This is a genomic window from Pseudomonas sp. SIMBA_067 (assembly GCF_046534675.1).
In the GTDB taxonomy this organism is placed as follows: domain Bacteria; phylum Pseudomonadota; class Gammaproteobacteria; order Pseudomonadales; family Pseudomonadaceae; genus Aquipseudomonas; species Aquipseudomonas putida.
The window spans coordinates 1-56,971 of the sequence record NZ_JAWRYH010000001.1; the positions used below are offsets into that span (position 1 = coordinate 1).

The following is a 56,971-nucleotide window of genomic DNA, read 5'->3' on the forward strand; positions in this document are numbered from 1 at the left end:
TGAAGGTGACCCAGGCGAGCAGCTTGGCGCAGCGGGCGTTGGTGGATATCTCGGTGGCGGCGGGGACGCTAGAGCCGAATGCGCGAAAGGTGTTCCAGAGGATGAAGATCACTTCGCAGCAGGCGGCGGAGTTGGTGCGAACTGGGTTTCGCGGCTTGCGGGGTGTGGCGGGAAGCTGGGAAGTACTGCTGGCGATTGGCGGGCTGTACTTGCAATACGACAGCCTGAGCAGAAACCAAGAGAAGACGGAAGCGGAGATTGGGTCCAAGGCGCATGAGGCCAAGTTGGCGTTGCAGGGTTCGCAATTGGGGTTGCTGGGCGGGCAAATTGAGCTGATTGGGCTCGTGCTGAGGTCAATACCCGGGGCTAAGGGCGCGGCGGGAACTGGCGTTTCGCTAATCAAGTTTGGTGCAATTATTAGTGCAATAGCCGGGATATTTGATACGGCGCAAGCATTTGCTGCAGCAAAACGCGTGCTAGCAGCAGGAGACAACAGAGCCGGAGCTATATATATCGGGGCGGGATTTGGGTACACCGTTTCAACTGGCGTATTTGTGTATGCAGTATTTAAACCGCTTATATTAGGGCCTTTAGGGTTGGCAGTGATGCTGGCGCTCACGGCGTACGCAATCAGCAAGTGGGCTGAAGGAAACGAATCTGTAGCCTTGGAGCGATGGGCGCGACGCTGCTGCTTTGGCAAAGCTGATGAGAAGCCAGCCGTATTCTGGGGCAGCCCGGAATATGCGGATATTGCGTTTGCAGAGCTTAATGCGGCGACCCTGGGTGTTTGCGCGGCGATTAACTTCGAGTCCAATCGGTCAAACAATTCGGCTGCGCCCAGGATAGGAGGGTTGGTCAGTTTGGAGTTAGAGCATAAACTTAAATTTCAAGTCGTGTTACCTAGTTACAGTGATGAATGCTCAGCTTTTCGCTTGGTCCTTGTAGTGCATCGGCATGGTGATGGCACTTTTCCCGACTTCTTTGGTGGAGAAACTGTGCTTGTGGATGAATATCAGGCTCTCCCGATTGAGGCTCTCACTAAAGCGGCAAGATTTTCTGGTTTTTCTCAGTCAAGACTACCAGACTATAGAAAAAATATTTCAGTGAATAGAAAGCGTAAATCCGAGAGGTCAGAGGATTTGGCAATGTCTTGGCTGGAAATCACTGGGGTTGCAGAACTGATGCCGACTATCGGGTCGCACACCATAGGTGCTGCGACGCTGCTAGTAATGTACTGGCCAGATACAGCGCTGCCGGATGCTTATATTGAGATTTGCGTCAAGGAGCTTAACGAGTGAAAGCCAAGCCTAGAGCTCTTTGGGATAGGGCTTTGTTTTGGAGCTATGATCTTCCTGATGTGAGTTCGCAGTCAGCTCCGCGTTTTGGTGTTGAGGATGTTAAGCCAGCGCCGAATTATCTTGATGATGTGTGCCTAGAGCTTCCGAGGTCGAGTGTCAGTTTGCGCGGTGTTGCTGCTCTGGTAGGAGGGGCAACTTTAGTCATATCATTTGGAATGACCATATATCTATATTCGCTAATGTTGAATGTTAATTGGTCGCGTGACTGGTTTGTTTGCCTCGTCATGGTTTTATTGCCGCCGATCGCCATGTGGGCAATTGCATCCCATGTAAAGATGGACCTGATGCTCCCAAGGGACGAACCCATTCGTTTCAATCGCCTGCGTCGGAAAATCTATCTCTACCAATTTAGATTCAACTACATCTATCTTTTCAGCCGCAAACACTGGGGCGTCAAACCTGTCGCCTACAACTGGGACGACGTAACCGCCGAGGTTTATCGCGTCTATGCCCCCGGCCACGGCGGCCTGATAGAAAACGTCATGCTGTCGGTGCGCAATCCTGAAAGCAACGAAGTCATCGATCGCGTCTTCTTCACCCACGACCTCTACCACGGCGAGGCCTACTGGGCCATCGCCCGGCTGTTCATGCAGCAAGGCCCCGAAGCCCTGCCAAATTTCGTGCACCCACCCCGCGACTGGAACGATGACGATGGCTTGAGCCACATGCATTGCCTGGCGCCGAAGGTTCATTGGCCGGAGGCCATAGATCGCGAATCCCGTACTGCACCCTCCGAGGGAGAATTCCAATGAACCCGGTTGTACTTGTAGGCCACCAACACAACTGCCCGCTGCATGGGGTTAACCAGGTAGAAAGCGGCAGCGCTACGTATACGTTTAACGGCAGGCCGGTCGCCAGGGTAGGTGACCGGACCACCTGTGGCGCGGTGATAGAGAGTGGGGCAGGGCATTTCCTGATCGAAGGTGGGGCGGTGGCCCGCAAAGGCGACCGGACGGATCACGGTGGTGTGCTTGAGGAAGGGGATGCTGGGTGGCTGCTATAACTTTAATCAAACATTGAAGTGGATGGCACCGGCTACGCCGGTGTTCGCGGCTAAAGCCGCTCCCACAGAAAGCGGGTCTGATCAGGACTCACGCTCTATCTGTGGGAGCGGGCATGCGCGCGAAGCAGACAACGCGGTGGATGGCACGGGCTTCGCCCGTGTTCGCGGGAGCGCCCGCTCCCACAGTGATCGTGCAAGCTTTAAGCGCCATGTAAGACAGCGTGAGAGAGTTATTTTTCAGCTATCTGCTGGCGCGTTGATCTTTTTGCCGGGTTTCGCGGCAACTTCAAGTGCTTGGCCGTCCCGCTGTTTGCCTTGGCGGGCCAGGCCTTCGAGTTGCGGTATCAGCATGCCTTCCGGCAAATGCCGCCAGAACCGCCCGGGCATGTGCAGGCGCAGGGCATCGGGGTTGAGGCGGGCGGGGTTGAAGGTGTGGCGGTAGTAGGTGCGCCATAGTTCGGCGCCTGGGTCTTCAGCGTTGCGCGCCCATTGTTGCCAGCGCTCGGGGCATCGGCGTTGGTAATCGAACACCTGGCCGTCGAACCGAATGCCATCCTGTGGTGTGGCGATTAACCAGCGCAAACGCCCCAGGCGGTCAGCAAAATGTGGGCTGGCACTTTCCAGAATGTCATGTGCCGGTTCGTGGTACGCGACCAGATCAAGTTGCAGGCGTTCTGCCAACGCCTCTGGCAACGGTACGAAGCGCACAAACGCATGCAGGTGATGCGCCTCTCGGCTGACTTGCTTGATGCGCCGTTGCAGTTCACTGCCCAATCGGTCGCCCGCCAGCATGGCCGTGCGGTCACCATGGGCCACCCGCCAGAGCACTTCGTACAGCAGGTTCCAGCGTTGCTCGCCGCAGTAACGGGCAGCCTGTTCCAACTGGTTCAGCAGCGCGGCAGGCACCTTGGCGCGAAAAGGGCCAGGGCCTTCGGGGGGCGACGCAGGCACCGCCAGCAGATCTGCCATCGGGCCTTGTGACCAGGTGACTTGCGACGGGTCGATGCCATGCCCCAGCAACACGCGGGCCTGATCCCGCCAAGTGGCGAACCGGTCATCGCAGTCGAGCGCAATCATCCCCACAGCCCCATCTGCACCGGCGCTTGCGGCTCACGCAAACGCGCCCGCAGCAAGCCGCTGCGCAGCTCGGACTGAGCGGGGCGGTAATCGCTGGTGACGATGAACGGCCGTGCCTTGTCCAACACGCAGCGCAACTGGATCAGGTCGTCATAGCGGACGCGCCGTTCCCGGCGCAGCGCGACCAGGCGCTGTACGCTGCGCAGGCCGATACCGGGAATACGCGCGAGCAGCGCAGGCTCGGCGCGGTTTACATCCAGCGGAAAAATGTCGCGGTTGGCCAGCGCCCAGGCCAGTTTGGGGTCGATGTCCAGCGCCAGGTTGCCGCTCTGGCCCAGTAGTTCACCTGCCTTGTAGCCGTAGCCACGCAGCAGGAAGTCGGCCTGATACAGGCGGTGCTCGCGCAGCAGCGGCGGTGCAGCCAGGGGCACGCTGCCCGGGCTGTCGGGGATCGGGCTGAAGGCGGAATAGTACACGCGCTTGAGGCCGTAACCCTGGTACAGCGACTCGGCATTGCGCAGCAGGGTGCTGTCGTCGGTGCTGTCGGCGCCGACGATGACCTGGGTGCTTTGCCCGGCAGGGGTGAAGCGCGGGGCCTTGGGTTCGTTGGCCACGGCTTGCTGGCCCTGGTAAATGACCCCCATGGCCTGGCGGATGGTGTGCGCCTGTTTTTCCGGCGCCAGGCGCTTGAGGCTGGCGTCGGTGGGCAGTTCGATATTGACGCTGAGGCGGTCGGCCAGGCGGCCGGCCTCTTCGATCAGTAGCGGGTCGGCATCGGGGATGGTCTTGAGGTGAATGTAGCCACGGAAGTTATGCTCTTCGCGCAACAGCCGGGCAACCCGGATCAGTTGCTCCATGGTGTAGTCCGCCGAACGGATGATGCCGGAGCTGAGGAACAGGCCACTGATGCAATTGCGTCGATAGAAATCCAGGGTCAGGCGCACCACTTCCTCAGGGCTGAAGCGCGCGCGGGGGACGTTGCTGGAACGGCGGTTCACGCAGTACTGGCAGTCATACAGGCAGAAGTTGGTCAACAGTACCTTGAGCAGCGACACGCAACGGCCGTCGGGGGTGTAGCTGTGACAAATGCCCATGCCATTGGTGGCGCCCAGGCCGTCGCCGCCGCGCGAATTGCGCTTGGGTGCACCGCTGCTGGCGCAAGATGCATCGTACTTGGCGGCGTCGGCAAGGATGCCGAGTTTGGCGATGAGTTGCATGGGGCTGTCTCACTGTACTGAATATTCATACAGTATTTTGAGATGTGTCTGATTGCAAGTGGTTGTGCGCCAGCCATGCCCGACTAAATCCGTCAGCTAAGCTTGTGGCTGGACTTACGGATAGCAACGAGGCGCGGAAAAGGTTATGAAAATTACCCTGAAGCCGGAGCTGGCGCTGGCCGGGCTGGCCTTGGCCTTTGGCATGCTCAATGCCCAGGCCGCAGAAACCAGGAAGGTCGATGTGATGCTGGTAGGCGGCGGCATCATGAGTTCTACGCTGGCGGTCTGGCTCAACGAACTGGAGCCGGGCTGGTCGATGGAAATGGTCGAGCGCCTGGACAAGGTCGCCGAAGAAAGCTCCAACGGCTGGAACAACGCCGGCACCGGCCACTCGGCCCTCGCCGAACTCAACTACACCCCGGAAAAAGATGGCAAGATCGACATCAGCAAGGCGGTGGAGATCAACGAGTCGTTCCAGGTCACCCGCCAGTTCCTGGCCTGGCAGGTGAAGCAGGGGGTGTTGAAGAACCCGCATTCGTTTATCAACACCACCCCTCACATGAGCTTCGTCTGGGGGGACGACAACATCCGCTTCCTGAAAAAGCGCTACGAGGCGCTGCAGGCCAGCCCGTTGTTCAAGCCCATGCAGTACTCCGAGGACCATGAGCAGATCCGCAAGTGGGTACCGTTGATGATGGAGGGGCGCGACCCCAACCAGAAACTGGCGGTAACCTGGACGCCGATTGGCACCGACGTCAACTTTGGCGAAATTACCCGGCAGTACGTGGGCTATCTGCAGACCCGGCCGAACTTCGACCTCAAACTGTCCACCGAAGTACAAGACATCACCCGTAACGACGACGGCTCGTGGCATGTCGAGTACAAGAACCTCAAAGATGGCAGCAAGGCGGCCACCGACGCCAAGTTCCTGTTCATTGGTGCCGGCGGCGCGGCGTTACCCCTGCTGCAGAAGTCGGGCATCGACGAAGCCAAGGACTATGCCGGTTTCCCGGTCGGCGGTTCGTTCCTGGTCACCGACAACCCGGCTATCGCGCAGCGTCACATGGCCAAGGCCTATGGCATTGCCGCCACCGGTGCGCCGCCCATGTCGGTGCCGCACCTGGACACCCGGGTACTCGATGGCAAGCGCATGATCCTCTTCGGGCCGTTCGCCACCTTCTCGACCAAGTTCCTCAAGCAAGGCTCGCTGCTCGACCTGCTTGCCAGTACCAGCGTGCACAACGCCTGGCCGATGGTGCGGGTCGGGGTACGCGAGTTTGACCTGGTCCAGTACCTGATCGGCCAGGTGCTGCAATCCGACAATGACCGCTTCGAAGCGCTGCGCACCTACTTCCCCGAGGCGAAGAAGGAAGACTGGCGGCTGTGGCAGGCGGGCCAGCGGGTACAGATCATCAAGAAGGACGAGGCATTGGGTGGCGTGCTCAAGCTCGGTACTGAGGTGGTGATGTCCAGGGACGGTAGCATCGCCGGGTTGCTGGGTGCCTCGCCGGGTGCCTCTACCGCGCCACCGATCATGCTTGATGTGCTCAACAAGGTGTTCAAGGACAAGGTAGCAACGCCGGAATGGCAGGGTAAGATCAAACAGATCATCCCGTCCTACGGAACGCGCCTCAACGACCACCCCGACCAGGTATTGAAGGAGTGGGCGTACACCAACGAGGTGCTGCAACTCGATCCGCCAGCCGGCACCGCTACGCCGTAGCACGACGGGGGCGCAGGTTTTAACGAGCGACGGGCGCGTCTGCCCAGGCAAAGCGGTAGACGTGACCCGGGGCAGCGGTTTGGCAATGGCCGTTGTCGGCATCGGCACCCACCACATACCACTCGGCCCGCGAAATTTCGTTGAGGTAGGCCAGCTCCGCTGCGCCACCGCCCTGGGCGATCGACACCAGCAGGGGCACAAGCCACACCGCGCATCAGAAACCCAGCGCCACCCATAGGCACAGGAAGCTGTCGATCTGCCCGGTGCGCAGGATGCTGTAGCTCTGGTAGGTGGCCAGGAACAGCAAGGCGGCGATCACGCCGATGCGCCGGTTCCACAGGCGCCGCCCCAGGTCGTGCAGCACCCAGGTGATGGTTGCCGCCGACATCAACCCGGGCAGGTAGAGGGCAACCTTGGGCGAGCCGGTCAGTTGGCTGAACAGGGCCCCGGTTGACATGAACAGCGGCGGCTTGTCGCCGTAGATTTCCGCTGCCCGGTGGGGGATGAACCAGTTGCCGCTTTGCAGCATTTCCAGGGCTGGTCGTTCTGGCCGTCTGGCCAGCCACTGCCGCAGGCCGCCTGCGCGGCATGCCACAGTGAGGTGCTCTGGCTCTTCGGCGGCCAGTGCGGCGCGTATTTCCATCAACAGTGATGGCAGGTTTTCGACCTCGTTCCTGGCGGGGATCAGTACCGAGAGGTCAAGTGGATCTGTCATGAGGCTACCTGTGGTCTATTGTGAGTGCGCGGCTCAAACCCGGTAAAAATCCCGGTACCAGCCAACGAAAGCGTTAACGCCGTGTTCCAGCGATGTGTCCGGGGTGAAGTCGATCCAGCGCGCCAGCGAGCCCACATCGGCCCAGGTCTCCAGCACGTCTCCCGCTTGCAGTGGCAGGTAGTCGCGCTGGGCCTTGATGCCCAAGGCGTCCTCCAGGCACTCGACGAAATGCAGCAGCCGCACCGGCTGGCCGCGGCCGATGTTGAACAGCTGGCAGGGCGGTTGCCCGTGGGCAGGCTGTGGTGGCTTCAGGCGCAGGCGCAGGATGCTTTCGACGATGTCGTCGATGTAGGTGAAGTCGCGCCCCATCAGGCCGTTGTTGTAAATCTCGATCGGGCGACCTTCGAGCATGGCGCGGGTGAACTTGAACAGCGCCATGTCGGGGCGGCCCCAAGGACCGTAGACGGTGAAAAAGCGCAAGCCCGTGGTCGGTAAGCGATACAGGTGCGCATAGCTGTACGCCATCAGTTCATTGGCGCGCTTGCTGGCGGCATAGAGCGACACCGGCTGCTCGACCGGGTCGTCGACGCTGAACGGCAGCTTGGCGTTGGCGCCGTACACCGAGCTGCTGGAGGCGTAGATCAAGTGGCGGGGCGGCTGCTGGCGGCAGGCTTCGAGCAAATTGAGGAAGCCGACCAGGTTGGCCTGGCCATAGGCCCCGGGGTTGTCCAGCGAATAGCGCACCCCGGCCTGGGCCGCCAGGTGGATCACTTCACTGAACGCCTGCCCGGTGAACAGCTGTTGCAGGTCGACGCTGTTGGCGATGTCCAGGGGCTGGAAGCGGAAATTGGCGAAGCCGGACAGCTGTTGCAGGCGCGCCCGTTTCAGCTCGACGCTGTAGTAGCCATTGAGGTTGTCGATGCCGAGCACCTCGGTGCCAGCCTCGCACAGGCGGCGCGCGACGTGGAAGCCGATAAAGCCGGCCACGCCGGTAATCAGTACGGGCATGCTGGCTGCACCTGGCCGCGGCCGATACCGTAGTAAGTCAGGCCGGCAGCGGCCATGTGCTCGGGTTCGAACAGGTTGCGGCCGTCGAACACCACTCGATCGGCCAACTGATCCGGCACCTTGTCCAGATTCAGCACACGGTAGTCCTGCCACTCTGTGACGATGACCAGCGCATCGGCACCCTCCAGCGCATCGTCCTTGCACGGCACCAGTTGCAAATCGGCGCGCGGGCCGTAATGCCGCAGGATTTCGTCCATCGCCTGCGGGTCGTGGGCCTGTACTCGCGCGCCAGCAGCCCACAGCGCTTCCAGCAAGATTCGGCTGGAGGCTTCGCGGATGTCATTGGTGTTGGGCTTGAACGACAACCCCCACAGGGCGAATACCTTGCCGCGCAGGCCATTGGGATAATGCCGCTGGATCTTGCCGAACAGCCGACCCTTCTGATGTTCGTTGACCGACTCCACCGCACGCAGCAACTGCGGCTCGAAGCCTTCAGCTTCGGCGCTGCGGCGCAGGGCTTGCAGGTCCTTGGGGAAGCATGAGCCGCCAAAGCCGCACCCGGCGTAGATGAAGTCATAGCCGATGCGTGGGTCGGAACCGATGCCACGGCGCACCATTTCGATATCGGCCCCCAGGTGCTCGGCCAGGTTGGCGATTTCGTTGATGAAGGAAATCTTGGTCGCCAGCATGCAGTTGGCCGCGTACTTGGTCAGCTCGGCGCTGCGTGCATCCATGACCATGAGTTTTTCGCGGTTGCGGCTGAACGGCAGGTACAGCTCGCGCAGCAAGTCCACTTCGGCCGGTTCGGCGCCGCCGATGATGATGCGGTCCGGACGCATGCAGTCGTCCACGGCCGAGCCTTCCTTGAGAAACTCCGGGTTGCTGATTACCTGGAAGCGAGCGGGGTGGGCGACGGCCTGGGCTATGCGCGACTTGATGCGGTGCGCCGTGCCGACCGGCGCGGTGGACTTGTTGACGATCACCCTGGCGCCGTCAGCATGTTCGAGAATGCTGTCGACCACGGCAAAAACCTGCTTCAGGTCAGCGCTGCCATCGGCTTGCGGCGGTGTGCCGACTGCAATGAACTGCAGCCTGGCGTAGTTGGCTGCTGCCTTGGCGTCGGTGGTGAAGCGCAGGCGGCCACAGGCCAGGTTTTTCTCCAGCATCGGCGCAAGGCCGGGCTCGAAGATCGGGCAATGGCCTTCATTGAGGGTGGCAACCCGCTCGGCGTCGACATCCATGCACAACACCGAGTGCCCCACCTGGGCCAGGCACACTGCCTGGGTGAGGCCGACATAGCCGGTACCGAAAACCGTGACTTTCATCTTTCCGCTCCTTGATAAGAAAGCTGAAAAAAAATGTCACAGTCTTGTTTAGGAATTGTTACCTGAATGAGGAATTCCGCCGCTATGTGGAAGGGATCTCGTCGCGTATGTGCAGAAGATCTAGACTTACCGAGTGCTCGCGATAACGCGCTGTAGGGCGAGCACCAACCCTTGAACCGACCACCGCCTCCCCGGATCGGAGTTCCCTCGCTGGCGATGGCCTTCTTGCAGAGGAGGGCAGGTCATGGACGAGGCAAGGCTTCACGATTTCATGGGCAAGCTGGTGGGCGACATGGGTGCAGCGGCGACCCTGGCCAATGTCATCCTGGGCGACGAACTGGGGTTGTATCGAGCGATGGCCGATAGCCAGCCAACTACCCCCGAAGCGCTGGCGGAAAAAACCGGCTGCCATCCGCGGCTGGTGCGCGAATGGCTGAACGCCCAGGCCGCTTCGGGTTACATGGCACACGACAAGGGCTCTTTTGTGCTGCCCGAAGAGCAGGCCATGGCCCTGGCGCTGGAGGACTCCCCGGCTTACATGGCCGGTGGGGCCGCAGTGATCGCTGCGCTGTTCCATGACAAGGACAAGCTGGTCGCGGCCATGCGTGGCGATGGCGGGCTGGCCTGGGGGGACCACCACCCGTGCATGTTCAGCGGTACCGAGCGGTTTTTCCGGCCGGGGTACCGTGCGTTTCTGGTCGCTGAGTGGTTGCCAGCGCTCGAGGGTGTGGTGGCCAAGCTACAGGCGGGCGCCAAGGTCGCGGATGTAGGCTGCGGGCATGGCGCCTCGACGCTGGTCATGGCCCAGGCGTTTCCAGCGTCTACCTTCGTCGGCTACGACTACCACGGGCCTTCCATCACCACCGCCAACGATCGCGCGCGTGAGGCGGGGCTAGCAGAGCGGGTGAGTTTTCAGCAGGCCAGTGCGAAGGATTACCCGGGGCATGACCATGACCTGGTGTGCTTCTTCGATTGCCTGCACGACATGGGCGACCCGGTGGGGGCGGCCAAGCATGCCTATCGGGCGTTGAAGGCTGACGGCACGGTCATGCTGGTAGAGCCTTTTGCCGAGGATTCGCTGGACGGCAACCTGACGCCGGTAGGGCGCTTGTTCTATGCCGCGTCTACCTTCATCTGCACGCCGAATTCGCTGTCACAGGAGGTGGGCCTGGGGCTGGGCGCGCAAGCCGGCGAGGCGCGCTTGCGGGCGGTGTTCGAGGAGGCGGGGTTCAGCCGGTTCCGGCGTGCGACGCAGACGCCGTTCAACCTCATTCTTGAGGCGCGCAAGTAATGTGTAGTCCTGCACGGGCCTCTTCGCGGGCCTGCCCGCGAAGAGGCCACGCCTGGAAACGCAGAAGGGGCGCCATGTGGCGCCCCTTCTGTTTGTTACTTAGGCTTCAGCGTCCCAAGGACGATCGCCTTTTTCATCCTTGACGCGGGTTGGCAGGCCCATCACGTCCAGCGCCTTGAGGAACGGCTCGGCTGGCAGCTCCTCGACGTTGACCATGCGCTTGGCATCCCATTCGCCACGGGCAACCAGCAGGGCGGCAGCCACTGGCGGTACACCGGCGGTGTAGGAAATGCCCTGGCTGTCGGTCTCGGCGTAGGCTTCTTCGTGGTCAGCCACGTTATAGATGAACACTTCGCGCGGCTGGCCATCCTTGGTGCCCTTGACCAGGTCACCGATGCAGGTCTTGCCGGTGTAGCCAGGGGCCAGCGACGCTGGGTCTGGCAGCACGGCCTTGACCACTTTCAGCGGTACCACTTCCAGGCCTTCGGCGGTTTTGACCGGTTGCTCGCTGAGCAGGCCCAGGTTTTTCAGCACGGTGAACACATTGATGTAGTGTTCGCCGAAGCTCATCCAGAAACGCACGTTCGGTACGTTGAGGTTCTTCGAAATCGAGTGAACTTCGTCGTGGCCGGTCAGGTACAGGTTTTGCGAACCTACCACAGGCAGGTCGTCGGTACGCTTGACCTCGAACATGGTGTTGCTGGTCCACTGGCTGTTCTGCCAGCTCCACACTTGCCCGGTGAACTCGCGGAAGTTGATTTCCGGGTCGAAGTTGGTGGCAAAGTACTTGCCATGCGAACCGGCATTGACGTCGAGAATGTCGATCGAATCAATGCTGTCGAAATACTGCTGCTGCGCCAGTTTGGCGTAGCTGTTTACCACACCCGGGTCGAAACCGACGCCGAGAATGGCTGTAATGTTCTTTGCCTGGCACTCTTCGAGGTGTTTCCACTCGTAGTTGCCGTACCACGGCGGGGTCTCGCAAATCTTGCCCGGCTCTTCGTGGATGGCGGTGTCCAGATAGGCGACACCCGTATCGATGCAGGCACGCAGCACCGACATGTTGAGGAAGGCGGAACCCACGTTGATCACGATCTGCGATTCGGTCTCACGGATCAGCGCCTTGGTTGCCTCGACATCGAGGGCATTGAGCGAGAAGGCCTGGATGTCGGCGGGTACCTTGAGGCTACCCTTGGCCTTGACGCTGTCGATGATGGCCTGGCATTTGGAGATGTTCCGTGACGCGATAGCGATACGACCCAGTTCGTCGTTATGCTGCGCGCACTTGTGGGCCACCACCTTGGCGACACCTCCTGCACCAATGATAAGAACGTTCTTCTTCAATTTACCTTTTGCTCCTTACTTGGAAAGCCGGCCTTACGACAGGCTGGAAACGTAGTCTTCGAAACCGAACTCGCGGACGACTTCAACGCTGCCGTCAAGTTGCTTGACCACGATGGATGGCATCTTCAGACCGTTGAACCAGTTTTTCTTGACCATGGTGTAACCCGCCGTGTCGATGAACGACAGGCGATCGCCAATGGCCAACGGGCGATCGAATTGGTACTCGCCGAAAATGTCACCGGCCAGGCACGACTTGCCGCAGACCATATAGGTGTGCTCGCCGTCGTTGGGGGCCATCTTGGCGTTGAGGCGGTAGATCAGCAGGTCGAGCAGGTGCGCTTCGATCGAGCTGTCGACCACGGCCAGGTGCTTGCCGTTGTACAGGGTGTCGAGCACGGTCACTTCCAGCGAGGCGCTGTTGGTGATGGCCGCTTCGCCCGGCTCCAGGTACACCTGCACGCCGTACTTCTCCGAGAAGGCTTTGAGGCGCGCGCAGAAGGCGTCCACCGCATAGTCTTCACCGGTGAAGTGGATGCCGCCACCGAGGCTGACCCACTCGACCTTGTGCAGCAGGTGACCGAAGCGCTCTTCGATGTGCGTGAGCATCTTGTCGAACAGGCCGAAGTCGCCGTTCTCGCAGTTGTTGTGGAACATGAAGCCGGAGATCTGTTCGATCACCTGCTCGATCTTCGCAGGGTCCCATTCGCCCAGGCGGCTGAACGGACGTGCCGGGTCGGCCAGCAGGTAGTCAGAGCTGCTGACCTGCGGGTTGACGCGCAGGCCGCGCACCTTGCCTTCGGACTGTTCGGCAAAGCGCTGCAGCTGGCCGATCGAGTTGAAGATGATCTTGTCGCAGTTCTCGAGCATTTCCTCGACCTCGTCGTCGGCCCAGGCCACGCTGTAGGCGTGGGTCTCGCCGGCGAACTTCTGGCGGCCGAGCTTGAGCTCGAAGAGTGAGGACGAGGTGGTGCCGTCCATGTACTGCTGCATCAAGTCGAAGACCGACCAGGTGGCGAAGCACTTGAGGGCAAGCAGCGCCTTGGCACCGGAGTGTTCACGCACGTAGGCGATCTTCTCCATGTTGCTGAGCAGCTTGGTTTTATCGATGAGGTAATACGGCGTCTTGATCATTTAAAGGCCCCCGGCCAGGCCGGCCAAAAAAAGGACACGCATTGTGCCTTCACTTGCCGCAGACCGAAAGGGTGCGATACGCATTTCGTCAGGGTTGACGCCGTTGCGAGGGCATTTTTCCGGTTGCGGCGGGCTCAGTAGAACAGGCGCATGTGACTAACGTAATCACCACCGACAGGTGGCAGCCTCAATCGGCTTGCCGCAGCCACGCCCGAATTTGCTCAAGCGTTGCCGTAGCGCCACCACAAACCACCACCAGCACGTTCTGGTATTGCGCCAAGGCGCCCGGCGCATACGCCAATGCCAGCGCCGCTCCACACGCTGGCTCGACCAGCACGCGATGGTCCAGCAGGAACCGCTCACAGGCTTCCAGCGCTGCACGATCGCTGACCAGGTGGCTGTGCACCGGGTGTTGCTGCGCGCAGGCCAGCGCCTGATCGGCTACCCGCTTTGCCCCCAGCGAGGTCGCCACCGAGGCGATGCGCTCTAGCTCGACCGAATGCCCCGCCTGCATGGCCGCATGCAGCGACGCGGCGCCGTGGGTTTCCACCGCCAGCACCGGGACATCACCCCAGCCATTGCGCTGCAGCCCCTGGACCACGCCGCTGAGCAAGCCGCCACCGCCCACCGACAGCACCACGGCGTCCGGTTTCACGCCTGCTTCGGCGACTTCATCGATCAGGCTGGCATGCCCGGCCCACAGCAGCGGGTCGTCGAACGGGTGGATGAACGCATCATTCGGCCCCACCAAGGTCTGCGCCAGGGCGTTGGCCTCTTGCCAGGAGCTGCCATGCACCACCACGTTGGCGTCTTCCAGGCGCAGCAACTCCTTGGCCCGCTCGGTGGTGGTCTCGGGGACTACCACGGTCACCGGTACACCCAGTTTGCGCCCTGCATAGGCAACCGCCAGGCCGGCGTTGCCGCCCGACGATGAGATGAACTGCCGGGCGCCACGGGCCTGATGCACTTCGCAGGCGTGGCCCACCCCGCGCAGTTTGAACGAGCCGCAAGGTTGCAGGGCATCGAGCTTGAGCCAGATGTTTCGGCCCGCGGCCAACGACATGGAGCGGGATTCAATCAGGGGGGTGTGGACATGCAAGGTCATTGGCTGGTTCCGCGTAGTTGTTCAAGGTAGTTGTAAATGGTGTAGCGGGTTACGCCGAGGGCACTGGCGGCCTTTTCCACGCCGCCCTTGACGATGAACAGGCCGCGCTCCTGCATGACCCGCACGGCTTCAACCTTGGCCTGTTTGTTCATCCGCCCTTGGCCGCTGCGTTGCAGGGAAGCCTGGATGATCTCGCTCATCAGCAGTTCCATGTCGGCGGGTTCGTTGACGGCAGGCGTGGCCCCCAGCGGTTGGAACTGCTGGAGAAAGTTCATGGCGGCGTCCAGGCCGGTGACGTCGGTGTTGACGCAGAGGCTGGCGAAGGGATGGCCGGTGCTGTCGCGAAAGATCGCGGTGGCGCTGCGCAGGGTGCGGCCCTTGAGCGTGGTGGGGTAGTCGGGCAGTACCACCGGCTCGCTGCCGTGCTGGTCGGCTGAGGCCTGCATCAGTGCCTTGAAGCCTTGGTCCTGCTCTGGGGCGGCGAGGATCGGGCTGCCGACGCTGCGGCCGGAGAGGTGACCGTTGACGATCGCCACCACGGAATGCTCCGGGTGGTCCAGGTCGTGCAGAAGGATTTCCATGTTGCGTGCGGCAACGCTGCCCAAGGCCTGGATGGTGGCCTTGAGCACCGTGAGGGTGAGGTGGCGTTCTTCGCTGGGGGTGATAGGCATGGCAGATCGCAAAATCAACATTTTGTGTAGTTTTACACATTAAGTTGAATTAAGCGATCTGCGGTGGTTCTGCTGGCCCTATCGCCGGCAAGCCAGCTCCCACAAACTCAGCCCAGCGCCGGGGTGCGCGGCGGAATCATCCGGCGCGAGCCGGTCGCCTCAAAGGCGGCACCAAAGCTCAACAGCGCATTGTCGCTATAGGCACGCCCGGCAAAGGTCAGCCCCACCGGCATGCCGATGTCGGCCATCACGCCCATTGGCACGGTGACGGTCGGTACACCCAGGTGTCGGATCGCCAGGTTGCCGTTGGCCACCCAGATACCGTTGCTCCAGGCGATGTCCGCCGATGCCGGGTTGACGTCGGCATCGGCCGGGCCCACATCGGCCACTGTCGGGAACAGCACCGCGTCCAGGCCCAGGTTGTCCATCCAGTCTTCCAGGTCCAGTTTGCGGGTGTGCTCCAGGCCGCGCAGGCCGTCAGGCACAGTCTCGATCTGGTCCCAGGTCTTCAGGCCGCGCTTGGCCATGTTGACGTACTCATCCATGCCGGCGGCCAGGTCGTCCTCACGGTTGGGCAGGGTGCCCGGGTCGTGCGGGAAGATCTGTGGGCCATCGACATCGGCCAAGCGGTTGAGCTTGGGGTCGCCGTTGGCTTGCAGGAAGTCGTCAAACGCCCAGCCCGACAGCTCCCACAGCTCATCATGCAGGAACTCCTTGCTGACGATGCCGCGGTTGTAAACGGTCGGCGCGCCCGGGCGGTCGCCCTCGCAGTTGGACACCAGCGGAAAATCCACTTCCAGCACTTCGGCACCGGCCGCTTCCAGGGCCTGGCGTGCCTGTTGCCACAAGTCGATTACAGTAGCGCGGGTGTTGATGCGTTGGCCGGTCGGGCCACCGATGCCTGGTTTTTCGGAGGTGCCTGCTTCGGCATCGGCATTGATGTACATGCGCGGTACGCCAAAGCGTTTGCCCTTGAGTGCGCTGGCATCCACTGCCAGGTCCAGGTAACAGGCAGGGCGCACAGTCGATGCCGCCGGGATCGGCACCCAGGGCTGCAGGCGCCACAGGTCGCCGCGCTTGTCAGCGTCATCGGCGACCACCACGTCGAGGATTTCCAGCAGGTCGGCCATGGTGCGGGCGTAAGGCACCACCACGTCCATGGTCGGGGTCAGCGGCCAGTTGCCGCGCACCGAAATCACGCCGCGCGATGGGGTGTAGGCGCACAAGCCATTGTTGGACGCCGGGCCACGGCCGCTGGACCAGGTTTCCTCGGCCAGGCCGAAGGCACTGAAACTGGCGGCGGTGGCGGTGCCGGCACCGTTGGACGAGCCCGAGGCGAAGGGCGCAGTCAGGAAATCGGCGTTGTATGGGCTTTCGGCGCGGCCATACACGCCGCGCTGCATGCCACCGTTGGCCATGGGCGGCATGTTGGTCTTGCCAAGGCACACGGCACCCGCGGCGCGCAGGCGCTCGATGGTGAAAGCGTCGCGCTGGGCGACCAGGTCCTTGAAGGCAGGGCTGCCGGAAGCGGCGGTCAGGCCTTTGACCAGGTAGCTGTCCTTGGCGGTGTAGGGGATGCCATCCAGCGGGCTCAGAACCTGGCCTTGGGCGCGGCGGGCGTCGGAGGCCTCGGCTTCTTTGAGCGCCTCGGGGTTGCGTACCACTACCGCGTTCAGGGCGGTGGCGGTGTCGGCGCCATCGTAGGCGTCGATGCGCGCCAGGTAGGCCTTGACCAGCTCGACCGCCGTCGTGCGGCCCGACTCGAGTGCGTCGCGCAGCTCGGCAATGGAAACCTCGGTTACCTCGATCATGCGTTCACCAAAAAAATTGTGCAGGTGGGGGCTAGTGCGAGGAGTGTACAAGAAGGGCTTGGCGGACGCAGGTTTGCGCGGGGGCAAATGGTTTTATGCAAGCGGGCATTGTCGGGGTCGCCCAGCGACCCCGGCCAACCCTCAGTCCAGGTCCTGCGCCGTATGCCGCTCGGGCACCTGGCTGACCTCATCCCCCCACGTCCGGTTTACCCGAGTTCCGCGCTGCACCGCCGGGCGCAGGGCAATTTCCTCGGCCCAGCGCTGTACGTTGGGATACTCATCCACCGCCAGGAATTCTGCCGCGTCATACAGGTTGCCGCGCACCAGCTGGCCATACCACGGCCACACGGCAATATCGGCAATGCTGTACTCATCACCGCCCAGGTAGCGGCTCTCGGCCAGGCGGCGGTCGAGCACGTCCAGTTGACGCTTGGCCTCCATGGTGAAGCGGTTGATCGCGTATTCGAATTTTTCCGGGGCGTACACGTAGAAGTGACCGAAGCCACCGCCCAGGTAAGGCGCCGCGCCCATCTGCCAGAACAGCCAATTCAGGCTCTCGGTGCGTGTAGCGGGCGATTTTGGCAGCAGTGCGCCGAACTTGTCGGCCAGGTACAGCAGGATCGAACCCGATTCGAATACCCGCACAGCTGGTTCGACGCTGCGGTCGAGCAGGGCAGGGATCTTGGAATTGGGGTTGACCTGGACGAAGCCGCTGGAAAACTGGTCGCCCTCACCAATGCGGATCAACCAGGCATCGTACTCGGCTGCGGTATGGCCCAAGGCAAGCAGCTCTTCAAGGGCAATGGTGACCTTGACGCCATTGGGTGTTGCCAGGGAATAAAGCTGCAGCGGGTGCTTGCCCAGCGGCAGGTCCTTGTCGTGCGTCGGGCCGGCAACCGGGCGGTTGATGCTGGCGAACTGGCCGCCGGAGGCTGCCTCGTTGCGCCAGACCTTGGGGGGTACATAGGCGGGCTTGCTCATGCATGAATCTCCTTCATTGGCGCGAAACGGTCACGTAAAGACGTGGACCTGTATCTATGCCACGGGTTCGACGCCATGCGCAAATGCATAGGGTGCGCGCGCAACTTGCATGACGATGGTTTCATCCAGTTTTCATCCGGCGCAAGCCAGGCCGGCTCTATGCTGGGCTATCTCTTCGCCCTGCAAGGAACCGCTGGCCGATGACTATCCCCCGCAGCCTGTTGGCGCTGGTCCTGCTCGGCGGCCTGCTGGCCCATGCCGAGGCTGCGCCGCGGGTTGTCGGCCTGCACCCTATGACCTTGGCCGACCCGGTCGATAGCCGGCCGATGCAAGCACTGGCGTTCTACCCGGCTATTGGTAAACCCCGTAGTAGCCGTATAGACGGCTATCCAGTCGAGGTGGCTGAAGAGGCACCCGTCGCCACGGGCCTATTCCCGTTACTGGTCCTGTCCCACGGCAATACCGGCAGCCCATTGGCGCTGCACTACCTGGCAACCGCGTTGGCGCGGCGAGGCTTCGTGGTGGTGGCGGTAGTGCACCCGGGGGACAACGCCCGCGACCACAGTCGTCTGGGCACCCTGAGCAACCTGTATGGTCGGCCGCTGCAAGTCAGCGCCGCAATCACCGCCGCCCGCGATGATGCATTGGTCGGACCTTATCTGGACGACGGCAAGGTGGGCGTGATCGGTTATTCGGCTGGTGGCGAAACCGCGTTGATCCTTTCCGGTGCGCGCCCGGACCTGGACCGCCTGCGCCAGTACTGCCTGGAGCGCCCGAACGACGCCGACGCCTGCAAGACCCACGGCATATTGATTGCCGACCGCAGCGAACTGGCGCCGCAGGCCGACCCGCGGGTAGGGGCGGTGATGCTGATGGCGCCGCTGAGCCTGCTGTTCGGGCGCCATGCCTTGGCCGGGGTTCAGGTGCCAGCCCTGATCTATAGCGGCGATAGCGACCAACTGGTGGCGGTGGACCGCAACGCCGAGGCTCTGGCCCGCAAGCTGCCGGTCACCCCCGATTACCGCCTGTTGGCCGGCGCCGGCCACTTTGTGTTCATGGCCCACTGCGACGCCGAGCAGTACGCGCGGATGCCGGCGCTGTGCAAAGATGCCGAGGGCGTGGACCGCCGCCATATCCATCATTCGCTAGAGCGTGAAACGGCGGCGTTCTTCAGCCAGGCGCTGGGCACGCCGCAACTGGCCGAGCGGTCAGTTGCGGCGAGCGTGCCGCGACAGCAACAGCGTTAGGCCCACCCCGGCCAGGGCGAGCAGGGCAGCCACGCAGAAGATCGAGGAATAGCCCAGGTGCACGGCTACTGCGCCCATCACCGGGCCGGCGATAGCCAAGGCCATATCGAAGAACACCGCATAGGCCCCCAGCCCCGCGCCGCGGCTGCTGCTGGGGACCTGCCGGATTGCCTCGACGCCCAGCGCCGGGTACACAAGCGACAGCCCGAAACCGGTAAGCCCTGCGCCAACCAGAGCCCAGGCCGGCGAAGGCGCGAGCCACAGCAGGCTCAGGCCGAGCACTTCAGTGGCCATGCAGGCGACCGCCACGTTGTAACCACCAAACCGGTTGACCGCGTTGACGAACAGCAGCCGCGAAATGATGAAACACACACCAAACGCACTCAAACACCAGGCTGCGCCAACCCAGCCGCGCTCCAGATAGTACAAGGTGACGAAGGTGGTCAGGGTGCCATAGCCGATCGAGGCCAGGGTCAGGCCAAGGCCGCACGGCGCGACCCGGGCAAACGCCGACCAGAACGGCAGGCGTTCGCCGCGTACCACCACCACGTCGGGACGCTTGCGCAACACCAGCATGGCAAGGGTTGCCAGCACTAGCAAAGCTGGCCCCAGCACGCTGAAATCCAGCCCATCCACGGCCAACACTCCCAGGGGCGCGCCAATCGCAATCGCGCCGTAGGAGGCGATGCCGTTCCATGAGATCACCCTGGCGGTGTGTTCGGGGCCGACCTGGCTGATGCCCCAGCTCAAGGTGGCCACACCGATCAGCCCCTGGGCGATGCCGAGCAGCAAACGGCCCACAAGCAGCAGCGCCAGGCTCAGCAGGGGCAGCGTCAGGGTCCAGGCCGATAACAGGGTCAATACCCCGCAGCCGGCAATTCCCATCAGGCCGAAACGGATGGCTTGCTTGCCCCCGAGGGTATCTGCAACGCGCCCGGCAAACGGGCGGCTGAGCAGGGTGGCCAGGTATTGCAGGCCAATGGTTACCCCGGCGATCACTGCACCAAAGCCCAGTTGGTCGTGCACGTAGCTGGGTAGCACCGCAATCGGCAGGCCGATGCAGAGGAAGGCAATGAAGGTGTAGAAAACGATCGACAGGATCTGCTGAGTGATGTGCAGCGTGTTGCTGGCGGGGGCAGGTTGTTGCGCGGTCATGGGCTCTTTCGCGGGCGGGCGGTTGGGCGTGGTTCCATGATGGCTGTTACATGAAGGAAATGAAAGCAGGCTAACGAATTATTCATCGGGTTGTGTCAGCTGTAGGGCTGGCGGTGGGATTTTCGCGGGCAAGCCCGCGAAGAGGCCCAGCCATGCACAATGGCCAGGCCTTACCCATCAATCAGACCAGTACGCCCTGGCTGCGCAGGTAATCGTCGTAGGTGCCGCTGAAGTCCACCACGCCATCGGGCGACAGCTCGATGATGCGGGTGGCCAGCGACGACACGAACTCGCGGTCGTGGCTGACGAACAGCAGGGTGCCCGGGTAGTTTTCCAGCGCCAGGTTCAGCGCCTCGATCGATTCCATGTCCAGGTGGTTGGTAGGCTCGTCCATCACCAGCACGTTAGGCTTTTGCAGGATCAGCTTGCCGAACAGCATGCGGCCTTGCTCACCACCGGAAATCACCTTCACCGACTTGAGGATCTCGTCGTTGGAGAACAGCATGCGCCCCAGGGTGCCGCGAATCACCTGCTCGCCGGAGGTCCACTGGCCCATCCAGTCGAACAGGCTCAGGTCGTCTTCAAAGTCGTGAGCGTGGTCCTGGGCGTAGTAGCCCACTTCGGCGCTGTCGGTCCATTTCACCGAACCGGCATCCGGGGTCATTTCGCCGACCAGGGTACGCAGCAGGGTAGTCTTGCCAATACCGTTGGGGCCGATGATCGCAACGCGCTCGCCCGCTTCGACAGTAATGTCGAAGTTCTTGAACAGCACCTTGTCGTCGAAGGCTTTCGCCATCTTCTCGACGACTACCGCCTGGCGGTGCAGCTTTTTAGTCTGCTCGAAGCGGATGAATGGGCTGACACGGCTGGAAGGCTTGACCTCGGCCAACTGGATCTTGTCGATCTGCTTGGCGCGCGAAGTCGCCTGCTTGGCCTTGGAGGCGTTGGCCGAGAAGCGGCTGACGAAGGTCTGCAGCTCTGCGATCTGTGCCTTTTTCTTGGCGTTGTCCGACAGCAATTGCTCGCGCGACTGGGTAGCCGCAGTCATGTACTCGTCATAGTTGCCCGGGAACAGGCGCAGCTCGCCGTAGTCCAGGTCGGCCATGTGGGTGCAGACGCTGTTGAGGAAGTGGCGGTCGTGGGAAATGATGATCATGGTGCTGTTACGCGCCGTGAGGATCGTTTCCAGCCAGCGGATGGTGTTGATATCCAGGTGGTTGGTCGGTTCGTCGAGCAGCAGCACGTCCGGGTCCGAGAACAATGCCTGGGCCAGCAGCACACGCAGCTTCCAGCCTGGCGCCACTTCGCTCATCGGGCCGAAGTGTTGCTCCAGGGGGATACCCAGGCCGAGCAGCAGTTCACCGGCGCGGGATTCGGCGGTGTAGCCGTCCATTTCGGCGAATTCGGTTTCCAGCTCGGCGACGGCCATGCCGTCTTCCTCGGTCATTTCCGGCAACGAGTAGATACGGTCGCGCTCGGCCTTGACCTTCCACAGCTGGCCGTGGCCCATGATCACGGTGTCGATCACGGTGAATTCTTCATAGGCGAACTGGTCCTGGCGCAGCTTGCCCAGGCGGGTGTTCGGCTCGAGCATGACCTGGCCACCGGACGGCTCCAGGTCGCCGCCGAGGATCTTCATGAAGGTCGACTTGCCGCAACCGTTAGCGCCGATCAGGCCGTAACGGTTGCCGTTGTTGAATTTTACGGAAACGTTTTCGAACAGCGGCTTGGAGCCGAACTGCATGGTGATGTTAGCGGTAGAAATCAAGTGCTTGTCCTGCGGGGGTTCCAGAGGTGTATTTAGGCCCTGTCGTCAGTCTTGGGCCAATTTTGGGCCAATTCGACTCGGGGCGGCAGCTTCTCCAGCTCCCTCCAGTCCGAGGAGGAGCTGATCCATTTCGCGTAGGTAGAGAGCAACATCTCGACGCTGTGGCCAAGCTGGCTCGCGATAAACACGGGGTTCATCCCAGACATCAGGCACATGGTTGCGTAGGTGTGGCGGGTGTCGTACTGACGGCGTTCACGGATGTTCAGCGCCTTCAGCGCCGATTTGAATTGGCGGATTGTAACACTTGGTTCGTTGATACACAGCCCACCTTTGCTCGGTTGGAACACGAAAGGGCTTTCGGGGTTGGCTGACTTGGATGCCATGCGTCGAAGGTTCGCCATTCTCTGGGCCTGCTTAATGGCATTGAGCGCGCGCTCGTTCAGCAGTACCACCCGGTGCTGTTTGGTCTTCGTGCGCTCCTGCGGAGATCGATTCACGATGATTCGACGAATCGAGACGGACCGTTCTTCAAGGTCAACATCTTCCCACTTCAGGCCCATGGCCTCACCTGGGCGCACCCCGGTAAAGAAGCAGAACTCGAAGAATGCGGCATATATCTGCGAATATTTCCGAAGTGTCGCATAGAGGTGGGAGATGATCGTCTCCGCTTCAGAGCGGGTGTACGGGTCAACGACCTTTTTGACGACCCTCGGCTTATCGAGCGATGCAGTGGGGTTTTTAGTGATCAAGCCGTCGAAAACCGCTGTCTTGAATACGCTTGCGAGTTTGATGATCGCATTGCGCTTGACCCCCACCGATGTCCATTGGATCTGCGAAATAACCCCGCGAAGCATGGTCGGCGTGATCATGTCGATCCGACGAAGGCCAAGGTATGGCATCCAGTAGATGTTGAAGACGCTTTTGTAGTTGTTGCGGGTGCCTTCAACGATATCTCGACTATCCAGCCACATCTGGGTGTAGGCGCCGAGGCTCGGGATGGACTCCGCCGTCTGGCGGGCCACCTCCGAGCCCGGGAATAGCTCGGCATACTTCTCGTCATCCAGCAGGCCGTGACGGATCAGGTTTATTACTTGATCACGTACACGGCTGGCTGCGCGGATCCCCTGCGCCGTCGCGGGATGGGCGAGGGTTTCCCCGCGACGCTCACCGTTCCAAGTGTTGTCGAGCAGCTCTTGCTCGCGGCCGTCGGCCCACATCTGCTGATGGCGCTTGTTGCATGTGAAGCCGGTGTCCGACTCGCTTTCACCGTCGACCCACTCCAGCCATTTGCAGGTGTTGCAGTTCTTGCCCATCGCGGGCCCCTGTAGATCAGGTAGGCCATGTACTGATACCTCTCACCAATCCAGCGCCCAGGCGCCAGTGCGGGTGTAGGTTCGGGTTGTGTTTCGTGCGGGGAGAGCTGGCGCTGGTTGCCGGCCTGCAGCTGGCTGTCGGGGATTGCGCATGGTGCAGATGATGTGCAGCGGGCTGGTGAGGATGGTGTCGACCAGCTTGCGGTGGCGCGGCGTCGTCTCGTTCCTGGCCGACCAGGTGTTGCCCTTGTAGCGCTGCTTGGCGATCGTGTCGTTGATCTCAAGGCAGCCGCCCGAACCGACCCACTCGTGGGAGTAGCTGTCGATGATCAGCGTCGAGTAGCCGCCTGCCTCTGCAGCCTTATCGGCCTGTTCAGTTATGAAATTTCGAGTAAATGGGATGGGGACGAGCCAGGAAGGATCGTCGTAGGCAGAACGCCTGGATGGGGGGGCTGACGCTGTCTAAAACTGCCTTGGAGCTTCTCGGTTTTACTGGGCCAAAATCGCGGAAACTGGCTGACCTGTATTAGACAGGCAAGACCCACAGGCCGCTTTCGGCGCGGCCTGAGACTTGATTCTCACGCTACTGCTGCAGTACCAGAAGCTAGTAACATCCGTAGCTGTTGCACGTGGAGTTGCAGGCGTTCCTGCTTTCGACCCAGAGCAGCCCTTCACCGAGGACAGTATCGCCAATTGCAGTCATATAAGTACGCAGGAAAACATAAGCGCCCCTGATGAGCGAGTAGCTGCTCCTCGTATCGACTTCAGTTCAGCACAGAGCTGAGCCTGACGCCCCACGCGTTAAATCTTCATCCAATGGGGCCCTGACAAAAATGCAGTATTTTCCCCCCTCCATGGATTCGAAAGCTACTAGCTTTTCCACCAGTGCTGCGCTCAAAACCTTTCCGGCATTGAGCAGCAACATGCCGTTGTCAGCGTTCAAATTGCGCGCTAGCACCATTCCGGGGACCAGATCGCGGGTAGCGCAAACACGTACTTCAGGGTCCGCCAAGGTGAGATCACTGAGGAACGTCGCGCAGACGTCGACGAAATCGTCAAGTAGCGCCGGCTCATAAAGACGGCCGCTGTACTTGCGAAGGTAGAGCAGGGCCTCGTCGCTGTTCATCTGCCTTTCGAGGATCAGTCCACGCTGCAGTTCGACGAAGTCCACAGCCAGCTTAAGCAGGCGGGCGCCGAACGGAATGGCTTCACCTTTGAGGCGGTCAGGGAAACCGCTGCCGTCCCAGTGCTCTTGGTGATGGAGGATCAGCCGCGCCGCATCCTTCATAGGCTCCAGGGTCATCAGAAGCGATTCGCTTTGGCGTGGATAATCGCGGTAGCGCTCGCGGTCACTGTGCATAAGCAAGTCCGAAGGCGCGACGATCATGCTGTCTGGCCAACTCAGCTTGCTGATGTTGTACAACGCCGCCGCCATAGTCAGGTCGCGACTAGCCGCCTCGTCCAAGGCGTACGCCGTACAGTAACAGCGAACTAGCTCAATGATCTGACGGTTGGTCTGCTTAGCCGGCGGCAGCCGCAGGTTGGCCAGCATCGAGAATACTTCAGTTCCGGTGACATAGCTGTGTTTCAGTTCTTCGTAAGCCAGATCGAGCATGTCGGCTGTCTGCTGCAATTCGGCGGTGCGGGCTGCCACGCGCTTTTCCAAATTTATGTTTAAAAGCTTTAATTGAGCGTTCTGCACTCGCGCGAGTACCTCCAGCCGCTGGCGCTCGCGCTCGGAATGTTGATGCTCAAGGGCCTGGCGCAAAGTCAGTAGCATCTCGTCGTCGTTCCACGGCTTGCTGATGTAACGGTGGATACGACCATCATTGACAGCTTTGATGATCGCGCCAGGGTCTGCATAGCCAGTAAGCATGATCCTCACGACTGCGGGATAGCGTTGGTGGACTTGCGCGAGCAACGTTGCACCGTCCATGCCCGGCATACGCGCATCGCTCATCACAAGATCTACCGGCCGTTCGGTCATCAGCGCCAGCGCCTGTTCACCGCTGGTGGCCAACACCACGTCATAGGGCTGACCCCTTAATAGTCGACGCAGACTGTTGAGGATTGGCTCTTCGTCATCAACCAGTATCACAGTCGGCCGAGTGGCTGTTTTCGGGGTAGATTGCACTTCCATGTGGGGCCTCGCGCGTAGGTCGATGGCGGCACGTTGTCAGTTCCTGAGCGAAGCGTGCTTGGGCAAAGGCTAGATCATTTTATTGCCATGCGCATCGGAACACAGATCGGCAGACGACAGGCAAAAAGTGCCGAAGGCATCTAACCTGATGGCAATGCATTCTCGTATTCGTCAGCCATGGGAAAAGGACTCTCCCTGATGGTCGAGCTTAATACCTGTCTTCATCCTCATCTGCGTTACAGGGGGCGCTTGTGGAGTTGCCTGCGCTTGCTGGGGCTGTTGGCTCTGTGCTCGGCCGTAGGGGCCGAACCTCTGGACGAACCGCTCAAACCCCTGCCGCCGATTCCCATACTGGCGCCTGCGCGCGTTGAACTGGGACGCCAATTGTTCAACGACCCACAGTTGTCACTCAATAGCTCTTTATCCTGTGCGAGCTGCCACCGTCTCGATAAATACGGGGCCGATGGCCATGCCTTTTCGATCGGAGTAGATGGCCAGCAACTGTCACTCAATACTCCGACGGTCTTCAATGCCAGTCTCAATTTCCGCCAGTTCTGGGATGGCCGAGTTGAGTCGCTAGAAGAGCAAGGTAATGCAGTAATCACCAGTGCCCATGAGATGGGCGGGGACTGGCAGGTGATAGTGCAGCGCATCTCCGGCGAAAACCGTTACCGCCAGGCCTTCGCCGATGCCTACCAGGATACCGTGACCAAGGACAACATCCTCGACGCGCTGGCTACCTACGAAAGGACCCTTTTAACACCCGGCGCCCGCTTTGATCGTTATCTGCAGGGCGACACCGAGGCGCTGACCTTGCAGGAAAAATACGGTTACCAGCGCTTCAAGGATTATGGCTGTATCGCCTGCCATCAAGGTGTAAACATCGGTGGCAACATGTTCCAAAAATTCGGCGTATTCGGTGACTATACGATCGATCGTGGAAACCCGACTCACGCCGACCTAGGACGTTTCAACGTGACCGGTGCCGAAGCGGATCGAGGTGTCTTCAAGGTTCCGAGTCTACGAAACGTGGCGATGACCGCGCCCTATTTCCATGATGCCTCGGCTCCTACTCTGGAGCGCGCGGTTGACGTGATGTTTCAGTACCAGCTTGGACGGATACCCAGCGACGAAGACCGTGAACTGATTGTGATGTTTCTCAAAACCCTCACCTCTGAAAATGTGGGGCAGCCATGAGTGCAATCTCCCGACGCGGAAGCCTGTTTTCACTCAGTGGTTTGGTCCTGGCGCTATCGTCAATGCTGCTGTTCCTTTACCTGAACTCCGGTTCAGAGCAGACACAAACCTACAATGAATCTCGGGATCTTATTCGTCAGCTCAAGCAGCAAGATGCGGTGTGGGAAAACGAAATGCTCAAGGCGCGGGTAGCCATATCCCATGACTACGATCTACTTGTGACGCCCCTCAAAGAGATGAGGCAACTTTGGACACGCTTCGACAGCCAAGAAGCTGAGCAAGGGCGCAACAGCTCTACACAATGGCGTGATGCCCACGATGGCTTTCTCGGTGCGCTTGGGGAAAAAGCTCGGCTTGTCGAGCAATTCAAGTCGCACAATGCTCTACTGCGAAACTCCCTTGCGTTTCTCCCTGCTGCCGAGGACGCTATCCAAGCCCAGCTAAACAAGGTTCTCGACCCGCGCCGGCAGGAGGTCCATGCATTCGCCACCGACACTTATGATCTGTTGCTCAGTGCCCTGGAGTTCGCACAGGTTACGTCTGCGGACAAGGCGGCAGAGATCGAGCTCGGGCTGGGCAATTTGGCTGTCAACGTGCAGAACCTGCCCAGCGAGTTTCAGACGCCGGTCAAACTGTTGAGCAGTCATGTGGCATTGATCCTGCGCGAGCAACCTATCGTCAACCGCCTGCTCGCGGACATCGAGACGATCCCTGTCGCCGAACGATTAGATACCATCACCAGCCTGCTGGATCGGGACCAGCAGCAGGTTGAGAAAAACGATCGTAAGTATCACCTCTTCACGTTGTGGCTTTCCGGCCTGCTGATGCTCTCGGTCGTGTGTCTGGCTGCCCTGCTGGTGCGGAGCTTTTCCGAGGTGAGGCGGGTCAACAACGCGTTGCAGGCTTCCAATGAAGTTCTAGAGCAACGGGTCGAGGATCGCACTCGGGAGCTCAAGAATGCCCAAAGCGAACTGTTCAATGCCGCGCGCCACGCTGGCATGGCAGAGATCGCCACCAACGTGCTGCACAATGTAGGCAACGTGCTTAACAGCGTGAACACCTCCTCTAATCTCATTGCTCAAACCTTGCGCAGCAGCAAGACCCGAGGCTTGGGCAAGGCAATGCAAATGTTCGATGAGCATTCAGGCGAGCTCGGCCAATTTCTTACCGAAGACCCCAAGGGCAAATTACTTCCCGGCTACCTCAACCAGCTGACCGAGGCCATCACTCATGAGCAGCGCGAAATTGTGGCCGAGTTAGACCGGATGAGTAAGAGCGTGGACCACATCAAGGAAGTGGTGGCCACCCAGCAATCCTATGCGGGGGCCAAGAGTGTGCACGAGCCGCTGTCGGTCAACGATCTGATAGAAGACGCGCTACGCATGAACGCCGGGGCGCTGAGTCGGCACCAAGTTAACGTGGTGCGCGACTTCGATGAGCTACCCCAAGTGATGGGTGACCGGCATCGAATGTTGCTGATCCTGATCAACCTGATCAGTAACGCCAAGTACGCCATGTCCGGTCAAGGCAACGAGCACAGGACCATGACCTTAAGGACGCGGATCATCGAGGGAGGGTTCCTAGAAATGAGCGTTCTGGACGAAGGCGAAGGCATTGCCCCGGAAAACCTGCAGAAGATATTTGCCCACGGCTTCACCACCCGCAAGGATGGGCATGGCTTCGGCTTGCACAGTTGCGCCCTGGCCGCGATCGAGATGAATGGCCAACTAACCGCTCACAGCGACGGCCCTGGTCTGGGGGCGCTCTTCACGCTGAGGATCCCGCTAACCGCGGTGCGGGAGCCTGCATGAGTAGCTTATCTAATCGCCGAGTCCTGCTGATAGACGACATGCCATCGATCCATGAGGACTTTCGCAAAGTCCTGAGCCCAGTCAGGCCGCAGACCGCCGAGCTGGACGAGATGGAGACGTTACTGTTCGGTAATCAGCCCAAGCAGGAACGGCCGGTTGTCGAACTCGATTCGGCCTATGGCGGCGAGGAAGGTCTTGACCTGTTGAAACGGGCGCTTCATGCCCAGAAGCCTTACGCGCTGGCTTTCGTCGACATGCGCATGCCGGATGGCTGGGACGGAGCTAAGACCATCGAGCAACTATGGCAGGCGGACCCGCAGCTGCAAGTGGTGGTGTGCACCGCATACTCAGACTATTCTTGGGAGGAACTGCTCGACCGGCTACAGGCCCACGACCGCCTGCTAATCCTAAAAAAGCCGTTTGACAACATTGAGGTCCAGCAGATGGCCAACACCCTGCTGACCAAGTGGGAAATGACTCAGCGCGCCTCTTTGCAAATGCACCAGCTCGAACAGCGGGTTGAGCGGCGCACCCATGAGCTGAAGCAGGCCAGCGACGCTTTACAGCAGGAAATCGACGAGCGTAAGCAACTTGAAAGCCAGCTGGTGCAGTCGGAGAAGCTTGCCTCACTGGGGCAGATGGCAGCTGGCGTAGCACACGAGATTAACAATCCGATCGGGTATGTATCCTCCAACCTCGGCACTCTAGAAGGGTACTTTCAGCAACTAACGACGATGCTCGACGCTTATCGCGAGGTAGAGCAGCTATTGGGCGAAAGCGAAACCACCATGGCCTTGCAAAGGCTGCGCGAGCACACTGAGCTGGAATTCCTCAGGGAAGACATTCCCATCCTGATTGAGGAATCCAAGGACGGAATCGTTCGCGTGGCGCAGATCGTCAAGGACCTAAAAGACTTTTCGCGTGCTGACAGCACCCAGCAGTGGCAATGGGCCAACGTGCAGCAGGGCATCGATTCCACACTAAACATCGTTGCCAGCGAGCTTAAATTCAAGGCAGATGTGGTAAAGCGGTACCAGCCGTTGCCCGAGATCGAATGCCTGCCGTCGCAGATCAATCAGGTAATTTTGAACCTGGTGATTAACGCCGCCCAGGCTATGGGGCCGGAGCGTGGAACCATCACGTTGTGCACTGCCCAACACGACAACTGGGTATGCATCGAGGTTACAGATACAGGCGCTGGGATAGCACCGGAAAACGTACAGAAAATCTTTGACCCTTTCTTCACCACGAAGCCTGTAGGACAAGGCACCGGACTAGGTCTGTCCCTCTCCTACGGTATTGTAAAGAAACACGGTGGTGAGATAACCGTTTCGAGCCAGGTCGGGGTGGGGACAACGTTTCGTGTACAACTGCCAATCAGCCAACAGGTAAGGCAGTGAGCGAATGTGGATTGAATTGCCCCTTGTAGAGACCTCCAAGCCTAAGGTGAAACCCTTTCTTTAAGAGGCAGACCCGTCCGCTTCTGGCCGATTACGCCCCCTCGCTAAAGGCCGGTATGGGTCGAAAGCGGCCGGTCCTGAATGGCCGCTTTCGACCCATAGCTGCCCTTGGCGGAGGGCAGCTAACGGCCCAGAGTGTGTAAAAACACTTTCAAGTTGCTGGTGAGTTAGCCCATGGCTTCTGGTCGTTGCGATATTCCAAGCGTTCGCCAAGATCCGCACCGGTAACGCTCCTTGGCCTTCAGGGCGTGTTTCAGTGGCTTTTACAGCGGCAAAAGCTGGGCCTTTTAGGCCGTCATTGCTTTCATCAAACCTTCCGTGCCGACGATTTTCATAACTCGCTTCATATTGTAGGCGAGCACGTTAAGGCTCATCTCCGCGCTGACGCCAACCAGCTTGCGAGTTAGGAAGTGCGTAGATCCCATCCATTGTTTGAGCGTCCCGAAGGGATGCTCAACAGTCCTTTTTCGCACTCGCATCATGTCCGGGGCTTGGTCTAGTCGGCGCTGCATTTGCTCCAGCACCGCTTCATGCTCCCAGCGCCTGACTCGGCGATTTGTGCTGGGCGTGCACTGCGGTTTCAGCGCACATTTCTGGCAGCTCGAACTCCAGTAACAGTGCATATTCATGCCTTTTTCGATGCTGGAGAAACGCCAAATCAGTACCTCCCCAGCTGGGCAGGTGTACTGGTTTTTTGTCGCGTCATAAACGAAGGCATCTTTATTGAAACGACCCTCTGCCTTGGCGCTTGAGGTCATCGGCTTTGGCACGTAGGCGCTGATATTGGCGTTGTGACAGGCCAGGATTTCTTCACCTTTGAAGTAGCCCCGATCAGCCACGACCGATAACGTTTCTGAGCCGATGGCTTCACGCGCGAGCTTCGCCATGGAGCTGAGTTGGTCGCGGTCAGAGCCGACGTTCGTAACCTCGTGGGCGACGATCAAGTGATGCTGGGTATCGACTGCTGTCTGCACGTTGTAGCCGACGATTCCACTTCCGCGCGTCATCATCGAACGGGCATCTGGATCGGTCAGCGAGACCTGCTTATCAGGCGAATCGTTAAGCTGAGATTCGATCAGCTGAAGCTCCTTCATTTGAGCTTTCAGCTTCTCGATTTTCTCTGCGAGGCGTGCGCCGTCTGGTTCGGAGGCAGTTGGCACTTGCCTATCAGCCGCATCAAGTGCAGCCAGGTAACGGCTGATGCTCGACTCAATCTCTTCCATCCGCCGCTTGAGTTTGGCGCTGGTGAAATTTCGGTCACGATTATTCACTGCCTTGAATTTACTGCCGTCGATGGCAACCAGGTTTTCTCCAAAAAGCCCAAGCTGCTGGCACAGCACAACGAACTGTCGGCAGACCCCATGAATGGCCTTGCTGTTGTCTTTTCGGAAGTTCGCGATGGTTTTGAAGTCGGGCATGAGCCGCCCGGTTAGCCACATCAGTTCGACGTTACGTTGGGCTTCTCGCTCAAGGCGTCGGCTCGATTGGATGCGGTTCAGATAACCGTAGATATAGATCTTCAACAGGACAGCGGGATGGTAGGCAGGTCGTCCAGTGTCGGCGGGAATGGCGCCATCAAACCCTAGCGTTGTGAGGTCGAGTTCATCGACGAAGACATCGACCACGCGCACCGGATTGGTATCACTGACGTAGTCGTCGAGGCTTTCAGGCAGTAAGGTGCTTTGGCCTCGGTGTTCACCCTGAATAAACCGTTTCATAGGCGACCCTTGCGATGAAATTCTCAGAAATCATAGCAAGGGTTTGTCCGGGCGTTTTTACACACTCTGGGCCGGTAGCTGCCTTTCGCGAAGGGCAGCTATGGGTCGAAAGTGGACAGCCAACCGCGGCTCCGAGGTGATGCCAATTTTGATACCACTGATAGGGAAATGAGGGGGAGAGGAGGGGGATCAGCGCTGTTGCTGAGTGGATGCTGGGAGTCCGAGGAAGAGAAGAAGGCGCAGGCCCCGCAGGCAGCCAGCGAGAACCTCTGGAACATCATTCCGCCTGATGAAAGCCAGGACGAAGGCTTTACGCCTTGACTCACTTCCTCCCATAACGCCGCCGACCCGGCGTACGCCACTGGCCTGAACTGCCCCGGGCGACCATGCGCCAGCACTTGGCCAGGCGCTGCAAGCGCTCGATCGACTCATGCATGTGCCAGACCGGCACGCCGATTTGGTAGGGCTGGCCACTCTTGCAGGCTTAGAGGTGCTCCTTTTGTATTTTTTCAGAGTCGCGCTCCAGAATTTCAAAGGTACCTTCCGCACATACCTCACCTCTCGTCCGTCAGAATTTTTACCCGTCAGGATTGACCGGGCACCTGATGCCAGATTTACTGTATATACATACAGTTCTCATCAGGCCTTCCACCATGACCATCACATTTTTGGGTACGCCCACCGGCGGAACCGAATTGCTACCTCTGTATTCGTTTCACGTTCCGGCTGGTTTCCCTTCGCCTGCCGCGGACCATCTGGAAGGCCATATTTCCCTTGATGAGCTATTCGACCTTCGCGCACCTCATGTGTATCTGGTGAAAGTGGAGGGCGACAGCATGCAAGGGGCGGGGATCTACTCGGGTGACATCGTCATCGTCGACCGCGGTCGTGAGGCGGAGCATGGGGACATTGTCATCGCTGCAGTCAACAGCGAGCCCGTTTGCAAGCGTCTGCATCGTCGCGATGGCGTGGTAATCCTGAAATCTGAAAATCCCGCCTACCCGGCACGGTACATCATGGAAGGCGACGAGCTCGTTGTCTGGGGCGTTGTGCGTTACAGCGTTCGCGACCATGCGCAGTGAACAGGTATTCGCGCTGATCGACTGCAACTCGTTCTACGCGAGCTGCGAGCGCGTGTTTCGGCCCGACCTGGCCAAAACCCCGATCGTCGTGTTGAGCAACAACGACGGCTGCGTGATCGCCAGGTCATACGACGCGAAGCCCTTCGTGAAGATGGGCGAGCCGTACTTTCAAGTGAAGGACAAGCTGCGCCGGCACGGCATCAAGGCTTTCAGCAGCAACTATGCGTTGTACGGCGACATGAGCGAGCGGGTCATGACCCTGATCGACTCGATGGTGCCGGCCACTGAGATCTACAGCATCGACGAGTGCTTCGCTGATCTGTCCGGAGTACAGGAAAACCTGACCCAGTTCGGACGCAAGATGCGGTCCAGGATCTTCCAGTGCACCGGTATCCCCGTGGGTGTCGGTATCGCCGGCACAAAGACGCTCGCCAAACTGGCCAATCATACGGCGAAGTGCCTGCAGGCGCAGACCGGGGGTGTGGTCGACATTACCGATCCGTTCAAGCGCGATTGGGTGCTGCGCAACACCGAAGTGAAAGAGGTATGGGGCATCGGGCGGCGGATGACCGCCCACCTCGAGGCGATGGGCATTCATACGGCGATGGATCTGGCCAAGGCTGATGCCTGGACGCTGCGGCAGAAATTCAGTGTGGTGGTGGAGAAGACTGCCCGCGAGCTCGCAGGCACGCCGTGCCTGGAACTGGACGACCCCGACCCCCCGAAGCAGGAAATCTGCTGCAGCCGGATGTTCGGCAAGCGGCTGACAGAGCTGGCGCCCATCAAGCAGGCAGTGGCCACTTACGTCGGCCGAGCAACGGAAAAACTCCGCGCCCAAGGCTCAGTGTGCAAGCGCATGCGTGTGAGCATTCGCACCGGCATGTTCAACCCGGATGAGGCGCACCACGCACAGGGCGCGTTGGTGGAGCTGCCATACCCCACCTGTGACACGCTGCTGATGACCCGACTGGCCACCGATGCGGTCGGACGAATCTTCAGGCCAGGGTTTCGCTACAGCAAGGCAGAAGTGCTGCTGATGGACCTGCGGCAACCAGGTGATTTTTCAGAGGACTTGTTTGCGCTCAAACAGTCAGTGGCATGTGATCGACTGATGCAGGTGATGGATGACATCAACGGGCGTTGGGGGAGGGGGACGATGCGAGCCGCCAGCGTGCCGGCATCCCCGGACTGGGGGATGAGGAGGGAGATGATGAGCCAATCCTATACGACGCGGATCGATCAGCTCTGGACGGTGAAATGTTAAGCCTGCCATCGGCGTGGCTGGACGAGCTGAGCGAATGGCCTTGCCGGAGGCTATGGCGTAGAGGCATGCAGATGGACAGCTAAGCTGGGAGTAATCAGACCGTTGGCAATGGCACTGGCTTCAAGCTTCGCATGCTCTGCATTCAGAAAGGCATAAGCGGCTTGAAGCGTGGCGATCTTCGCTTGAATTTCGGTCATCTTGCTGGCGACCAAGGCTGCGCCTTGCGCGCAATCGATCTTGTTGCCCCGCTTGGCTGCAAGAATTTCTCCAATCTCAGCGAGGGAAAAACCGCCACTCTGGGCGCCCTGTATAAAGGCCAGGTCAACAACCGTCTGATCGCTGTAACTGCGGTAATTGTTGGCCTGTCGTTGTGCCACGATAAGCCCGAGCTGTTCGTAATAGCGCAATGTATGCCGACCGACGCCACTGCGGCGTTCTAACTCTCCAATGTTCACACTAAAAACCCCTTGACTATAGAGCGTGCTCTACACCTTAGCCTGCACCCATTATCCAGACAAGGAATCAGACATGAGTGTGGAATGTTTCGTCACAGGCGGCAGTGGATTTGTAGGGCAACATCTACTGGCCCGTCTTACCGCTGCCGGGTACAAGGCCTGGGTGCTTATGCGCACCCCTGGCAATATTGAGCGTCTCAGAAAACAGGTAGGTCAACTGGGCGGTAATCCTGCGTATATCCATGCCGTTGAGGGCGATATCAGCAGAGAGGGGCTTGGGATCAGCGAAGCGGACAAGCAGTGCGTGTCTTCGGCCTCTGTGATCTTCCACCTCGCCGCGGAGTTTTCCTGGGGGCTGTCAATGGAGCGCGCCCAGGCTGTCAATGTGCTTGGGGCGCTGAGGGTCGCCAAGCTTGCGGCGAGCCAGCGCATCCGATTGCTGATGGTGGGCGGCTTCATGCTGCAGAACCTTGATCACCTTGCCCGTGTCGGTGTTGATAAAGAGTGCCCTGAAAACACAAATTGGCCCACAGTCTACGGCCGGGTAGGTGGCTACGAAGGCAGCAAGATCGAGTCACATTTTGCAGTCATCCGTTATATGCAGGATGCGGGCGCGGACTACACGATCGTTCATCCTGCTACGGTGTGCGGCCACAGCGAGAGTGGTCACATCCTGGAAGGGCAGCCTCTGGTCGCACTCGTTCGAAATCTGGCACAAGGTCGGTTCAAAGCGGTCCCCGGCTCCCCCAGGCACTGGCTGCCATTAGTCAGCGTTGACTACCTGGTGGCGATGATGACCTGTGTGGCGTTCGACCCCTCGATGGCCAACCGCCAGGCGCTGGCGCTGCATGAACACACATCGAGCCTGCAGGGGATGCTTGAGCAGATCGCAAAAACGCTGGAGGTCAAGGCGCCACGCCGGCATTTACCGATAAGGTTGCTCAGGTGGCTTTTGGCGATTCCCGGGCTGGAAGCACGGTTTGCGATCAGTGCCGAGTCATTGGACTTTATCCAGACGCAGCGCTTCGACATGAGTGATAGCGAGCAATGGGAGCGCAAGTATCAGTTAAAACATCCCGACATGGCGCGCACGTTGGACAAGACGGTGCAATACGTCAAGGATCACTTTCTCCACTGAGGCAGGCCAGCGGTAATGGCTCAAGCAATACATGTGACAGGGAGCTCGCGTTCGGCACGTGGCCTATATCAGCAAGACCTCGCCATACTCTAAAGAGCGGTGACGAAGGCCGCCACGCATGAGCGCAATGGTAGCGGTTGGATGCGGTTCGGTGCTGGAACGGTAATTGCTGTGACCCTGAGACATTGACCTCGCGGAGAGCGCCGAAATGACTCAGGATGACCGCTATTACATGGTTTTCGTTGTGGCTGCTGTGCTGGTACTGGATCTGGTGGCAACCCTGGTGTTTCTCAAGGCCATTGCCTGACCCCGAAAGTGGGCTCGGTAATACTCGGAGTTGGGGTCATTTGCCGTCGCTTATGCCCCTCCGACTGTGACATGCCCGAGCCCCGCCGGAATCCTTGCGGCAGGCTGGCCGGCCTGATGCTTGCGAGAAAAGCCGCTGGAGAAAAGCCTGGCCATAACTCAAATGCATCCTGAACCCATATAGCAAACAACCCTATGGCACGGTTGTCATTGAGCAGTAACATGGGCTCACTAAAACTAAAAAACGGGCGTGCTACTTGGCAACACTTTCCCAGGTTCTCAATGGGGGAGCAGGAGTGTGACGCGTGAATCGTTCAAGATCGGTAGCAGGCGCATTGCTTGTGTCCACCTTCGCCACAGTGTTCATGGCAGGTTGCGCACAAAACCCTGACGTGCGTGACGGGCATGATTATACCTCTGGCACCACCGCGAAAAGCCCACCGGCGTATCTGGGGTGCGTGAAGGGCGAACTTCCAGGGAATGTGAAAACCTACGAGGTCGATGGCGATCACTCGGTCAGACTGTTCATCGAAAGCACCGACCCCAACAAGGCAGGTGGCCTTGTGGAGCTGCGCAGCACAGGAGGCCAGCACCAGTTCACGGCCTATCAACGTGATGCCTGGTACGACCATGGCCGGTTGCTGGATGCCGCGTTGATGTGTTCGAAAGCATGATGCAATGACCCCTCTACACTAAAAGCCCGCTATCGAAAGCGGGTTTTTTGTGTAGGAACGTCATCATGATTTCCGCCCAACGCGCTGTATGCAGGTTCACCGGCAAATTTCAAGAACTGGCTGGAGCCGTGCCTGTTTTGCTTTTGCCTGCCTTGACCGCGATAATTCACGCATTTGAATGGAGAACAGTGGGTGGAAGCCAGAAGCGTTGTCGCCGAAATGTTCATTGGGATCCCCACGCATTTCTGGGTGTTGCCCGTTGCCGGCCTGGTTGCATACTACGGCCTGAAATGGTCCGCCAGATTCAGCAGTCGTAGCACCCTGCTGCAAGCCTCGACTTACCTGTTGTTGCTGGCCCTGGCGGTGCTACCCAACGGCTTTTATGCCCTGTTTCCACCGGCGCCCGACCCGGATGTGCTGTTGAATCACGCGCCATTGCCCAACTATGCGGGGCGCTTTTACCTGGATGCGTTCTACGTGTTCAGTGGTTGGGCGCTGAGCAAAGTGGCGAAGCTCAAGTTCAGCTGACTGGCTGCCCGGGCACCTGATGCGAAGCAGTCACCTGCTTCGCTCATCATCAAGCGCCTTTGATGTCGTCGATTTTCGCAGCCACAGAGCGCAGCTCGTCCGCAACCACATCGATAGACCTGATGTGCGCTGTGACATCGATCTCGCGCTGCGAACTGCCCCGCGCCTCCATGAACCGGGCGTGGCCACTCATGGCCTGACTGAGTTTTTCCAGATGATCGGCTGTTCGGACCAGATCCGACTTGATGCTGTGAAGCGTCTCCATGGTGCTAAAGGCCTTCCTTGTCTATTGCTTCATCGGTCCCGTGAGCATCGCCTCAGGGCCGGGTGAAACGCAACAGATTTGTGGAAGGCCCCTCCTGGACCGAGCTCTGAAAAGCTTGTGCGATCCCTGCAGTGGCGTCGGAGGTTCAGCTTTTTTCCCGCACCTGCAATACCGAACCCTTGTCGTCGGTCACCAGCAATCCGCTGGTGTGAGTGCCGTCTGATTGCTGCTCGGCAAGTGGCACGTCCGAGGAGCGAAAGATGCTGCGGCCCTGTTCACCGGTTTTAAGTGTGACCAGCTTGCCATTCTGATAGAAGAATTGCGTGTTGTTGGCGTTCTTTTGCATGGTGTGTAGTTCCTGGCCGAGTCGCGGTGTGATGCCCCATTGGCAGGTTCACTTTCTCAGCGTTCAGCCGCCCATGCTACTGGCAGAAATATCAGGTGCTCTGTATGCCACCCGCTCAGGCTTCGTCCGGCAACCGTCCTGGGCTGAAGAAAAACGAGGCCACCACCACCGCCGTGATCACGCCTGTAGCATCTGCAAGAAACAGCAGCAAAGCACTGCTATCACCCTGCGCCAGGTGTTTGCCTAGCGCAAAGTCCACACCATGCGGGCATGCGGCGATCATGAGCAGCATGGCGGCCAGCAGGCCAGAAAGCAGCTTCATGTAGGCCCTGCCGAATGCCAGGCCATAAGCCCAGAACACGAAAATACAGAGCACGGCGAGGCCGGTGGAGGTTGCATATTGGGCGAGTAGGTCCAGCCACCAGAGCATGGGGTTCTCCTGAGCAAAGCCGGCCGGTGATGCCGTGATGTTAATCAGAAGCAGGGCAGAATGAATTCGTTCCTTGGGTCACAACAATTAATTGCTGCTACCGGGCGCCAGTAAACAAGCTGCTATGTGTGTTTGTTGTTGCTGGCGCGTTGGTGCTGTGTCAATTGCGCGAAAATTCAGCTGCAAGACCTTGGTTGATTAGAAACTCGGCGCAACCCTCGCTAGAATGCAGCGTATCCCTGACGGCCAATTGCAAATGCCTACTTTTCGTATCTTTCTCACCTCTGCGTTAGTTGCCACTCTTGTCGGCTGCGCAACGCCCGGCAAACCCACTGCCAGCAAGCTGACCAAAAAAACACCGCAGCAGTATGCTGCCTGTGTCCTGCCCAAGTGGCAGGCCTTGGCACCCCAGGCCACACAGAAGTCGATTGCCCACGGTTACCGGCTGACGGCATCCAGTGCGGTGGCAAGTGACGATGTGCTGGACGTGGTCGACGCTCGCGAGGGCAGCCGCGCGACCTTCTACAAGGGCAGCTTCCTGTCTGGCGACAAATTGCGCCAGGCGGCCAAGGAATGCCTGGACTGAATCGGTACCCGCGAGCCTGGGCCCCTTTGCGCCCCGGTCGCGCCACAAGACCGTTGCTGCAGCGGGGCATGTACTGTCCGGCGTTCAGCGCTCCCGCATGAAGAAACCGGCGACGAACTTGCGGAAGGTTTCCAGGCTCTTGAAGTCGGCGTAGCGCTTGAAGTTTTCGGTGTCCGGCTCTGGCCCGATGGGCTGTTCCAGTAGCGACACTGACAACACCCTGTCCTGGTCCGAGGTCAGCACCAGCTCATCCATCACCTGGCCGCCGATCACTGGCCGGCGCATCTGCACCTTGACGCCTTTGCTGGCCATCCAGTCGATCAGCGACACCAGGGCCTTGAGCGGTTCGCGCTCTTCATCGCGATACACCGGGAACAGATGCGAACGGGACAGCACCGGCACGCTGGCCACGTGGATCAGCTCATAGAAATGGCTGCCGGCGCTGGTCGGCGAGTAGATCATCAGGGCCAGCAAGGGCCCGGTGGTGCGGCTACCGCCCCAGTACAGGTGGTGCCCCTGGAAGTCGAAGCCGTCTTCACTGCGGTTGTTGAACAGCTTGCGCCCTTTGATCTGGTCGACGCAGTCCAGCATCAACCCATGGCGGCGATGGTTGCCGAACACGGTGGCTTCGCGCAGGCGGGACTTGAGCATCATCATGTGCTTCATGTCCAGCCGGGTTTCCAGGTAGTTGCTGGCAGGTACCCGTTCCAGCAGCGGGTAGCGGCTGGCCACGCTGCGCAATTCGGCAAACTGCGTGGTCAGGTCTTTTTTCAAGTGGGTGGCGTAGAGATTGAGGCCACTGGTTTCTATCCAGGTCAGTAACAGCGACAGCAGGCGCTGCTGTTCGCGCCGCTCGTTACCATCACTGGTGGCACTGGCGTTACTGGCGCGAAAGTCACCAATCAGGCGCAATGGCGTGTCGGGCGGTAGCCAGGCGGCGGGTGGCGCAGGGTCGTCTTCGCGCTCGGAAGCCTCCCGCTCGTCCTTGGTGAACGGGCAGCCAGGCGCGTGCTCGGCGGTGCCTGGGTTGTTCTTGAGGAACAAGGTGCCGGTGCTGCCGTTAAGGGTGACATTGAGCACCGGCAAGGCGTCGTTGCGGCAGTCACAGGCCAGCCACTGGTTGGCGTTGCGCACCTTCATCAGTAGCTGGTTGGCCTGCAGCAGGCGTGGGCCGACGAGGCTGCCGGTAGCAAAGCCGACCAGCAGCTCCTCTTCGGCGGAGGTCAGGCTGCGCACCTGCGCAGCGGTTTTGTCGATGATTCGCATGAAGCAGCTCCAGGCTACGAGCCTCAAGCTTCAAGCAAAGTCGCGCCGCTTTCAACTTGCCGCTGGGTTACCGCCGAACATCTTCGCGGCGCGGGCACGAATTTCATCAGGGCTCAGGTCCTCCTTATGGGTGGAGACGAACCAGATATTGCCGAACGGGTCCTTCAGGGTGCCGCTACGGTCGCCGTAGAACTGGTCGGTCAAGGGGTGCAACTGGGTGCCGCCAGCCGCCAGGGCCTGGGCGTATACCTTGTCGCAGTCCTCGACATACAGGTGCAGGCCCACGCCTGCGCCACTGAGCTTCTGGCTGGCGGTAAGGCCGCCCTCCATGTCGCAGGGGTCGCCCAGCATCAGCGACGAGTCACCGATCCTCAATTCGGCATGGCCCACGCGCCCACCAGGGGCATCGAGGCGGAACATCTCGACCGCACCAAAGGCCTCCTTGTAGAACTCGATGGCTTTGGCGGCGTCGTTGATGGCCAGGTAGGGGGTGATGCTGTGCTGGCCTTCCGGGATGGGTTTGACTGCCATGTTCGACTCTCCTTTGCGGTGGGCGCCGGAGGGCGCCCTGTTGCTTAGAGTCGTTTGCGCTGATGGAAAATCGACAATGGCGCTAGATCGATTTTCTATAAGTGCGGCCGTCAGAAGATGTAGTCGGTGGTCAGGAAGCTCGATTGGCGGTTACGGATGATTTCGCTGATCAGTGCCTTGTTGGCCTCCTGGAAGCGGGTGGCGACCAAGGTGCGGATAGAGAAGACACGCAAGGCGTCATGCACCGACAGGGTGCCTTCGGCGCTGTTCTTGCGGCCGTTGAACGGGTAGGTGTCCGGGCCGCGCTGGCATTGAGCATTGATATTAATGCGCCCCACCTGGTTGGCGAAGATGTCGACCAGGCTGCCGATGGTCGCCGGGTCGTTGCCGAACAGGCTCAGCTGCTGGCCGTAGTCGGAGTCCAGCACGTAGTCGATGACGGTTTGCAGGTCGCGATATGGCACTACGGGTACCAGGGGGCCGAACTGCTCCTCGTGGTACACGCGCATTTCGTGGTTCACCGGGTACAACAGGGCCGGGTAGAAGAACGACCCGCGGCTTTGCCCGCCACCTTCGTTCAGCACGCGCGCGCCCTTGGCTGTGGCATCGGCGACCAGGCCGTCGAGGTAGTCGACTTTGCCGGGCTCCGGCAATGGCGTCAGCGCGACGCCCGGTTCCCAGGGCATGCCGGGCTTGAGCGCGGCCAGTTTGCGCTGGAACTTGTCGAGGAAGGCGTCGACCACGTCCTCGTGGACGAACAGGATCTTCAGTGCCGTGCAGCGCTGGCCGTTGAACGACAGCGCGCCGGTAACCGCTTCTTCGACGGCGTTGTCGAGGTCGACCTGGGGCAGCACGATCCCCGGGTTCTTGGCATCCAGGCCCAGTGCGGCGCGCAGGCGGTGGGGACGTGGGTGCAGCTTTTTAAGGTCGCTGGCAGCCTTGTGTGTACCGATGAAGGCGAACACATCGACGTTGCCGCTGGCCATCAGCGCGCTCACCGTTTCCCGGCCGCGGCCATAGATCACGTTGATCACACCCGGCGGGAAGCTGTCACGGAAGGCTTCGAGCAACGGTCGGATCAACAACACACCGAACTTGGCCGGCTTGAACACTACGGTGTTGCCCATGATCAGCGCCGGGATCAGCGTGGTGAAGGTTTCGTTCAGTGGGTAATTGTAGGGCCCCATGCACAATGCCACGCCCAGGGGCGCGCGGCGGATCTGGCCGAGGGTGCCCTGTTCCAGCTCGAAGCGGCTGGAGCGGCGGTCGAGATCCTTGAGGGCGTTGATGGTGTCGACGATGTAGTCGCAGGTGCGGTCGAATTCCTTTTCCGAATCCTTGAGGTTCTTGCCGATCTCCCACATCAGCAGCTTGACCACCGCCTGGCGCTGCTCGCGCATGCGTGCCAGGAAGGTTTCGACATGCTGGATACGTTCGGCCACACGCATGTTCGGCCAGGCACCGCGGCCCTTGTCGTAGGCCTGTACGGCGGCGTCGAGGGCGGTGAGGGCGGTGTCGGCATCGAGCAGCGGTGCGCTGCCCAGCACCACCTGGCGTTCATCAGCACCCTCCTTGAGCCATACCGGACTGCGTACCGTGGCCAAGGGGCCGTCCCAGCGCCTGAGCTCGCCGTTCACCAGGTAATCTCGTTGTTCCAGAGGGGCTCCCAGGCGCCAGGTTTCAGGGATGTTCTCGGCGCTGGGGAAGAGTGAATCGAGCAGACGGTCCATAGATACTGCACCTCACATTGCGGGGCTGGTTTCAAGCCGGGTGAATCGCTTCAGCTGCGAGCATGCACCGGCCGCCGGAAAAACACCAGTCTGGCTCAAGCGGACCGTGTGTGCTTGCCAAATGGGCCAGCAGGCACCCTGTAAAGCGTTCAGGCAATTTGACGTTTCTTTTATGCAAACAAGATATCAAATGCTAATTATCAATAGCCAAGTTGTAATGAAATGCCGCGTGTGTCGGCACGCTTATAGCAAACTTGCGATTGGCGTGGGTTTTCACGCAGGAAATTTGACGCCATCAAACTTGATCTAAAGTCAGCCAGAAGCCGCTTGCCAAAGCGTTTGCAGGTATCTTAAATTGTTACTGAATGTGATAGGAAAGTTTCAGGGCAAACTATAAAAATCAAAGCGTTAAGTGTTTTTGCTGATTTTTTCTCTTTTTCAGATAGACCATAGAGCACACTTCAAAGGACGTCGAAGAAGAAATGAAAGAGACCTTGACGGCTGTGGCGCGAAAGCTCCTGTCACCCTCCATGCGCTACGAAATGAGGCTGCTGGCCAGCAAAGTTCGGGAAATGGCGGCGCGTGCCTGTTTCTGGCGTTGGGAAGTAGCCAGGTTTCGGCTACAGCAGGAAAGCCCTTACGAAATTCTCTACATCGGCCGCAAGCAACAGCGGGAAATGGCCAAGCTGTTGATCGGTGGCAAGGGCCAGGGCAGCGCTTCTATCGTGGACAGTGCAAGTGCGACGGCGGCTGCCAACCATGTCGTGGTCATCAGCGAAATGCCCTCGTCGGGGGCGCTGTCAGTGCCCCATTACCTGAGCGCCGTAGTGCCGCTGGGCCGCTCGCTGGAGGACATCACGGCGCGCTACGACAGCGAACTGCGGCGCAGCATTCGCAAGAATCGCCCGCTGTACCGGATGCGCCAGGCCCTCTCGGACGACGAGATCGCCATGGCAGACCGTGAGCTGCTGCGCCCCTATGCCACCGCCAGGCAGGGTATCCATGCTGCGCAGTTCCCCACGGAAGAAGTGTTCCGCATTGCCAAAAGCGTCGGCAGGCTCGACCTGATCACGTTGGGTGACGAAGTGATCGGCTGCCATTTGGGTTGCGAAGTGGTGCGCGGTGGGAAGCGCTACTGGAGCACGTTGCGTTTCGGCTATTGCGAGGCGGTGTTCAGTGATGCCAAGAGGTTGCGCGAGGTCAATTCGATTACCACTTTCATGGCGCTTGAATGGGCCTTGGAGCAGGGCTTCGATTATTACGACATCGGCCTGTGCCTGGCGCGCCCGGACGACGGCCTGCTGAAATGGAAGCGCCGTCGCGGGGGGGACATCGACTCTTTGGGCAACCATGCCTACCTGTTTGTTCGCTTGCCCAAGACCGGTACGGCGAAGTTCTTGTGGGATACCCCGATGTTTGCAGTGGAGGGCGACAAACTCACGCTGCACCTGGGGTTGCCGGAGGGCCCGAGCGATGAGGAGGTTGCCAGCCGTTACCACGAGATGGTGTTTGGCGGCCTGCACAAGATTTATCTCTATGGTGGCAGGAGTGCGGGTGAACCGTTCGTGGAAACCCTGCGCAGCCGGTACGCCAGCCTGCAGTCGCCGCCCACCATGGAAAGAGTCACATGCAACTGAGTGGTTGCCAGGGATGCATTGATCTGGCGCTTGACGCCAGGGTTTAGACTTCGTCATCAGGGGAGGACGCTTCATGGGAAGCGACATCTCGCAGTTCAGTGCATCGCCCGAAACCAAGCAGCACACGTGGACATTGGCCGCCTACCGCTACATGGCGCGCAAGCGGCTGGGCAAGAACACGGCCCTCGACCTCAAGAGCATCGCCACCAAGAGTTGGGACATTGCCCCGGGCGAAACCAGGGTGTCGCCGCCGGCCATTTTCCTGCCTGGCCAGTTGGAGCGGGTAACGGGCTGGGAGGGCAAGCGTTTTTACCCTTACGTGCATCCTGCTCGCACCATGGAGGGCGGCATCAGCACGCTGGAAGGGCCAACCCGCGGCTACCTGATCAAGGATGTATGGCTGGTCGATGGCGCGTTGTACAAGGGCAAGGCCAGCCACTGGCTGTCGCAGAAGCCCAATACCTTCCCGACAATCATCGTGGACAACGAAATAGACCGCGCCGCCATTTACTGCACGCAAAACGGCAATTCGTGGTTCGGCACCTGGCTGATGGAAGATTGCCCAACCTATGCGCTGGCCTGTAACGAGGGCATACCGGTGACCACTGCGCCATCGGCCAGGTACCCGCTGTTCACCCAGGCGCCGGCCTATGAAGACTGGCTGGGCATGCAGCCGCTGCGGCTGCGCAGTGCGTTTTTCCGTGAGCTGGTGCTGTTCGATGACCACGGCAACAACCGCAGCCGGCATGCCCGCTACCGAGCCATGGGCGATAAACTGCTGTCGCACGTGGCGCATGCCCCACACCCAGGAGTATTCCTGCTACGCGGTGGTGACGGTGACCTGCGCCTGTTGCGCAACGAGCTGGAGCTTGCCGAGCACCTGCGTGTGACCCGTGGTTTTCGCGTCGTCAATCCGCTGAAGTCCGACGTACCGAGTATTGTTGCGGCCTGTGCCGGGGCCAGAGTGGTCATCGGCGTGGAGGGCAGCCAGTTGGTGCACGGGGTGAATGTGCTTCAGCCTGGCGGCTGCCTGCTGACCTTGCAGCCGCCGAACCGTTTTGTCAGCTACTACAAGTACCTGACCGACCGTGACTACCAGCATTTTGGCTTTGTGGTCGGCATACCGGAGGGTGATGGCTTCGTGATTGATATCGGTGAAGTGGAGCGGACGCTGGACCTGTTTCCACAGGTAAACGTGTAGTATCGGTGCATGTCAGCAGCGAGTGGGCAAGGGGATGATCGAGGTTTCGCGGTTCTGGCGTGACCCTGCATTACCCTTTGTCGAAGCGCGGCGGGTAGGGGACGGGCGGCAGGTGTGCTACGCCGCGCACTCCCATGAGAGCTTTTCGATCGGTGTGATCACCGGCGGGCGAAGCACCTACCTCAACGGTGACCTTCGCATCCAGGTAGGGGCCGGTACCACCGTGCTGATGAACCCGGGCGTTGTGCATACCTGCAATCCCATCGACGGTGAGCCCTGGTCTTACCTGATGCTGTTCGTCGACCGCCCCTGGTTACAGGCGCAAGGCTTTGAATTGCCGACGCAAACCTGGAGTGACTCGCCTGCGTTGTACCAACGGTTATTGCAGGCGTTTGCAGACCTGTTCGATGCGGGTGTGCCTGACCGGGAAGGCCGCCTGGCCGCGCTGTTCGGCTCATTGCCGGGCTTTCTCGGCGCCAATGCCCGTGTCAGTGACGAAGGCCACCCACGGCTGGAAGCGGCAGCAGCGTTCATACGCGCTCATCGCAGCGATCCGCTGAGCCTGGCCGATATCTGCACAGCGTGCGGCCTGTCGCGCGCCTACCTGATTCGTGCCTTTCGCCAACATTACGGGCTGACACCGCATGGCTATCTGCTCAATCAGCGCGTTCAGCTGGCCAGGGCGCAGTTGCGTCAGGGGCGGGCGATTGCCGAGGTTGCGCAGGAGGCCGGGTTTGCCGACCAGGCGCACTTGCAGCGGGCGTTCAAAAAGCATTTGGCTGCGACGCCGGGTCATTACCGCAATGCCACCGGGGTCAGATAACCAGGTACACAGCGCTGCCCGCCAGCAAAACCGCCAACCCTCGATTGAGCAGGCGCATGTGCCGTGGGTTGCTCAGGTACTGACGAATCACGCTGCCGGCCCATGCCCAACTGGCCACCGAAATGAAACAGATCGGCCCGTAGATCCAGGTGAACAACCACAGCAAGTGCTGCTCACCGCCGGTATAAGCGCCGACCCCGGCCACTGCCGCCAGCCAGGCCTTGGGGTTCAGCCATTGCATGGCCGCGCCGTGCCAGGCCGAGGGGGCGGGTGTTGAGTGCGCGCCAGTCAGCTGGCCATCGTCGCGGGCCAGTTTCCATGCCATGTACAGCAGAAACATCACCCCACCCCAGTGCAGCAGCACGCTCAACACAGGCCAACGCAGCAGCAGCTGGTGCAGGCCCAGCCCGACCAGCACCAGCAACAGACAGAAGCCCAGAGTGGCGCCGGCGACATGCGCCAGGCTGGCACGTAAGCCATGGCTGGCGCCGCTGCTCAGGGCAACGATGTTGACCGGGCCGGGGGAGATTGACGCCGCCAGTGCGAAGGCGGCCATGGACAGGGACAGGCTCATGTGAGAGATCCGGGTAGTTGCAAGGAACCCTGAGTTTCAGCTGTTGGTTGTCTAGAGTATTGAATAAAAGTACCCCCAATGCGGACCCACACGCGTTACAGGTTTTGTAATAGTTTTGCGCTATCAGAGAAAACTGCTGTGCCTGTAGGATTATTTTCCCAATTTTCTATCAAGGTATATATGAGCACCTTCGCGGAGCCCCCCAGTCTCTGGCCTCTCAGGCCGTCCCCCCTCTGTCCTCGTGACGCTTCCTTCGTGAGTACCCGCTAATGGAATGGCTAGCCGATCCCACGGCCTGGCTAGGCCTGTTGACGCTTATCGTCCTTGAGCTGGTGCTGGGTATCGACAACCTGGTGTTCATTGCCATCCTGGCAGACAAGCTGCCACCGCATCAGCGCGACCGCGCGAGGGTGATTGGCCTGAGCCTGGCATTGATCATGCGCCTGGGCCTGTTGGCCAGTATTTCGTGGATGGTCACCCTCACCGCACCTTTGATCGATGTGTTCGGCAAGAGCTTCTCTGGCCGTGACCTGATCATGCTGTTCGGTGGTGTGTTCTTGCTGTTCAAGGCCACCATGGAGTTGCACGAACGCCTGGAAGGCCATGTGACCCAGGCCAGTGGCACGCTGCGCCATGCCGCATTCTGGCCTATCGTCGCCCAGATCGTGGTGCTGGACGCGGTGTTCTCGTTGGATGCGGTGATCACGGCAGTGGGCATGGTCGATGAGCTGTCGGTGATGATGATCGCGGTGATCTTCTCGATCGGTATCATGATCGTTGCCAGCAAGCCGCTGACCCGCTTCGTCAACGCCCACCCCACGGTGATCATGCTGTGCCTGGGCTTCCTGATGATGATCGGCTTCAGCCTCACCGCCGAGGGCCTGGGCTTCCATATCCCGAAAGGCTACCTGTACGCAGCGATTGGCTTCTCGATCCTGATCGAGGTGTTCAACCAGCTGGCCCGTGCCCGCCGCAAGCGCAGCTTGCAGCAGCACCGGCCGCTGCGCGAGCGCACCGCACATGCCGTGCTGCGCCTGCTGGGCGGTCGCCGGGTCGAGGCTGACGAGGTGGGCGAGGAAATCGCCGACCTGGTCGAAGGTGGCGAGGAACAGGTGCTGTTCGACCGCCGTGAGCGGGTAATGATCAGTGGCGTACTGAACCTGGCCGAGCGGCCGATCCGTACGGTGATGACCGCACGTGCCGAGGTCGATGTGATCGACCTTGCGCAACCGGCCGAAGCCATTACCCAGGCCCTCGCCAACTCGCCGTACTCGCGCCTGCCGTTGATACGTAATGGCCGTGTCGACGAACCACTGGGCTTCGTGCACAAGAAGGAGCTGCTCAAGGAGTTGTTGTCGGGCCACCAGCCGGAGTTGGAAGGCATGGTACGGGCGCCGTTGAACCTGCTGGAGAGCTTCAGCATCCTCAATGCCCTGGAGCAGATGCGTGGGCAGTCGACCCACATCGCCTTCGTGGTCAACGAGTTCGGTGACTTCACCGGCCTGCTGACCATGACCGACATCCTTGAGTCGATTGCCGGTGAACTACCGGACGCGAGCGAGGTTGAAGGCCCCGGTATCGTCCAGGAGGGTGAAGGCTTTGTGGTGAGCGGTGCACTGAACCTGAGCCAGGTGCAGGCACGTACCGGCTTCAGTGCCCGTGCCACCGACGATTACCAGACCCTCGCAGGCCTGGTAATGAGCCTGCTCGACCGCCTGCCGATGGTGGGTGACCGCCTGGCCTGGAATGGCTGGACGCTGACCGTGGAGGCGGTTGAAGAGCGGCGGGTGCGCCAGGTTCGGCTTATACCGAACGGCGACGCTGACGCAGCAGGTGCTTGAAGCCTTCGAGCACCAGTACCAGCACCGCGGCCCAGATCGGCAGGTAAGTCAGCCACTGATCCGGGCCGATGGTTTCGCCCAGCAGCAGCGCCACCCCCACCAGCAGCACGGGCTCGACGTAGCTGAGCAGGCCGAACAGGCTGAATGGCAATAAGCGACTGGCCAGCACGTAGGCGATCAGGGCCGAGGCGCTGATGGCCCCAAGGACCGGGATCAGGGCATACAGGCCCGGGTGAGCCTGCAGGTCGCCGGACGAAAGCGGGCCCTGGATCACGAAGTACAGCGCCCACGGCAGCAGCAGGCACATGTCGCACCACAGGCCACCCAGGTGGTCGGTGCGGCAACGCCGGCGCAGTACGAAGTAGATCGGGTAGCCGATCGTCACCAGCAGGGTTTCCCAGGCAAAACTGCCATTCTGGTACAGCTCGTGGCCTACGCCCAGCGCGGCGCAGGCCACGGCTACCTTCTGCAGGCGCGACAGGCGCTCGCCATACACCAGCCGCCCGGTCAGCACCATGGCCAGCGGTAGCAGAAAGTAGCCCATCGACACTTCCAGGCTGCGCCCGTGCAGGGGCGCCCAGAGGAACAGCCACAACTGCACGCCCATCAGCCAGGACGTACCGACCATGCCCAGCAACAGCACGGGCGTGCGTTTTACCCGGGCCAGCAGCTCGCCTACCCGTTTCCAGTCCTTCGAGACAAGCATGAACAAGGTGAGGCAGGGCAGCGTCAGCAGGGTGCGCCAGCCAAAGATCTCTTCGCCATCGAGTGGCGTGAGCAGTGAGGTATAGAAGTACATCACAGCGAACAGACAGGACGCCATGACCGATGAAACAATGCCTTTTGACACAAATGCCTCGAATGGGGAGTTGAGCGGTTGGATCAGCCGCGCATGATCTCAGGGGGCGCGCCTTGCGGCAACCGTGACGCGCCCGGATGTGAGGCCAGTGCCTCAAGGAACTGCGCCGCGGGCATGGGCCTGGCGAACAGGTAGCCTTGCTGGAAGTCCACGCCATGGCGGGCCAGGTAGTCGCGCTGGGTGTCGGTTTCGACACCCTCGGCAACGATGCCAAGGCCCAATTTGGCAGATAGCTCGATGATGGTTTCGAGGATGTGCACGGACAGCGCATCGCCGCCGATCATGGCAACGAAGCTCTGGTCGATTTTCAGGTAGTCGACCTTGAACTGGCGCAGGTAATTGAGGCTGGATTGCCCGGTGCCGAAGTCGTCGAGTGCAATCATCACCCCCATGGCATGCAGTTTCTCGAACAGTTCCAGGGTCACCGGGGTGGGCTCGATCAGCTTGCGCTCGGTCAGCTCCAGGGTCAGTACCACCCGGCCAGGCGGGAAGTGCTGCAGGAAGGTGCGGCAGTCGTCCAGCAGGCGCAAGTCGCGGCAGTGGTCGGCGGTGATGTTGACCCCGATGTGAAAGCCATCCTCCAGCAGCCCAATGTAGGGCGCGAGGCTCTGGGCAGTGTGCATCATCAGCGCCCGGGTCATGGCGACGATCTGCCCGCTGTGCTCGGCATAGGGGATGAACAGGTCAGGGCGAACCAGGCCTTCTCGCGGGTGGTTCCAGCGCATCAGCACCTCAGCACCGGCCCAGCGGTAATCGCCCTTGCGCACCACCGGCTGGAAGTACGGCAGGAATTCGTCAGCCTGCAGGGCCCGATCCAGCTCGGCGCGGGGCGAGGTGGCGCGGCGAATCTGCCAGCGGCAGACCAGCGCGGCCACGCCCCCCAGTACCAGCAGCAGGCTGAGCAGGGCAGGGTAGTGGCTGCGCAGCAACTGGCCTTGCTTGTCGGCGCTGTAGCCGCCCTGCACGCTGAACGGGTAACGCGTCGAGCCCAGCAACACGTTGGCACTGGCTGCGACAGGTGGTGCGCCTATGTGTACAACGCCGTCCTTGCCCATCCAGGCGTTGCCCACGCGTATTTGCAGCTCTTCATCCGGGCCGATCAGGCGCAATGCGGTCAACAAATGGTCGCCATCCACCGTGGTGATCGCGCCGTTGTCGCCGTCGCTGGCGCGGTACACCAACAGCGGATGCCCCGGGGTGACCGAGTTGCCGTCCATCAGCCACAGCTTGCCATCGGTGTAATCGCTGGCGTTGACCGGCTCGTCGAATTCGCCGAACAGCGAGGTGCAATAAAGGTTGTTGTGCCTGAACAGGTTGGTCGAGCGCACGAAGGCATTGCGGGTCACCTGGGCACGCAGCGTAAGCTGGACCTGGTCGCAAGGGCTGGCAGTCAGGGGGAGTAGCGCATTGGCAGCACGGGACAGGTTGTCGAGGATGCGTTCGACGTGCTCCACCGCCTGGCGGGTGGTGGCCTGGCTGCTGGCCTGCATCTCGCGCTCTACTTGCCAGTTCATCACGGCAAGGCCGCACAATACCGGCAGCACGCCGACGACCCAGGGCAGCAGGTTGCGCCAGCTCAGGTGGGCGCGGCGTTTGGCGGTAAGAGGCATGCGGGAATGATCTGTGTGAAGGGTAACGAGAGGATAGCCGCTTGTCGGGACACGCGGCCAACTAAAACGCGACAAACGTTTTTACGCAATGTAGAATCCATTTACGAATACAACAATAAGGTCCTTCAATACCGAAGGATCAAGCCCGCCGAGAATGGGTCCATATGACATACCATGGGTTCAAGCTGATCATAGGTGACTTCCTCGCCCGCAGCGTGCGAGGTATTCCCTGCGCCCCGCCGTTCCTGTCCCACATCCTACGCAATCAATAATATTTCGCTGCAGATGAGGACACGAACATGGCTGATATCTTCGACAATCCAATGGGCCTGATGGGCTTCGAATTCATCGAACTGGCTTCGCCGACCCCAGGCGTACTTGAGCCGGTCTTCCAGATTCTGGGCTTCACCAAGGTGGCCAGCCACCGTTCCAAGGATGTGCACCTGTACCGCCAGGGTGGCATCAACCTGATCCTGAACAACGAACCCAAGAGCATCGCCTCGTACTTCGCGGCCGAACACGGCCCGTCGGTGTGCGGCATGGCGTTCCGTGTGCGCAATGCTCATGAGGCCTATGCCCGTGCCCTGGAACTGGGCGCCCAGCCGGTTGAAATCGAAACCGGGCCGATGGAGCTGCGCCTGCCGGCAATCAAAGGCATCGGGGGTGCGCCGCTGTACCTGATCGACCGCTTCGACGAAGGCAGCTCGATCTACGACATCGACTTCAACTTCATCGAAGGTGTTGACCGCAACCCGGTGGGTGCCGGCCTGAAAATCATCGACCACCTCACCCACAACGTTTATCGCGGGCGCATGGCCTACTGGGCTGGCTTCTACGAGAAGCTGTTCAACTTTCGCGAAATCCGCTACTTCGATATCAAGGGTGAGTACACCGGCCTGACGTCCAAGGCCATGACCGCTCCCGATGGCATGATCCGCATTCCGCTCAACGAAGAGTCGTCCAAGGGGGCAGGCCAGATCGAAGAGTTCCTGATGCAGTTCAACGGCGAAGGTATCCAGCACGTGGCCTTCCTGACCGACGACCTGCTCAAGACCTGGGATGCCCTGAAGGGCTTTGGCATGCGCTTCATGACTGCGCCGCCGCAAACCTACTACGAAATGCTTGAAGAGCGGCTGCCTGGTCACGGCGAGCCGGTCGACCAGTTGCAAGCACGCGGCATCCTCCTCGATGGTGCCTCGCAGCCCGAAGACAAACGCCTGTTGTTGCAGATTTTCTCGGAAACCCTGCTCGGCCCGGTGTTCTTCGAGTTCATCCAGCGCAAAGGTGACGATGGCTTTGGTGAAGGCAACTTCAAGGCGCTGTTCGAATCCATCGAACGTGACCAGGTACGCCGCGGCGTGCTGAGCACCGACTGATGCCCTCTGGGTAGCGCCGCCTTCATGTAGCATTGGCGGCTCTATCTCTGCTGCTGGAGCGTCCCCTGAACAGGCCCAGATAGACGATCAGGCCGGTCACGGTCCCCACCAGCATCAACGAGGGCAGGATCTGCAGCATGGACTGGCGGATTTCCTGGGCGGTGGAACCTTGCGCGTAGCCGCCTTTTACCCTGTACCCATATTTGGCCGATAACGCGGTTGCGAGAAACTCGGACTGGGAAGGGCGCTGTGCGTCACGGCTATCGCCTTCGCTCCAGATCCAGCGGTCGCCAAACTCCACCAGCAGCGTCAGGCCATCCTGAAAACCATCCAGTTCATTGCGCAGCTGTGAGGCATAAGCGGTCACGATTACGCCGCTTTCGTTGCCTTGCAGGTAAAAGTTGACCAGCAGTTTGCGGCGCCTGTCAGGTTGCCCATAGGACAGTTCGACCTGTTGGCCCGATGAGGCGAAGGCAGATAAGTAGTCCAGTGAGTCTGAAGTGCTGCTGCAGTAGGCTTCATTGCCCTTTACGAGGGTCAACGACCTGAGCATGGAACGGCTCACGACCTGCTCCTGTAAAGCGCTGTTAACGCTTTCGCAGGGCTTGCCTGCCAGTGGCAGGGTGCGCTGGGCAGCCTCTTGCAGTCGATTCAATGCCTGGTCAATGCTGAAAACCGCTTCCTGAACGGAAATGGCCGCGTTTTCCTCAAGCTTCATTTCCAGTTGAACAATCATCACCAACAAACCGGAAATCACAGGCACCAAGCCTACAGTGGCGAGCAGCAGGAGCTCCCGCAGGCGGCGCCCGGCGTGCATGATTTTCAACATGGTGCATTAGTTCTCCGGGCAGAAGCTGTTCGTGGTGTACAGCTGAGCCCAGAGCCTATGCATTCGATGACCTGCCGGCTGTAGTCCGCGTGCAGTCTGCGCGACAGGAAAACCAGAAGGCTGATGTAAGGCTTTACTTAGCGTTGAGTTTCTCCAGTACTTTCTCGGCGAGCAGCGCAGTGGAATCAGGGTTCTGACCGGTGATCAGCAGACCATCCTCGACGACGTATGGCTTCCACGGCTCATCATGTTTGCTGTACTCCCCGCCCCGGCCACCTAGCTCTTTTTCTGTCGAGAAAGGCACCACCTTGTCCAGCTCGACCAGTTGTTCCTCAATGTCGGAAAAGCCGGTCACTTTGCGCCCCTTCAGTAGAAGGCTGTTGTCGCTGAGCTTGATGTTAAGCAGGCCGGCCACGCCATGGCAGACCGCTGCAACAATGCCGCCTTTTTCGTAGACCTTGCGCGCCAGCTCCTGCAGCGGCTTGTTCTCGGCAAAGTCGTACATCACCCCATGCCCACCGGTGTAATAGATGACGCTGTATTCGTCGGCCTTTACCTGGCCAGGGCTCAAGCTGGTGCCCAGTCGCGTCATGAAGGATTTGTCGTCATACCATTGCCAGTCCAGATCGGGAGCCATCTGCAGGCTGTGTGGGTCGATAGGGACATAGCCACCTTGTGGGCTGACATAATCGACCGTGTAGCCGGCCTTTTCGACTTTCTCGACAAAGTGCACTGCTTCACCCAGCCATAGCCCCGTGGCCCGTTTCAGGGTCGGATACTTGGCTGTATTGGTCAGCACTACCAGCATTTTCTTGCTCATGACCACGCTCCCGTCGGCAACCTGAATGGGCCGTTGCTCCCTGGCCCGGAGAAAACCTAATCAGCATAGCTGCCAGGCGCACGTACGCCATAGTGCGCAGCTTATGCTGTGCTAATTTGAACGAAACCCTCGGGGGTAGCCTCGGCACTCGTGGTGAATCTTTGCATTGCTGGAGTAACGCTATTGGCCGTACACGGTACGCCGCGCAAACCTGCGCGGCAGCTCCCCTTGAAAACGCCCGTATCGCCATCGCTCGACCTGATGAGCGATAGAATTGCGCAATTTGACTGGGGGCGTACAACCCTTGGGCCGTTGCCGCGATGGCCGGCATCGTTGCGCATTGCCGTTGACATGATGGTTTTGTCACCGTTTCCCTGCGCAGTGGTCTGGGGGACGGACCTCTGCGTGGTGCACAACGATGGCTATCGGGCGCTGCGGGTCGCCCGACCGGATGCACTAGGCAACGGGTTCGATGCGCTGTGGCGTGATCTCTGGCCGGCAATGGGGCCCTGGGTGTTCAAGGCGCTTGAAGGGCGTTCAAACTTTGTCGAGGACCCGCCCCAGCGTATCGTCTGCGGCGAAGGCAGCGAGCCGCTGTGGTGCGCGTTCGGTTATGCACCACTGCACGATGAACTTGGCAACGTGGCGGGTTTTTTGCACACGGTGATCGAGACCACGGCCAGCGTTGAGGCGCATCATCATTGGCGTGAGCAGGCCCAAGGCTTTGAACGGCAGATAGAGAGGCATGTGGCCGAGCGCGAGCAGATCTGGCAGTTGTCGCGTGATGCAATGATGACGATAACCCCTGAGCTGAGGGTGCATGCCGCCAACCCGGCCTGGTACCGCATCCTGGGCTGGACCCAGGAGCAGGTTCACGATGTGCCGTTACTGGAGCTGGTGCATCCGGCGGATCGCACCGAGGTCCAGGTGGCGGTCTCCGGGCTCCTGCAGTACATCGATGCCGAGCAGGTGCAGACTCGCTTGCGCCACCGCGATGGCCATTATCACTGGTTTAGCTGGAGTGCACGGTTCGACGGCAGCCTGCTGACGGCAGTCGGTCGGGATATCACCGAAGACCGCGAGGAGGCCGCGCGTCAGTCTGAAGCCCTGATGCGCAACAGTGAACGCATGGAGGTTGTGGGGCAGTTGGCCGGGGGCATGGGCCACGAGATGAACAACCTGCTGTCTGGTATCGGTGGTAGCCTCGAACTGTTGCAGCGGCGCTTGCAGGAGGGGCGCATGGAGCGGATTGAAACCTATGTGGAGGTCGCTCGCGACTCCGTGCTGCGCGCCATGGAGCTGACTCATCGCCTGCTGGCATTCTCTCGGCATCACCCACTTGCACCCAAGACCCTGGACTTCAATCGGCAGTTACGGCAAAGCGAGCCGTTGCTGCTCAAGGCGCTGGGCGCAGAGATGCGCTTGCACTGGCAACTGGATGTCGCGCCGTGGGCGGTATGCCTGGACATTCCCCACCTTGAAAATGCCTTGGTCAACTTATGCGCCAATGCCCGGGAGGCTTGCCTGGAGCGTGGCAATGTCACTGTTCGGAGCGTCAACGAGCGGTTAACGGCCAGTTTTCCCGATGAGGGTGGCCTGCCGCCAGGCGACTATGTGGCCCTGCATGTCGAGGATGACGGCCGAGGCATGTCGGCGGAGGAAATGTCCAGGGCCTTTGAGCCATTTTTCACCACCAAGGCGATCGGACGTGGTTCCGGGCTAGGGCTATCGATGGTGTATGGCTTTGTCGGTCAATCGGGGGGGTATGCGTGGATCGAATCGGCTCCGACCCAAGGCACCAAGGTTTCAATGCTTTTCCCAAGATGCCATGAGCCAGTACCCGAAGAGCCCAAACCCCGGCTGCGCTCCCAACGTATTGCCCAGGGCGAGCGTTTACTGCTGGTGGATGACGAGCTCAACTTGCGTACCGTGATGCGCGAATACCTGACCGAACGCGGTTTTGTGGTCACTGATGCGAGTGACGCCAATACTGCGCTGGAGCGCTTCCGCCTCGATGATCCCTTTGACCTGGTGATTACCGACATCGGTTTACCGGGCGGCTTCAGTGGCCGCCAAGTGGCCAAGGCCATGCGCATGCAGGTCCCTGCTCAGAAGATTCTGTTCATCACCGGCTATGCTGACCATTCTGTTGAAGCGCAGTTGCTCGATCAGCCGGGAACGGCATTGATGAACAAGCCGTTTTTGCTGGCGGACCTTGCCGATCAGGCGCTAACCATGCTCGACCAACAATAGGGTTCAGGACTTGGTAAGAATCCGCGCTACCTGCGCCTTTATTTCTTTCAATTCGAACGGTTTGCAGATCAGGTGCATGCCGGCGTCAAGAAACCCCTCGCGGGCCATGGCCGTTTCCGCGTAGCCGGTGATGAACAGCACCGGCAAATGCGGATGCAGGCTGCGTGCAATTTCGGCCAGTTGCCGACCATTCATGCCGGGCAAGCCGATGTCGCTGACCAGTAGATCCACGGGTTGTGCCGAGCGCAGCACTTTAAGGCCTTGGGTGGCGTTGGACGCGCTGTGGCAGGGGAAGCCGCTCTCGCGCAGCGCCTGACACAACAACTGACGGACATGGGGGTCGTCCTCGACGACTAGCACATGACGGCCTCGGGGACCTTGCACAGGTATCGGCTTGCTCGGTTCCCGGGCTTGGCCGATATGGCGCGGCAGGTACAGGTCTACCTGGGTGCCTTGGCCGATCTGGCTGTGCAGCGTGACATGCCCGCGGGACTGCTTGCTGAAGCCATACACCATCGACAGGCCCAGGCCGATGCCCTGGCCGATCGCCTTGGTACTGAAAAAAGGCTCGAAAGCGTGCTCCATCGTACTTCGCGCCATGCCCTGGCCGTCATCTATGATGCTTAGGCGCAGATAGTCACCGGCGCACAGCGCTCCGCTGGTGAATTGTGTGTTCTCGATGTGCTGGTTGCTCGCCTCAATTCGTAACTGGCCGCCATTGGGCATGGCTTCGCTGGCATTGAGCAGCAGGTTGTCCAGGGCATCCTGCAACTGCTTGTTATCGGCTTCTACGGGCCACAGCCCTTTGGCGATGTGCACGTGCAAGGTTACGGCAGGGTTCAGGCAGGCCTTCAGGCGTTTCACCTCAAGCAGGCTGTGCAGGTCGACGCGCTGGCTGTGCAGCGATTGGCGGGAGGAGAACGCCAGCAACCGGTGGGTCAGGCGGGCAGCCCGTGCAACTGCCTCACGGCCCATGCG

General features: G+C 60.2%; 50 protein-coding genes and 5 pseudogenes (1 of these 55 cut by a window edge). 22 read left to right on the forward strand and 33 right to left on the reverse strand.

From position 1 onward, the window contains the following. The 3 genes and pseudogenes from SB765_RS00005 to SB765_RS00015 all read left to right on the forward strand — a co-directional run. Positions 1-1,298 (forward strand): annotated as a pseudogene (locus SB765_RS00005) (hypothetical protein); the annotation flags it as partial. Continuing rightward, positions 1,295-2,110, forward strand: coding sequence for a DUF6708 domain-containing protein (locus tag SB765_RS00010; protein ID WP_410930731.1), 816 nt, complete (start codon positions 1,295-1,297; stop codon positions 2,108-2,110). The pseudogene SB765_RS00005 and the gene SB765_RS00010, both read left to right, overlap by 4 nt. Further along, a complete protein-coding gene (locus SB765_RS00015) occupies positions 2,107-2,361 on the forward strand; it encodes a PAAR domain-containing protein (RefSeq protein WP_341795734.1) in 255 nt (84 codons plus the stop codon). Before SB765_RS00010 ends, SB765_RS00015 begins: the two co-directional genes overlap by 4 nt. A 237-nt stretch (positions 2,362-2,598) precedes the next feature. On the opposite strand, the gene SB765_RS00020 is transcribed toward SB765_RS00015, so the two are convergent. Beyond that, positions 2,599-3,444, reverse strand: a complete 846-nt coding sequence (locus SB765_RS00020; RefSeq protein WP_410910641.1) for a TIGR03915 family putative DNA repair protein — start codon at positions 3,442-3,444, stop codon at positions 2,599-2,601. After that, the gene (locus SB765_RS00025) at positions 3,435-4,655 is read right to left on the reverse strand and encodes a putative DNA modification/repair radical SAM protein (protein ID WP_341795732.1); all 1,221 of its coding nucleotides are present in this window, start codon (positions 4,653-4,655) and stop codon (positions 3,435-3,437) included. Before SB765_RS00025 ends, SB765_RS00020 begins: the two co-directional genes overlap by 10 nt. A 145-nt stretch (positions 4,656-4,800) precedes the next feature. Between SB765_RS00025 and mqo the strand changes: the two genes are divergently transcribed. After that, positions 4,801-6,378 (forward strand): malate dehydrogenase (quinone), encoded by a 1,578-nt coding sequence (gene mqo / locus SB765_RS00030; RefSeq protein WP_341795731.1) that lies wholly within the window; start codon positions 4,801-4,803, stop codon positions 6,376-6,378. Between the two features lie 19 nt (positions 6,379-6,397). Here the strand turns inward: mqo and SB765_RS00035 are convergent, their stop codons facing one another. From SB765_RS00035 to SB765_RS00055, 5 genes and pseudogenes are all read right to left on the reverse strand, one after another. Further along, on the reverse strand, positions 6,398-6,577 hold the full coding sequence (locus tag SB765_RS00035; protein WP_341795730.1) for a hypothetical protein: 180 nt from the start codon (positions 6,575-6,577) through the stop codon (positions 6,398-6,400). Positions 6,578-6,598: 21 nt separating this feature from the next. After that, positions 6,599-6,907: pseudogene (locus SB765_RS00040) on the reverse strand (ArnT family glycosyltransferase); the annotation flags it as partial. Positions 6,908-6,970: 63 nt separating this feature from the next. Then, positions 6,971-7,093: pseudogene (locus SB765_RS00045) on the reverse strand (dolichol-phosphate mannosyltransferase); the annotation flags it as partial. Positions 7,094-7,126: 33 nt separating this feature from the next. Then, positions 7,127-8,101, reverse strand: a complete 975-nt coding sequence (locus SB765_RS00050) for an NAD-dependent epimerase/dehydratase family protein (protein ID WP_410930732.1) — start codon at positions 8,099-8,101, stop codon at positions 7,127-7,129. Then, positions 8,089-9,426 (reverse strand): UDP-glucose dehydrogenase family protein, encoded by a 1,338-nt coding sequence (locus SB765_RS00055; RefSeq protein ID WP_410930733.1) that lies wholly within the window; start codon positions 9,424-9,426, stop codon positions 8,089-8,091. Before SB765_RS00055 ends, SB765_RS00050 begins: the two co-directional genes overlap by 13 nt. A gap of 244 nt (positions 9,427-9,670) precedes the next feature. Here SB765_RS00055 and SB765_RS00060 point away from each other — a divergent pair, with 244 nt between their 5' ends. Continuing rightward, entirely contained in the window at positions 9,671-10,717 is a 1,047-nt protein-coding gene (locus tag SB765_RS00060; RefSeq protein WP_341795727.1) for a class I SAM-dependent methyltransferase, read from the forward strand. A gap of 99 nt (positions 10,718-10,816) precedes the next feature. Here the strand turns inward: SB765_RS00060 and SB765_RS00065 are convergent, their stop codons facing one another. The 6 genes from SB765_RS00065 to yghU all read right to left on the reverse strand — a co-directional run bounded on the left by SB765_RS00065 (position 10,817) and on the right by yghU (position 17,760). Then, positions 10,817-12,061: a saccharopine dehydrogenase family protein gene (locus SB765_RS00065; protein WP_003248123.1), complete on the reverse strand. Its 1,245-nt coding sequence runs from the start codon at positions 12,059-12,061 to the stop codon at positions 10,817-10,819. A 33-nt stretch (positions 12,062-12,094) separates the two neighbouring features. Continuing rightward, positions 12,095-13,192: a carboxynorspermidine decarboxylase gene (nspC, locus tag SB765_RS00070; RefSeq protein ID WP_003248125.1), complete on the reverse strand. Its 1,098-nt coding sequence runs from the start codon at positions 13,190-13,192 to the stop codon at positions 12,095-12,097. Positions 13,193-13,379: 187 nt separating this feature from the next. Next, positions 13,380-14,297 carry a pyridoxal-phosphate dependent enzyme gene (locus SB765_RS00075; RefSeq protein ID WP_410930734.1) on the reverse strand — a complete coding sequence of 306 codons (918 nt, stop codon included), beginning with the start codon at positions 14,295-14,297 and terminating at the stop codon, positions 13,380-13,382. Continuing rightward, a complete protein-coding gene (locus tag SB765_RS00080) occupies positions 14,294-14,968 on the reverse strand; it encodes a transcriptional regulator (RefSeq protein ID WP_341795724.1) in 675 nt (224 codons plus the stop codon). Before SB765_RS00080 ends, SB765_RS00075 begins: the two co-directional genes overlap by 4 nt. Before the next feature lie 107 nt (positions 14,969-15,075). Beyond that, on the reverse strand, positions 15,076-16,779 hold the full coding sequence (locus tag SB765_RS00085; RefSeq protein ID WP_341795723.1) for an amidase: 1,704 nt from the start codon (positions 16,777-16,779) through the stop codon (positions 15,076-15,078). A gap of 141 nt (positions 16,780-16,920) precedes the next feature. After that, positions 16,921-17,760, reverse strand: coding sequence for a glutathione-dependent disulfide-bond oxidoreductase (yghU, locus tag SB765_RS00090; protein ID WP_341795722.1), 840 nt, complete (start codon positions 17,758-17,760; stop codon positions 16,921-16,923). Positions 17,761-17,960: 200 nt separating this feature from the next. Between yghU and SB765_RS00095 the strand changes: the two genes are divergently transcribed. Next, the gene (locus SB765_RS00095) at positions 17,961-19,007 is read left to right on the forward strand and encodes an alpha/beta hydrolase family protein (protein ID WP_410910647.1); all 1,047 of its coding nucleotides are present in this window, start codon (positions 17,961-17,963) and stop codon (positions 19,005-19,007) included. On the opposite strand, the gene SB765_RS00100 is transcribed toward SB765_RS00095, so the two are convergent. The 6 genes and pseudogenes from SB765_RS00100 to SB765_RS00125 all read right to left on the reverse strand — a co-directional run bounded on the left by SB765_RS00100 (position 18,969) and on the right by SB765_RS00125 (position 25,383). Continuing rightward, on the reverse strand, positions 18,969-20,231 hold the full coding sequence (locus tag SB765_RS00100; RefSeq protein WP_410931049.1) for an MFS transporter: 1,263 nt from the start codon (positions 20,229-20,231) through the stop codon (positions 18,969-18,971). The genes SB765_RS00095 and SB765_RS00100 overlap by 39 nt on opposite strands. 112 nt (positions 20,232-20,343) lie before the next feature. Continuing rightward, complete coding sequence (locus tag SB765_RS00105; RefSeq protein WP_012272468.1) at positions 20,344-21,930, reverse strand: ABC-F family ATPase; 1,587 nt, start codon at positions 21,928-21,930, stop codon at positions 20,344-20,346. Between the two features lie 32 nt (positions 21,931-21,962). Then, positions 21,963-23,243: a tyrosine-type recombinase/integrase gene (locus tag SB765_RS00110; RefSeq protein ID WP_410930735.1), complete on the reverse strand. Its 1,281-nt coding sequence runs from the start codon at positions 23,241-23,243 to the stop codon at positions 21,963-21,965. Between the two features lie 32 nt (positions 23,244-23,275). Further along, positions 23,276-23,527 (reverse strand): annotated as a pseudogene (locus SB765_RS00115) (hypothetical protein); the annotation flags it as partial. Further along, a pseudogene (locus SB765_RS00120) lies at positions 23,451-23,645 on the reverse strand (hypothetical protein); the annotation flags it as partial. The pseudogenes SB765_RS00115 and SB765_RS00120, both read right to left, overlap by 77 nt. Before the next feature lie 367 nt (positions 23,646-24,012). Beyond that, positions 24,013-25,383, reverse strand: coding sequence for an HD domain-containing phosphohydrolase (locus SB765_RS00125; protein ID WP_341795717.1), 1,371 nt, complete (start codon positions 25,381-25,383; stop codon positions 24,013-24,015). 198 nt (positions 25,384-25,581) lie between these two features. On the opposite strand from SB765_RS00125, the gene SB765_RS00130 reads away from it, so the two are divergent. Genes SB765_RS00130 through SB765_RS00140 form a run of 3 tightly spaced genes read left to right on the forward strand, consistent with a single transcriptional unit; the run spans position 25,582 to position 29,791 of the window. Further along, positions 25,582-26,580, forward strand: coding sequence for a cytochrome-c peroxidase (locus SB765_RS00130; RefSeq protein WP_410910650.1), 999 nt, complete (start codon positions 25,582-25,584; stop codon positions 26,578-26,580). Continuing rightward, positions 26,577-28,391, forward strand: coding sequence for a DAHL domain-containing protein (locus SB765_RS00135; protein ID WP_341795715.1), 1,815 nt, complete (start codon positions 26,577-26,579; stop codon positions 28,389-28,391). Before SB765_RS00130 ends, SB765_RS00135 begins: the two co-directional genes overlap by 4 nt. Further along, positions 28,388-29,791 carry an ATP-binding protein gene (locus SB765_RS00140; RefSeq protein ID WP_341795714.1) on the forward strand — a complete coding sequence of 468 codons (1,404 nt, stop codon included), beginning with the start codon at positions 28,388-28,390 and terminating at the stop codon, positions 29,789-29,791. The genes SB765_RS00135 and SB765_RS00140 overlap by 4 nt, the downstream gene beginning before the upstream one ends. 347 nt (positions 29,792-30,138) lie before the next feature. Here SB765_RS00140 and SB765_RS00145 read toward each other — a convergent pair whose 3' ends face one another. Further along, positions 30,139-31,569 carry an IS1182 family transposase gene (locus SB765_RS00145; RefSeq protein ID WP_230065121.1) on the reverse strand — a complete coding sequence of 477 codons (1,431 nt, stop codon included), beginning with the start codon at positions 31,567-31,569 and terminating at the stop codon, positions 30,139-30,141. A gap of 198 nt (positions 31,570-31,767) precedes the next feature. On the opposite strand from SB765_RS00145, the gene SB765_RS00150 reads away from it, so the two are divergent. The 3 genes from SB765_RS00150 to SB765_RS00160 all read left to right on the forward strand — a co-directional run bounded on the left by SB765_RS00150 (position 31,768) and on the right by SB765_RS00160 (position 33,915). Then, positions 31,768-31,890: a hypothetical protein gene (locus SB765_RS00150; protein ID WP_341795711.1), complete on the forward strand. Its 123-nt coding sequence runs from the start codon at positions 31,768-31,770 to the stop codon at positions 31,888-31,890. A 332-nt stretch (positions 31,891-32,222) separates the two neighbouring features. Next, positions 32,223-32,651, forward strand: a complete 429-nt coding sequence (locus SB765_RS00155) for a LexA family protein (protein ID WP_059396000.1) — start codon at positions 32,223-32,225, stop codon at positions 32,649-32,651. Continuing rightward, a complete protein-coding gene (locus tag SB765_RS00160) occupies positions 32,641-33,915 on the forward strand; it encodes a Y-family DNA polymerase (RefSeq protein ID WP_410910653.1) in 1,275 nt (424 codons plus the stop codon). The genes SB765_RS00155 and SB765_RS00160 overlap by 11 nt, the downstream gene beginning before the upstream one ends. Positions 33,916-33,965: 50 nt before the next feature. Here the strand turns inward: SB765_RS00160 and SB765_RS00165 are convergent, their stop codons facing one another. Then, positions 33,966-34,370: a MerR family transcriptional regulator gene (locus SB765_RS00165; protein WP_410910654.1), complete on the reverse strand. Its 405-nt coding sequence runs from the start codon at positions 34,368-34,370 to the stop codon at positions 33,966-33,968. 73 nt (positions 34,371-34,443) lie between these two features. Here SB765_RS00165 and SB765_RS00170 point away from each other — a divergent pair, with 73 nt between their 5' ends. From SB765_RS00170 to SB765_RS00180, 3 genes are all read left to right on the forward strand, one after another. Beyond that, complete coding sequence (locus SB765_RS00170; protein WP_410930736.1) at positions 34,444-35,508, forward strand: SDR family oxidoreductase; 1,065 nt, start codon at positions 34,444-34,446, stop codon at positions 35,506-35,508. A 611-nt stretch (positions 35,509-36,119) separates the two neighbouring features. Then, complete coding sequence (locus SB765_RS00175) at positions 36,120-36,488, forward strand: hypothetical protein (RefSeq protein WP_410910656.1); 369 nt, start codon at positions 36,120-36,122, stop codon at positions 36,486-36,488. Positions 36,489-36,707: 219 nt separating this feature from the next. Continuing rightward, the gene (locus tag SB765_RS00180) at positions 36,708-37,016 is read left to right on the forward strand and encodes a hypothetical protein (protein ID WP_341798890.1); all 309 of its coding nucleotides are present in this window, start codon (positions 36,708-36,710) and stop codon (positions 37,014-37,016) included. A 49-nt stretch (positions 37,017-37,065) separates the two neighbouring features. On the opposite strand, the gene SB765_RS00185 is transcribed toward SB765_RS00180, so the two are convergent. The 3 genes from SB765_RS00185 to SB765_RS00195 all read right to left on the reverse strand — a co-directional run bounded on the left by SB765_RS00185 (position 37,066) and on the right by SB765_RS00195 (position 38,057). Further along, a complete protein-coding gene (locus tag SB765_RS00185) occupies positions 37,066-37,281 on the reverse strand; it encodes a hypothetical protein (protein ID WP_258657163.1) in 216 nt (71 codons plus the stop codon). A gap of 145 nt (positions 37,282-37,426) precedes the next feature. Next, the gene (locus SB765_RS00190; protein ID WP_341795706.1) at positions 37,427-37,627 is read right to left on the reverse strand and encodes a hypothetical protein; all 201 of its coding nucleotides are present in this window, start codon (positions 37,625-37,627) and stop codon (positions 37,427-37,429) included. Between the two features lie 115 nt (positions 37,628-37,742). Further along, complete coding sequence (locus SB765_RS00195; protein ID WP_341795705.1) at positions 37,743-38,057, reverse strand: hypothetical protein; 315 nt, start codon at positions 38,055-38,057, stop codon at positions 37,743-37,745. A 226-nt stretch (positions 38,058-38,283) separates the two neighbouring features. On the opposite strand from SB765_RS00195, the gene SB765_RS00200 reads away from it, so the two are divergent. Continuing rightward, complete coding sequence (locus tag SB765_RS00200; RefSeq protein WP_341795704.1) at positions 38,284-38,643, forward strand: hypothetical protein; 360 nt, start codon at positions 38,284-38,286, stop codon at positions 38,641-38,643. Positions 38,644-38,727: 84 nt separating this feature from the next. On the opposite strand, the gene SB765_RS00205 is transcribed toward SB765_RS00200, so the two are convergent. From SB765_RS00205 to SB765_RS00215, 3 genes are all read right to left on the reverse strand, one after another. After that, positions 38,728-39,909 (reverse strand): hypothetical protein, encoded by a 1,182-nt coding sequence (locus SB765_RS00205; RefSeq protein ID WP_410930737.1) that lies wholly within the window; start codon positions 39,907-39,909, stop codon positions 38,728-38,730. Positions 39,910-39,960: 51 nt separating this feature from the next. Further along, the gene (locus tag SB765_RS00210) at positions 39,961-40,440 is read right to left on the reverse strand and encodes a VOC family protein (RefSeq protein ID WP_016499924.1); all 480 of its coding nucleotides are present in this window, start codon (positions 40,438-40,440) and stop codon (positions 39,961-39,963) included. Between the two features lie 110 nt (positions 40,441-40,550). After that, positions 40,551-42,170: an NADP-dependent glyceraldehyde-3-phosphate dehydrogenase gene (locus SB765_RS00215; RefSeq protein ID WP_049276423.1), complete on the reverse strand. Its 1,620-nt coding sequence runs from the start codon at positions 42,168-42,170 to the stop codon at positions 40,551-40,553. Between the two features lie 482 nt (positions 42,171-42,652). Between SB765_RS00215 and SB765_RS00220 the strand changes: the two genes are divergently transcribed. The 3 genes from SB765_RS00220 (at position 42,653) to SB765_RS00230 (ending at position 45,831) form a co-directional block, all read left to right on the forward strand. Beyond that, positions 42,653-43,807, forward strand: a complete 1,155-nt coding sequence (locus SB765_RS00220) for a hypothetical protein (RefSeq protein ID WP_341795700.1) — start codon at positions 42,653-42,655, stop codon at positions 43,805-43,807. Between the two features lie 73 nt (positions 43,808-43,880). Further along, positions 43,881-45,008 carry a glycosyltransferase 61 family protein gene (locus SB765_RS00225; RefSeq protein ID WP_341795699.1) on the forward strand — a complete coding sequence of 376 codons (1,128 nt, stop codon included), beginning with the start codon at positions 43,881-43,883 and terminating at the stop codon, positions 45,006-45,008. 34 nt (positions 45,009-45,042) lie between these two features. Continuing rightward, a complete protein-coding gene (locus SB765_RS00230) occupies positions 45,043-45,831 on the forward strand; it encodes a helix-turn-helix domain-containing protein (RefSeq protein ID WP_410930738.1) in 789 nt (262 codons plus the stop codon). On the opposite strand, the gene SB765_RS00235 is transcribed toward SB765_RS00230, so the two are convergent. After that, positions 45,824-46,405 carry a LysE family translocator gene (locus tag SB765_RS00235; protein WP_063423508.1) on the reverse strand — a complete coding sequence of 194 codons (582 nt, stop codon included), beginning with the start codon at positions 46,403-46,405 and terminating at the stop codon, positions 45,824-45,826. The two genes, SB765_RS00230 and SB765_RS00235, sit on opposite strands and share 8 nt — an antisense overlap. 269 nt (positions 46,406-46,674) lie before the next feature. On the opposite strand from SB765_RS00235, the gene SB765_RS00240 reads away from it, so the two are divergent. After that, positions 46,675-48,246 (forward strand): TerC family protein, encoded by a 1,572-nt coding sequence (locus SB765_RS00240; RefSeq protein WP_341795696.1) that lies wholly within the window; start codon positions 46,675-46,677, stop codon positions 48,244-48,246. On the opposite strand, the gene rarD is transcribed toward SB765_RS00240, so the two are convergent. Beyond that, positions 48,209-49,096: an EamA family transporter RarD gene (rarD, locus tag SB765_RS00245; protein ID WP_024717647.1), complete on the reverse strand. Its 888-nt coding sequence runs from the start codon at positions 49,094-49,096 to the stop codon at positions 48,209-48,211. The two genes, SB765_RS00240 and rarD, sit on opposite strands and share 38 nt — an antisense overlap. Positions 49,097-49,128: 32 nt before the next feature. After that, the gene (locus SB765_RS00250) at positions 49,129-50,715 is read right to left on the reverse strand and encodes an EAL domain-containing protein (RefSeq protein ID WP_410930739.1); all 1,587 of its coding nucleotides are present in this window, start codon (positions 50,713-50,715) and stop codon (positions 49,129-49,131) included. A gap of 299 nt (positions 50,716-51,014) precedes the next feature. Here SB765_RS00250 and hppD point away from each other — a divergent pair, with 299 nt between their 5' ends. Continuing rightward, positions 51,015-52,091, forward strand: a complete 1,077-nt coding sequence (gene hppD / locus SB765_RS00255; RefSeq protein ID WP_063423504.1) for a 4-hydroxyphenylpyruvate dioxygenase — start codon at positions 51,015-51,017, stop codon at positions 52,089-52,091. Positions 52,092-52,113: 22 nt separating this feature from the next. Here hppD and SB765_RS00260 read toward each other — a convergent pair whose 3' ends face one another. Then, positions 52,114-52,920, reverse strand: coding sequence for a CSS-motif domain-containing protein (locus SB765_RS00260; RefSeq protein WP_341795694.1), 807 nt, complete (start codon positions 52,918-52,920; stop codon positions 52,114-52,116). A gap of 133 nt (positions 52,921-53,053) precedes the next feature. Further along, positions 53,054-53,740: a type 1 glutamine amidotransferase domain-containing protein gene (locus SB765_RS00265; protein ID WP_410930740.1), complete on the reverse strand. Its 687-nt coding sequence runs from the start codon at positions 53,738-53,740 to the stop codon at positions 53,054-53,056. A gap of 405 nt (positions 53,741-54,145) precedes the next feature. Here SB765_RS00265 and SB765_RS00270 point away from each other — a divergent pair, with 405 nt between their 5' ends. Beyond that, complete coding sequence (locus SB765_RS00270; RefSeq protein ID WP_410910661.1) at positions 54,146-55,993, forward strand: ATP-binding protein; 1,848 nt, start codon at positions 54,146-54,148, stop codon at positions 55,991-55,993. A 3-nt stretch (positions 55,994-55,996) separates the two neighbouring features. Here SB765_RS00270 and SB765_RS00275 read toward each other — a convergent pair whose 3' ends face one another. Next, positions 55,997-56,971 carry the 3' portion of a response regulator gene (locus SB765_RS00275; protein WP_341795691.1) on the reverse strand. Its footprint extends 639 nt past the window's final position, so only the last 975 of its 1,614 coding nucleotides appear in the window; its start codon lies off the right edge, out of view; it ends in the stop codon at positions 55,997-55,999.

Bases quoted from the DNA above. Each gene is read 5' to 3' on its own strand.
- SB765_RS00015 (WP_341795734.1), top strand. From the start codon at position 2,107: ATGAACCCGGTTGTACTTGTAGGCCACCAACACAACTGCCCGCTGCAT.
- SB765_RS00025 (WP_341795732.1), bottom strand. From the start codon at position 4,655: ATGCAACTCATCGCCAAACTCGGCATCCTTGCCGACGCCGCCAAGTAC.
- mqo (WP_341795731.1), top strand. From the start codon at position 4,801: ATGAAAATTACCCTGAAGCCGGAGCTGGCGCTGGCCGGGCTGGCCTTG.
- SB765_RS00050 (WP_410930732.1), bottom strand. From the start codon at position 8,101: ATGCCCGTACTGATTACCGGCGTGGCCGGCTTTATCGGCTTCCACGTC.
- SB765_RS00055 (WP_410930733.1), bottom strand. From the start codon at position 9,426: ATGAAAGTCACGGTTTTCGGTACCGGCTATGTCGGCCTCACCCAGGCA.
- SB765_RS00060 (WP_341795727.1), top strand. From the start codon at position 9,671: ATGGACGAGGCAAGGCTTCACGATTTCATGGGCAAGCTGGTGGGCGAC.
- nspC (WP_003248125.1), bottom strand. From the start codon at position 13,192: ATGATCAAGACGCCGTATTACCTCATCGATAAAACCAAGCTGCTCAGC.
- SB765_RS00075 (WP_410930734.1), bottom strand. From the start codon at position 14,297: ATGACCTTGCATGTCCACACCCCCCTGATTGAATCCCGCTCCATGTCG.
- SB765_RS00080 (WP_341795724.1), bottom strand. From the start codon at position 14,968: ATGCCTATCACCCCCAGCGAAGAACGCCACCTCACCCTCACGGTGCTC.
- SB765_RS00085 (WP_341795723.1), bottom strand. From the start codon at position 16,779: ATGATCGAGGTAACCGAGGTTTCCATTGCCGAGCTGCGCGACGCACTC.
- yghU (WP_341795722.1), bottom strand. From the start codon at position 17,760: ATGAGCAAGCCCGCCTATGTACCCCCCAAGGTCTGGCGCAACGAGGCA.
- SB765_RS00095 (WP_410910647.1), top strand. From the start codon at position 17,961: ATGACTATCCCCCGCAGCCTGTTGGCGCTGGTCCTGCTCGGCGGCCTG.
- SB765_RS00110 (WP_410930735.1), bottom strand. From the start codon at position 23,243: ATGGGCAAGAACTGCAACACCTGCAAATGGCTGGAGTGGGTCGACGGT.
- SB765_RS00125 (WP_341795717.1), bottom strand. From the start codon at position 25,383: ATGGAAGTGCAATCTACCCCGAAAACAGCCACTCGGCCGACTGTGATA.
- SB765_RS00130 (WP_410910650.1), top strand. From the start codon at position 25,582: ATGGTCGAGCTTAATACCTGTCTTCATCCTCATCTGCGTTACAGGGGG.
- SB765_RS00135 (WP_341795715.1), top strand. From the start codon at position 26,577: ATGAGTGCAATCTCCCGACGCGGAAGCCTGTTTTCACTCAGTGGTTTG.
- SB765_RS00140 (WP_341795714.1), top strand. From the start codon at position 28,388: ATGAGTAGCTTATCTAATCGCCGAGTCCTGCTGATAGACGACATGCCA.
- SB765_RS00145 (WP_230065121.1), bottom strand. From the start codon at position 31,569: ATGAAACGGTTTATTCAGGGTGAACACCGAGGCCAAAGCACCTTACTG.
- SB765_RS00155 (WP_059396000.1), top strand. From the start codon at position 32,223: ATGACCATCACATTTTTGGGTACGCCCACCGGCGGAACCGAATTGCTA.
- SB765_RS00160 (WP_410910653.1), top strand. From the start codon at position 32,641: ATGCGCAGTGAACAGGTATTCGCGCTGATCGACTGCAACTCGTTCTAC.
- SB765_RS00170 (WP_410930736.1), top strand. From the start codon at position 34,444: ATGAGTGTGGAATGTTTCGTCACAGGCGGCAGTGGATTTGTAGGGCAA.
- SB765_RS00180 (WP_341798890.1), top strand. From the start codon at position 36,708: ATGTTCATTGGGATCCCCACGCATTTCTGGGTGTTGCCCGTTGCCGGC.
- SB765_RS00185 (WP_258657163.1), bottom strand. From the start codon at position 37,281: ATGGAGACGCTTCACAGCATCAAGTCGGATCTGGTCCGAACAGCCGAT.
- SB765_RS00190 (WP_341795706.1), bottom strand. From the start codon at position 37,627: ATGCAAAAGAACGCCAACAACACGCAATTCTTCTATCAGAATGGCAAG.
- SB765_RS00195 (WP_341795705.1), bottom strand. From the start codon at position 38,057: ATGCTCTGGTGGCTGGACCTACTCGCCCAATATGCAACCTCCACCGGC.
- SB765_RS00200 (WP_341795704.1), top strand. From the start codon at position 38,284: ATGCAGCGTATCCCTGACGGCCAATTGCAAATGCCTACTTTTCGTATC.
- SB765_RS00205 (WP_410930737.1), bottom strand. From the start codon at position 39,909: ATGCGAATCATCGACAAAACCGCTGCGCAGGTGCGCAGCCTGACCTCC.
- SB765_RS00210 (WP_016499924.1), bottom strand. From the start codon at position 40,440: ATGGCAGTCAAACCCATCCCGGAAGGCCAGCACAGCATCACCCCCTAC.
- SB765_RS00215 (WP_049276423.1), bottom strand. From the start codon at position 42,170: ATGGACCGTCTGCTCGATTCACTCTTCCCCAGCGCCGAGAACATCCCT.
- SB765_RS00220 (WP_341795700.1), top strand. From the start codon at position 42,653: ATGAAAGAGACCTTGACGGCTGTGGCGCGAAAGCTCCTGTCACCCTCC.
- SB765_RS00225 (WP_341795699.1), top strand. From the start codon at position 43,881: ATGGGAAGCGACATCTCGCAGTTCAGTGCATCGCCCGAAACCAAGCAG.
- SB765_RS00230 (WP_410930738.1), top strand. From the start codon at position 45,043: ATGATCGAGGTTTCGCGGTTCTGGCGTGACCCTGCATTACCCTTTGTC.
- SB765_RS00235 (WP_063423508.1), bottom strand. From the start codon at position 46,405: ATGAGCCTGTCCCTGTCCATGGCCGCCTTCGCACTGGCGGCGTCAATC.
- SB765_RS00240 (WP_341795696.1), top strand. From the start codon at position 46,675: ATGGAATGGCTAGCCGATCCCACGGCCTGGCTAGGCCTGTTGACGCTT.
- SB765_RS00250 (WP_410930739.1), bottom strand. From the start codon at position 50,715: ATGCCTCTTACCGCCAAACGCCGCGCCCACCTGAGCTGGCGCAACCTG.
- hppD (WP_063423504.1), top strand. From the start codon at position 51,015: ATGGCTGATATCTTCGACAATCCAATGGGCCTGATGGGCTTCGAATTC.
- SB765_RS00260 (WP_341795694.1), bottom strand. From the start codon at position 52,920: ATGTTGAAAATCATGCACGCCGGGCGCCGCCTGCGGGAGCTCCTGCTG.
- SB765_RS00265 (WP_410930740.1), bottom strand. From the start codon at position 53,740: ATGAGCAAGAAAATGCTGGTAGTGCTGACCAATACAGCCAAGTATCCG.